The following is a 55069-nucleotide window of genomic DNA, read 5'->3' as shown; positions in this document are numbered from 1 at the left end:
TCATGGCAGCACCTCCTGCCATGTTGAATCAGAATCCGACCGAAAGCGGAAGCCTGTTAATCAATAGGTCCTGAGCCTAGTCGCCTTTCCCCGCCTGCGACCGCCTGCGGGAGAGGGTTAGTCCTCGGGTTAAACCCAGGGTTAAGCCCGAGGTGACGGGGCAAACGCTGACCATTTCACAGGCCACCTTTTTTCGCTGCAGTGCACACGTGCCCTTGATTTGCCGCGGTTAAACCGACTAGCTATCGCAGCCAATCCCGATGCAAGGAGCCCTGCGATGAAAGCGCTTGTCGAACAACTGAAAGCCACTGCACGCGAGACCAATGCGACCGATATCCGCGCCGCTTTTTCGGCCGATCCCGACCGCTTCTCCCGCTTCAGCCTGAGCCTCGGCGACCTGCTTTTCGATTATTCGAAGTGCGCGGTGAACGACAGGGTTCTCGACGGTCTCGAGGCGCTCGCCAGGGCGGCCCGGGTCGAGGAGAAGCGCGATCAGATGTTCCGCGGCGATATCATCAACATCACCGAGGAACGCGCGGTGCTGCACACGGCGCTCCGGAACAGGTCGAACCGGCCGATCCTCGTCGGCGGCAGGGACGTCATGCCCGATGTCAATGCCGTGCTCGAGGCCATGGGCGCCTTTGCCGAAGATGTGCGCTCCGGCGCGCTGAAGGGTGCCACCGGCAAGAAGATCACCGACGTCGTCAATATCGGCATCGGCGGCTCCGACCTCGGCCCGGTGATGGCGACGCTGGCGCTCGCTCCCTTCCATGACGGCCCGCGGCTGCACTTCGTCTCGAATGTCGACGGCGCCCATATCGCCGATACGCTGAAGCTTCTCGATCCGGAGACCTCGCTCTTCATCGTCGCCTCCAAGACCTTCACCACGATCGAGACGATGACCAATGCCGCGACCGCTCGCGCCTTCATCGCCGGCAAGCTCGGCGAAGCGGCGGTCGGCGATCATTTCGCCGCGGTCTCGACCGCCCTCGACAAGGTCGCCGCCTTCGGCATCGACGCCTCGCGCGTCTTCGGCTTCTGGGACTGGGTCGGCGGCCGCTACTCGATCTGGTCGGCGATCGGCCTGCCGCTGATGATCGCGGTCGGCGCCGAGAATTTCGGCCGCTTCCTCGACGGCGGCCATGCGATCGACGAGCATTTCCGCACCGCACCGGTACGTGAGAACATCCCGATGCTGCTCGGACTCATCGGCTTCTACCACCGCAACGTGCTCGGCTATCCGTCGCGGGCGATCCTGCCCTACGACCAGCGCCTCGCCCGCTTCCCGGCCTATCTGCAGCAGCTCGACATGGAATCGAACGGCAAGGCCGTCACGCTCGACAGCACGCCGGTGGAATTTTCGACCGGCCCCGTCGTCTGGGGCGAGCCCGGCACCAACGGCCAGCATGCCTTCTACCAGTTGATCCACCAGGGCACGGATATCATCCCGGCCGAGTTCATGATCGCCGCCAACGGCCACGAAAAGGACCTGCGCCACCAGCATCAGCTCCTGATCGCCAACTGCCTCGCGCAGTCGGAAGCGCTGATGAAGGGCCGCACGCTGACTGAGGCCAAGGCGCAGCTGACCTCGAAAGGCATGGACGAGGCAAAGGCGGACAGGATCGCGCCGCACCGCGTCTTCACCGGCAACCGGCCGTCGCTGACCTTCGTCTACGGTGAGCTCGACCCCTTCGCGCTCGGCCGGCTGATCGCGCTCTACGAGCACCGCGTCTTCGTCGAGGGCGCGCTCTTCAACATCAACTCCTTCGATCAGTGGGGCGTCGAGCTCGGCAAGGAGCTCGCGACCGGCCTGCTGCCCGTCGTCGAAGGCAAGGAGAGCGCCGAAGGACACGATTCTTCGACAGCCGGTCTCGTGGCCGCGCTGCTGAAGGCGGCGCGCTGACCGATACGAAAAAGGGCGCCAGCGATGCTGGCGCCCTTTTGCATGCAGATCTGTCTGCTTCAAAGCCCGAGTTCATGCCGCCACGGCGGGTTGGCGCCGGCGCGCGAGACGGTGACGGCCGCGGCCCTGGCGCCGAGCGCGAGGGCTTCCCGGACCGCTTCGTCGCTGAGGTTCGCGACGGCGGCCTTGGTCAGGAGGTTGTTGCGCTTCAGCGAAGCGAGCACCCCGGCATCGAACGTATCGCCTGCCCCGACCGTATCGACGACCGTGACGCGCTCGCTCGCGACCTCGACCTTGTGGTTGCGGGTATAGCCGACGGCGCCGTCGGCGCCCCTGGTGATCAGCACCAGCTTCGGCCCGCGCTTCAGCCATTCGGCAGCGAGCGCATCATGGCTGCCCTCCATGCCGAACCAGGCGAGGTCCTCGTCGGAGAACTTGACGATGTCGGACATCGCCGCCATGCGGTTCATGCGGGCAAGATGCGCCTCGCGATCCTCGATGAAACCGGGACGGATGTTCGGGTCGAAGGAGATCACCCGCTTTTCATGCTCGCGCCGCATCAGCGCCTCGTAGGTGGAGCCGCAGGGCTCCGGAATGAGGCTGATCGCGCCGAAATGCAGCGCCTCGCAGGCGTCTGCGAGTGCCGGAAGGTCCTTCTCGGTGATCATCCGTCCGGCCGTGTTCTCGTCGAAAAAGGCATAGCTCGCATGCCCGTGGACGAGCTTCACGAAGGCGAGTGTCGTGTGGAGCGGCAGCGTGGCGCAGGGGCTGAAATCGACATTTGCCGCTTTCAGCGTCGCGCGCAGGATGTCGCCGAACATATCGTCGGAAAGGCCGGTGAAGAAGCCGGTCGGGATGCCGAGCCTGCCGAGCGCGATCGCCGTGTTGAAGATCGCGCCGCCGGCATAGGGCGCAAAGGCACCCTCCCCTTGCGCCGTCTCGCGCGGCAGCATGTCGATCAGGGCCTCTCCGCAGCAAACGATCATCACATTCCTCCCTTGCAGACTATTCGATCGATCAAACCAGCCGCCGGCCGCTTGCAAGCCAAGGCGGGATGGGGGCGGAAAACCGCCCGCACTTTTCCTGCCGCTCTACTGGGCGGCAAGTTCGCCGACGCCGCCGTTCCTCGCCGACCAGGCGAGCGGCGCGTTGAGGAAGGCCTCGACCTCGTTCAGCGTTTTCTCGTCGAAGAGCGCGTGCTCCCGGGCGACGGCGAGCACATTGCGCCAGGTGGCGATGTAGTGCAGGTCGACGCCCTTCGCCTTCATGTTGGCGCGCGCCTCGGGGAAGATGTCGTAATAGAAGAGAGCGATGCCGTGCTCGACGACGCCGCCTGCGGCGCGGATCGCGTCGATGAACTTGAACATCGACACGCCCGCCGTCGTCAGGTCCTCGATCACCAGCACGCGGGCGCCTTCCGGCATGTGGCCTTCGATCTGGGCGTTGCGTCCATGGCCCTTCGGCGCCTTGCGGACATAGATCATCGGCAGGCCGAGGCGCTCGGCGAGCATGGCGGCAAAGGGAATGCCGGCCGTCTCGCCGCCGGCGACCACGTCGAACTGCTCGAAGCCCGCTTCGCGCAGAATCGTCGCGGCGGCGAAGTCCATGACCGCCGAGCGGATGCGCGGATAGGAAATCAGCTTGCGGCAGTCGATATAGACCGGGCTCGCCAGGCCGGAGGCGAGCTTGTAGGGCTCGTCGGCGCGAAAATGCACCGCCTTGATCTCCCAGAGCATCTTCGCGACCAGCTCGGCCATCACCGGCTTGTCGGTGAACGCGTTCGAAAACATGAATTCTCCTTCCTGGCGTGACCCGAAAAGCCAAGAACGGCTTTCGGATTCAGGCACGCGACAAAGACAAACCCAGCCGTCAGGCGACGGCCCAGTAGAGCGGGAACATCGGATCGAAAACGGTGACCGGGCCGGCCTCGGTCTCGACCTTGGCGGGATAGCGGACCGGCTCTTTCTGGTTGCGAAGCGTGACAATCTCCTCGTTCACCGGCAGGCCGTACCAGGCGGGGCCGTTCAGCGACGTGAAGGCCTCGAGCCGGTCGAGCGCGCCCTCCTCCTCGAAGACATGGGCGAGGCAGCTCAAGGTGTTGATCGAGGTGTAAATGCCGGCGCAGCCGCAGGCACATTCCTTGAGCGGGTCGACATGCGGGGCGGAATCGGTGCCGAGGAAGAAGCGCACGTCGCCGGAGACCGCGGCGGCGCGCAGCGCCAGCCGGTGGCTCTCGCGCTTGGCGACCGGCAGGCAGTAATAATGCGGCTTGATGCCCCCGGCGAGAATGGCGTTGCGGTTGATGATCAGGTGGTGGGTGGTGATGGAGCCGGCGAGATTGGCCCTGGATGCCTTGATATAGTCGATGCCGTCCTTCGTCGTCACGTGCTCCATGGTGATCCGCAGGTCCGGCAGACGCCGGCGGAGCGGATCGAGGACCGTCTCGATGAACACCGCCTCGCGATCGAAGATGTCGACATCCGCCGCCGTCACCTCGCCATGGACGCAGAGCGGCACGCCGATCTCGGCCATGCGCTCCAGCACCGGCATCGCCTTCTCCAGGTCGCGGACGCCGCTTGCGGAATTGGTGGTCGCGCCCGCCGGGTAGAGCTTGACCGCCTTGACGAGGCCGCTCCGGAAACCCGCCTCCACGTCGTCGGGGTCGGTGCTCTCGGTGAGATAGAGCGTCATCAGCGGCTCGAAGCGGTGACCCGCGGGGACCGCGGCAAGGATGCGCTCGCGATAGGCGGCGGCATCGGCGGCGGTGACGACCGGCGGCACCAGGTTCGGCATGATGATGGCGCGGGCGAAGTGGCGGCTCGTATCGGCGATGACGCCGCGCAGCATGCCGCCGTCGCGCAGGTGCAGGTGCCAATCGTCCGGGCGGCGGATAACGAGGTCTTGCATGGTCAGCCTTCTCCCGATGCTCGCGCCCCGACCGCGCAGGCGTCGTCCAGGGCGACCGATGCGCGTGGAGGGCGGCAACTCATGTGGTGAAACCGCGTCTCGATATCACCATTGCGCCGCCGAAGACAATGGTGCTCGCGGCGCATCCTTCAGAAATCCCGGATCACGATGTCGCTCGGCCTGCGGCTGGCGACGACGCGGCGGGCATTGTGGATGTCGTTGCCGAACGCCTTCTCGCGCGCCGTCTCCTCGTCGTAGCCCTGATCGTACCAGCGCTGGAGCAGCCGCCGTTCCAGTTCATCAAGGCCCGGATCGATGAAGATCGCGCAGTCGAAGGCGCCTTCGAGCCGGTTCCACGGCGCCTCGTCGAGCAAAAGATAGTTGCCCTCGACGAGGACGATGCGCGTCTCGGGCGCGATGATCCTCGCCGAAGCGATCGCGAGTTCGCGCGAGCGGTCGAAGACCGGGACGAGAACCTCGCCGTCATTGGCGCGCACCGCCGTCAGCGTCGCGAGGAAGGATCGGACGTCGAAGGTTTCGGGGGCGCCCTTGCGGGCGAGCAGGCCCTTCTCGGCGAGGACGGCATTGTCCATGTGGAAGCCGTCCATCGGCAGCACCGCCACGTTTTCCCCCGCTGCGGCGATCGCCTCGGCGAGACCTTCGGAAAGCGTCGACTTACCGGCACCGGGAGGCCCGGCGATGGCAACGATGAAACGGGCGGCGCCGGCCGCCCGTTTCAGGATCGCGTCCGTCAAGGACCCTATGTTCATGCCGCGATCGCCTCGCCGGGCGGCGTCTTGGCACCGGTCATGAAAGCGACCGCATCCGACATGGTGTGTTCCTTCGGATTGATGACGCAGAGCCGCTTGCCGAGACGGTGGATATGGATCCGGTCCGCCACCTCGAACACATGCGGCATGTTGTGCGAGATCAGGACGATCGGCAGGCCGCGGCGACGGACGTCGAGGATCAGCTCCAGGACGCGCCGGCTTTCCTTGACGCCAAGCGCCGCAGTCGGCTCGTCCATGATGACGACCTTGGAACCGAAGGCCGCCGCGCGCGCCACGGCCACGCCCTGGCGCTGGCCGCCCGAGAGCGTTTCCACCGCCTGGTTGATGTTCTGGATCGTCATCAGGCCGAGTTCGGAAAGCTTCGACCGTGCCATTTTCTCCATGGCCGCGCGGTCGAGGGTACGGAACAGCTTACCGAAAAGCCCCTGCTTCCTGATCTCGCGACCGAGGAACATGTTGTCGGCGATCGAAAGCGCCGGCGACAGAGCGAGGTTCTGGTAGACCGTCTCGATGCCGGCGGCGCGGGCGTCCATCGGCGAGCGGAAGTGGACCGGCTGGCCTTCGAGCCGGATCTCGCCCTCGTCCGGCGTGACGGCGCCGGAAATCGCCTTGATCATCGAGGACTTGCCGGCGCCGTTGTCGCCGATCACCGCCAGGATTTCACCCGGGTAGAGATCGAAATCGGCGTGGTCGAGAGCGGTCACCCGGCCATAGCGCTTGACGAGACCGCGCGCGGTGAGGATGGGTTCCTGTGCCATTACGCTGCTACCTTTCTGATCCACTGGTCGATTGCAACGGCGGAGATGATGAGCACGCCGGTCAGGAAGACCTTCCATTGCGGGTCGGCGCCGAGCATGTTGAGGCCCATGGAAACGACGCCGACGATCATCGCGCCGATCAATGTTCCGAGGATCGAGCCGCGACCGCCGAAGAGCGAGATGCCGCCGATCACGGCCGCGGTGATGGCCTGCAGGTTATAGTCGGTTACGGCTGCGGACGGGGAAATCGAGCCGTTGCGGCCGATCGAGACCCATGCGGCCAACGCCGCAATCAGCCCGGCGATCGTGTAGGCGCTCAGGAGCACCTTTCCGACGCGGATACCGGAGAGCTTGGCGGCTTCCGGATCGTCGCCCACGGCATAGAGGTGACGCCCCCAGGCCGTGTGGTTCAACGCGTACCAGAGGCCGAGGACAAGCGCCACCATGGCGACGACACCGAGGGTCAGCACGGCCGAGCCGACCTTGAAGTTGACGCCGAAGACGTGCAGCCACTGGGTGACCGCGGTGACATCCGCCTCGCGGATCGTCGCGTTCTCCGAATAGATGAAGTTCGTCGCCATGATCACATACCAGGTGCCGAGCGTGACGATGAACGGCGGCAGCTTGAGGCGGGAAACCAGGAGGCCGTTCAGCAGCCCGCAGGCGCCGCCGACCGCGAAGCCGGCGGCGACGGCCAACGGCGCCGGCAGACCGTAGCTCACGGCGCAATTGCCCATGACGACCGCCGAGATGACCATGATGACACCGATCGACAGGTCGATGCCGGCCGTCAGGATCACCAGCGTCTGCGCCGCGCCGAGCATGCCGACGACGGCGATCTGCTGAAGGATCAGCGTCAGCGTGTAGGACGAGAAGAACCTGCCGCCGATAGCAAGCCCGAAGACCAGGATCGCCGCGACGAGCACGACGAAGGGTACGGCCGCGGGCGTCGAGTGCAGGAAATGCTGGATTTTCTGAAGCGCCGTCTTGTCATGCGTATCGAAAGACGCCACTTCCGTCGAACTGTTGACCAGGACCTTTTCAAACTCCTGGGATGGTTGTGCGGCTGTGTTTGGCTCGGCCATGGAGACTCCTCCCATAACCCCCGCTTAAAAGGGGTACCTGATTGCCGGATGCGCGCGCCCCGCCCTGTTGCGGCGAGGTCCGGAACTCGACGAGGCAGGTCCGGGCCTTGCCGGCCCGAGCCGCGATCGGTTCCGATCATGCGGGAGACGCGGCGTCGCGACTTCTATTATCCCGCCCTGAAGTTTGCGCAGGTTTCGCGCCTTGTCAAAGACATAGGCGCTTACGCGAAGGGCGGCCGGGGCCGCCCTTCCCTGTTGGTTCCGTTCCGGACCAGCGGGCGATCAGCCCCAGCACTTCTCCGTTCCGACCTTGGTGTCGATCGACTCGACGCCGGAGACCGGCTTGTCGGTGACGAGCGAAACGCCGGTGTCGAAGAAGTCCTTGCCTTCGGTCGGCTTCGGCTTCTCGCCGGTCTCGGCGAACTTCTTGATCGCTTCGATGCCGAGCGCCGCCATCATCAGCGGATATTGCTGCGAGGTCGCGCCGATGACGCCTTCCTGGACGGCCTTCACGCCCGGGCAACCGCCGTCGACCGACACGATCAGCACATCGTTTTCCTTGCCGACGGCCTTCAGCGCCTGGTAGGCGCCGACCGCGGCAGGCTCGTTGATCGTGTGGATGACGTTGATGTCGGGATCCTTCTGCAGAAGGTTCTCCATCGCCTTGCGGCCGCCCTCTTCGTTGCCGTTCGTCACGTCATGGCCGACGATGCGCGGGTCGTCCTCGTCGCCGATCTTGTTCGGATCCTTGGGATCGATACCGAAGCCGATCATGAAGCCCTGGTCGCGCAGCACGTCGACGGTGGGCTGCGACGGCGTGAGGTCGAGGAAGCCGATCTTCGCCTCCTTCGCCTTGTCGCCCATGGACGCGGCCGCCCACTGGCCGATCAGCTTGCCGGCGAGCAGGTTGTCGGTCGCGAAGGTCGCGTCAGCGGCGGTCGCCGGATCCAGCGGCGTGTCGAGCGCGATCACGAGGAGGCCGGCATCCTGCGCCTTCTTGACCTGATCGACGATCGCCTTGGTGTCGGAGGCGGCGATCAGGATACCCTTTGCCCCATCGGCAATGCAGGATTCGATCGCGGCGACCTGGCTGTCGTGGTCACCGTCCACCTTGCCGGCATAGGCCTTCAGCGTCACGCCGAGTTCCTGCGCCTTGGCGGCAGCACCTTCCTTCATCTTGACGAAGAAGGGATTGGTGTCGGTCTTGGTAATCAGGCAGGCGGAGACATCGGCCGCCTGCGACGGCGAAGCGAAGGCGACGCCGAGTACAAGCGCGCCGAAAGCGGCAGAAAGAACTGTTTTCTTCATAAAACCCTCCCAAGGATGAAAGAATGCCGGCGGACCGGCCGGGGCCTCGGCACAGCAGCGTTCTCCTCCGCTGCACACGACGCTTCCGATGGTCAGTCAAACACCAAAATTCCAGGGTGTCAATAAATAAATCAAATTGAATTATTATCCGGTTGTGGCATTCTGCGAGGGAGACCACTGCGGCTAGAGGGCCGGCGGCCGCCGAGATCGACCTCGGCGGCCGGCGTGGAAACGACAGGCGAGCCGGCGCCTGCAGCGCCACGCGCCTCAGGAGGGGCGCAGCGGCTCGCTGCAGCACCGGGCCTGCAGGTGCCAACGGGAGGAGACGGTGGCATGTCATTGACGGACGGTCCCTATGGCGGACCCGCTCAACCGGACGTGATCGACCCGAGCGGCGGGGCCAACCAGACGCGCGTGCGCGCCTATAACGAGCGCCTGGTCATGTCGCTGGTGCGCCGCCACGGCAGCCTGTCGAAGGCGGATATCGCCCGCCGTTCGGGCCTTTCCGCGCAGACCGTTTCCGTCATCATGCGCGCGCTCGAAGCCGATGGCCTGCTCATCCGCGGCGCGCCGGTTCGCGGTCGGGTCGGCCAGCCCTCGATTCCGATGCGACTCAATCCGGACGCGGTCTTCTCCTTCGGCGTCAAGATCGGCCGCCGCAGCGCCGACCTGGTGCTGATGGATTTCGTCGGCACGATCCGCCTGCACCTGCACCAGATCCATACCTATCCCCTCCCGGACGACCTCGTCACCTTCATCGTCGAGGGCATCGGCAAGCTCGAGCAACAGCTGACCCCCGACCAGCGCGGACGCATCGCCGGCGTCGGCGTCGCGACGCCCTTCGAGCTCTGGAACTGGGCGGAGGAGGTGGGCGCGCCGCGGCAGGAGATGGACAAGTGGCGCGATTTCGACCTGCAGGCGGCGATCGCCGCCCGCATTCCGCACCCCGTCTTCCTGCAGAACGACGGCACCAGCGCCTGCGGCGCCGAACTCGCCTTCGGCGTCGGCGCCAGCTATCCGGATTTCGTCTATTTCTACATCGGGTCCTTCATCGGCGGCGGCGTCGTCATCAACTCCGCCCTGTTCTCCGGCCGCACCGGCACCGCCGGCGCGGTCGGTCCGCTGCCGGTTGCCGGCAAGGACGGCAGGTCTACGCAATTGCTGAAGATCGCCTCGGTCTTCGTGCTCGAAAAGCTGCTGCGCGAACGCGGCATCGATCCAGAACCGCTCTGGTACTCGGCGGACGACTGGATCGACTTCGGCGAACCGCTCGAGACCTGGATCCAGGATTCGGCGGCCGCCCTCGCCCAGGCGGTCGTCTCCGCCGTCTCGATCATCGACTTTTCCGCCGCCGTCATCGACGGCGGCTTCCCGTCCTGGGTGCGCTCGCGCCTCCTTGCCGCCACGCGCAAGGCGCTGAAGACGCTCGACCTGCAGGGCGTCACGGTTCCGGATCTCGTCGAGGGCGCGGTCGGAAGCCACGCCCGGGCGATCGGCGGCGCCAGCCTGCCGCTCTTCTCGCGCTACCTGCTCGATACCAATGTCCTCTTCAAGGAGCTTAGCTGATGCTGAAAGGAATAGACCCCATCCTGAGCCCGGAACTTCTTTCGGCGCTGAGAGCGATGGGGCATGGCGACGAGATCGCCCTCGTCGACGGAAACTACCCCGGGCAGGAGCATGCGCGCCGGCTGGTGCGGCTCGACGGCCATCATCTGATCCCGGTGCTCGACGCCATCCTCAGCGTGCTGCCGATCGACGACTTCGTGCCGGAAGCGATCTTCCGCGCCACCGTCAAACAGGACAGGGACGCACTCGACCCGGTGCATCGCGACATCATCGAATGCTGCAGGAAGCATGAGCCGGCGCAGCCGGTCGTACCGCTCGTCGGCGCCGATTTCTACCCGCGCGTCAAGGCCACCCATACGGTGGTGCAGACGAGCGAGCCGCGGCTCTACGGCAATGTCATCCTGCGCAAGGGCGTGATCTACCCTCATTGAGGGGGATGAGCGCGAGATAGCTTTCAAGTAAAAATCCCCTCCCCGACCCTCCCCACAAGGGGAAGGGGCTATCTCGGTCGCACCGCGGCCGCCCTTTCTTGCCGCTGCATTTGAAGAGAGGGCGGGAATTGGCGGCGATTTGCAGGGGTGAAGCCCCTCCCCCTTGTGGGGAGGGTTGGGGAGGGGTCTTGCATCGAGCACGATGAAAATAGAGAAGCCTAATATGAAGAACCCGCCGGCGGAGCCGGCGGGTTCCTTGGGTTTGATCGAGAATCTCTTGCGCAGATTACGCCGTCGCGAGCTTGCCGGCGCGTGCGTCGATCGAGAGGGCGCCAGGGCCGAAGGCGGCGAGCACGAGGAAGGCGCCGGCGATGGTGATGTTCTTCATCATCATGATCTGGTTGAACACCGTCAGCAGGCCGTTGGCGGCGGGCGGGAAGTCCGGAACGTTGATCGCACCGCTGTGGAAGACGAAGGCGGTCACGAGGCAGAATGCCGCCAGCAGATAGGCCGCGATGCGCGTCTGGAAGCCGACGAGAACGGCGAGGCCTGCGGCGAGTTCGAAGAGACCGGCGAGGTAGGCGAGCGCGGTTGCGGCAGGCCAGCCGGCATTGGTGATCATCCCGGCCGTCGACGCGGGGTCGGTGAGCTTGCCGAAGCCGGAGACGATGAAGATGATCGAGAGAAGGATGCGCCCGATAAGGACGATGACGTTCTGGGACATGCATGAGGCTCCTGTTCAAAAGACGTTTGACGACAGGAGTATCAGTATTTTCCGATTCGACCAGCCGCCGCGGCTGAAACAGATCGTTCACAATCTGGAAACGAATGCGACTGGTCGTCAACCGCGCTGGCGCCGCGGCACGCGGTTTATTTCTATTGCAACAAAACGCAACTGAGTGAAGAATTCCCGCGCGTCAAGGGGAACGCAGGGGTGAACGCATGAACGAAGTCAACCGGAGTCCTGCCTTCTGGCGGTCCTTTCCGATTTTCGAGGAGTTCGACAAGGAGACGCTCTCCGCGCTCGCCGACATCGCGAGCTATCGGAAATGGCCGGCCGGCACCGTCATCTTCCAGCGCGGCGACGAAGGCAACTACATGATCGTCGTCGTGTCCGGACGCATCAAGCTTTCGCTGTTCACGCCGCAGGGCCGCGAACTGATGCTGCGCCAGCACGAGGCGGGCGCGCTGTTCGGCGAGATGGCCGTGCTCGATGACCAGCCGCGATCGGCGGATGCGACGGCGGTCACCGCCGCCGAGGGTTATGTGATCGGCAAGAAGGCCTTTCTCGACCTCATCACGCAAAGACCGAAGATCGCCGAAGCGGTCATCCGCTTCCTCTGCGCGCAGTTGCGCGACACGACGGACCGGCTGGAGACCATCGCGCTCTACGATCTCAACGCGCGCGTCGCCCGCTTCTTCCTGGCGACGCTGCGCCAGATCCACGGCAACGAGCTGCCGCAGAGCGCCAATCTCAGGCTGACGCTCAGCCAGACCGACATCGCCGCCATTCTCGGCGCCAGTCGGCCGAAGGTGAACCGCGCCATCCTCTGGCTGGAGGAGAATGGTGCGATCAAGCGCGCGGACGGCATCATCTGCTGCAATGTCGGGCGGCTGCTGAACATCGCGGATCCGGAGGAAGACTGAAGCGCGTCGGATGCAAACGAAGCCAGCGACGCGCTTAGGTCATTGTTTTTTGTGGACCGATCGACCATGACGCGATGGCTGCATCATCGCATTTCCCCGCTCGCCGGCGGGATCCTCGCGAGCCTCGCGGCGGCGCTCATGCTCTTTCTCTACGCCGGAACGGTCCTCGGCACCCAGCGGGAGCTCTTTTTCGACAATCTCACCCAGTGGGTGCCCTCGCCGCGCTCGCCGGAGATCGTCGTCGTCGATGTCGATCGCAAGGCTTACGAAGCGCGCGGCGGCAATTGGGATCGCGCCGCGACCGCCGACCTGATCTCGCGCGTCGCCGCCGCCGGCGCGAAGGCGATCGCCATCGACTTCGTCTTCAGTTCCGATTGCAATCCGGCCGCCGCCGGCAATCGCGCGCTCGCAAGCGCAATCGCCGGCGCACCGGTGCTTCTGGGCTTTCTGGCGGCGGAGCGGGCGCTCGAGCGGCCGCGCCCGGTGCCGCCGCTGGCGCTGCGCCGGCCGCTCGCGGTTCCCGAGACCTGGTTCATCGATGGCGCGGAAACGTCCTGCCCTGCCTTCATGGACGGTTCGAGAGCCGCAACGGCCACCTTCCTCGTCGGCGACGAGGATGCGCGGGTGCGGCGGGCGCAGGCCTTTGCGGTCCTCGACAACGAAGCCTATCCGACGCTCGGCATCGAGGCCGGCCGGCTCGCGGCCGGAAGCAGCACGCCGGTGCTCGGCGGTGAACCGGCCTGGCTCAGGCTCGACCACGCCATCATCCCGCTCGACGACAACGGCAACCTGCGCTTCGCGGCAAGCCCGGAGGAGGCGATCGCCGCCCGCACGCTTTCCGCCGCCGACGCGATCGCCGGCGGGGACGCCGCGAACCGCCTCGAGGGCAAGCTCGTCTTCCTCGGCAGCAGCATGCCGAGCCTCGGCGGGCTCAGGCCCACCGCCTCCATGCCGCTCGAACCCTCGGTGCAGATCCATGCGGACATCGCCAATGCGGTGATGACGGGGTTCGTACCCTACCGCGACGGCGACCTGCCGCTGATGGAGGCGCTTTTCAGCTTCGTCGCGGGAACGATCGCCGCCCTTGCCGCCACGAGACTGCGTCCGCTCACGACGCTCGCGCTCGGGCTTGCGGCCGCGCTCGCCGTGACGGCAGGCGCCGCGGCGATCTATGCCGCCAGCGGCTGGCTCGTCGATGCGGTGAGCATCTCCGCCGCACTCGCGGCGGTCCTCGTCGTCACCAGCGCGCTGCAGCTCGCCCATGTCCGCCGCGCGGAAGCGATCGCCCGGCAGAAGTTCTCGCAATACCTGCCGCAGTCGGTGGTGGCGCGCTACATCGACGAGCCGGAGCGCGGCCGCGTCGCCGGCGAGGAGCGGCCGGTGACCGCGCTCTTCACCGACATCGAAGGCTTTTCGACGCTGTCACTGAAGCTCGGGCCGCGCGAGCTCGTGGCCCTGCTCGACATCTATTTCGCCGAGGTGAATGCGCTCGTCGCGCGGCACGGCGGCATGGTCGACAAGGTGGTCGGCGATGCCGTCCATGCCCTCTTCAACGCGCCGGAGGATCTCGTCGACCATGTCGACAAGGCGATCGCATGCGCGGTTGCGATCCACGCCCTGACCGAGGAAATGCGCAGCCGGCCGCAATTTGCCGCCTGCGGCTTCGGGCGAACCCGGATCGGCATCGAGACCGGGCCCGCCGTCCTCGGCGAGGTCGGCGCCGGCGGCAAGCTCGACTACACCGCCCACGGCGATGCGGTGAACCTCGCCGCGCGGCTGCAGGAGGCGAACAAATTCCTCGGCACCGCCATCTGCATCGGCCCGGCCGCGGCGGCGCAATCGCGCGCGCCGCTGCGTCCGCTCGGCACACACGACATCCGCGGCTTCGGCTCGATGGCGCTGTTTACGGTGGCTGATCCCGAACTCAGGTGACGACTTCGGGGGTCGGTATCCTGGGCTGCCCCTCATCCCGCTGCCGCGACCTTCTCCCCGTTTTGACGGGGAGAAGGGGTATGCCGCGCCGCCAAAATCCCCTGTCCCCATTCTGACGGGGAGAGGGCAAAGGCCTCATTCTCCCTTTGCGAGATACCCCTATCTCAGCCCGACGCTCGCATAGGCTTCGCGGATCCGCGCCTGCCCCCAGTTCGTCGGTTCGCCCGGCGGTGCCCCCGGCCGGTCGAAATCGACGCCCTGGCCGGCGGAAATCGTCCGGGTGACGCCGGCGCCCTCGACGGCGACGACGCCGCGCTCGACGAAGACGGCGAGTGCCGCCGCCCGGCTCGGGCCGCAGAAGAACTTCGTGCCGCGGACGCCGATCATGCCGAAGGCGGTGCGCACTGCGACGTCCACCTTCGGCAGGCCTTCGGGCCGGTCGAAGACCATCCGGCCCACGCCGAGTTCGAGCGTGCCGCCCTCTTCGGCGATGAAGTTGTCGATCAAAAGCTCCGTCTCGGGGCCGAGCAGGATGCGCGTCCGGCTCAAGGCGAGGTCGGCGAAGCTGTTGGTGCTGGTCGAGACATAGTCCTTGTCGAGGACGGCGGCGCCGACGGCGAGCCGCTGCTCGTCCTCGCCCTGACGGCGTCGCACATTGCCGCGGATCTTCTCAGCCTTGCCGACGACCGCGCTCGTCGCGGCGAGCGCCGAACGACTGCCGATCGCCGCCGCCATCAGGCCGCCGAGGAAGATTCGTCTGTTCACATCGAGCTGCCGCATCGGCTTCCACCGCTGCCTCATCGCAGCGCTCCCTCTTGAGGCTCTCGACCCGTCGGGCGTTCGTCCGAGGATAAACTCACGGCTCGGCGATGCAAGACGCATCTCATCCCGCAGCAGCTCGCCGGTTCCCGCGCTTTGCTGCTGTTTCCCCCGGAACAGGTGCGCATCGCGGCCCGCGATAGGATCGCCGCGCCACGAGGGAAAGCATCATGACGAACCGGATCGACTCGACCATTTTGATCGCCAAGGCGGGCATGCTTGCGGCGGCCGTGCTGCTCTCCGCCGCATCGGTTTCCGCCCGCGCCGACGATCTCAGTGCCGCCGAACAATGCGACCGGGAGGCCGGGAGCGCGTTCGATCCGGAACGCAACAGGGCCTTTCCGGCCGTCGCCGCCGAAGACATCCGCATCGGCATTGCGCTTTCGGCCTGCCGCGAGGCCTATAACCAGAATGGCGGCGCGCGCACGCAGTTCCAGCTGGCGCGCGTTCTCGACAGGGCCGGACAGACGCTCACGTCGCAAAAGATTCTCGCCGAGGCCGCCCGGAACGGCCACGCGCTCGCCATGGCCGGTTACGGCGTCCTGCTCGCCGAGCGCGGGGAGAGCGAAGCGCGCTACGCGCAGGCGCAATCCGGCATGAATGCGGCACCGGGGAGCCAGTAAGCCCGCTCCCGATCCATGCACCCAAAGATGCCGCTTGACGGACGCCTGCGGGCGCGTGAGCGTGAGACAGGAATCCAATGCGTGTCGCCCGAAAGCCTGCAGCCCTGAAGCGCGGCCGCTGAAGGCCCACGCGCTTTGATCGGGCGGCCATGACGAAACTCATCATCTTCACCGACCTGCATATGGTCCCCGAAGGCGGGACGATCATCGGGATCGACCCCTACCGGCGGCTCGCCAACGGCATCGCTCATGTCAATCGCCACCATGCCGATGCGGACCGGGTGATCTTTGCCGGCGACCTCACGCACGAGGCCGACCGCCCATCCTACGAGCGGCTCAGGGGCCTGCTTGGCGAACTGGTTCCGCCGACGGCGATCATGGTCGGCAACCATGACCGGCGCGAGGTCTTTCTCGACGTCTTTGCCGACGCGGCGACCGACGAGAACGGCTTCGTCCAGCAGGTGATCGATTTCGCCGATTGCCGCGCCATCCTGCTCGACACCCTGCATGCGCCGCCCTACGACTATCCGGTCAGCCATGCCGGCTATCTCTGCGACCGGCGCCTTTCCTGGCTCGACCGGCAACTCGCTGACGCCGGCGACCGGCCGGCCCTCATCTTCATGCATCATCCGCCGCACGTGACCGGCTTTGCCGGCATCGACATGATCCGCCTCATCAACGAAGGCGATTTCTACGAACTCGTGAAACGGCACGGCAACGTGCGGCATATCTTCGCCGGCCATGTGCACCGCACGATCAGCGGCTCCAGCCGCGGCATTCCCTTTTCGATCTTCAAGAGCCCGGTGCATCAGCAGCCGATGCCCTTCCATATTCCCGACGCTTCGCTTTCCGTCGACGAACCGGCGGCCTACGGCATTGCGCTGGTGACCGCCGACGGCGTTCTCGTCCACACCGAGGACTACGAGATCGCCAGCCGCGATGCCGCCGTCGCCTGATGCAGGCCAGCCCGGTTCGGACAATCATGGAACACGGGCCTGAAGCCATTCCGGGCCTGTCGGCTTCGTGATAGGCTCAGCCGATGACACATGCCGTTTTCGTGAACCCGGACTTCGACTGCCAGAGTTGCGGCGCCTGCTGCGCCTATTCGGCAGAGTGGCCGCGTTTCTCGTTGGAGACGGAGGAGGAGCTCGACAGCATACCGGCGGACTACGTCGCCGCCGACCTCGGCGGCATGCGTTGCGAGAACGATCGCTGCGCTGCGCTCGAGGGCACGCTCGGACGTGCCGTTGCCTGCAAGGTCTATGCCGTACGCCCTATCGTCTGCCGCACCTGCATGCCCGGAGACGATGAATGCCTGATGGCGCGCGCCCGCCTTTTCGGCACCGACAGATGACCTATGATCATCCGGCAGTTTCGAGCATCCTCCGTATGCTCATCGCTTTTTGCGGTTCTCCATAGGGAAACATCCTGAGATAGCGGAAATTTGCCGGATGGATGTTCGGCGACAGCAAGCGTATCTTCTGCCCACGACATCAAGGGCGCGCGAGGCGCCCGCCGGCATTTTCGTGGAGGACAGTGTCCGATGAGCCAGAGCCCGCTTCAGAAACCCGTGCCCGCGACCGAGGCCGCCCCCGCGCCGTTCGCCGATTTCGCACCGCCGATCCGGCAGCAAAGCACGCTGCGCCGGGCGATCACCGCCGCCTATCGCCGCCCGGAAACGGAATGCCTGCCGCCGCTCGTCGAGGCCGCGACGCTGCCGAAGGAAACCCGCGACAAGGCCGCCGGAACCGCCCGAAAGCTCATCGAGGCCTTGCGCGCCAAGAACGCGGGATCGGGCGTCGAGGGGCTGGTGCAGGAGTATTCGCTGTCGAGCCAGGAAGGCGTCGCGCTCATGTGCCTGGCCGAGGCGCTGCTGCGCATTCCTGACACCGCGACGCGCGATGCGCTGATCCGCGACAAGATTGCCGACGGCGACTGGAAGGCGCATCTCGGCGGCAACCGCTCGCTCTTCGTCAATGCCGCGACCTGGGGCCTCGTCGTCACCGGCAAGCTGACGTCGACGGTCAACGACCGCAGCCTGGCCGCGGCGCTGTCGCGGCTCATCGCCCGCTGCGGCGAGCCGGTGATCCGCCGCGGCGTCGACATGGCGATGCGGATGATGGGCGAGCAGTTCGTCATGGGCGAGACGATCGACGAAGCCCTGCGCCGCTCGCGGGAACTCGAAAAGAAGGGGTTCCGCTATTCCTACGACATGCTCGGCGAGGCGGCGACGACGGCGGCCGACGCCGCGCGCTACTACAAGGACTACGAGAGCGCCATCCACGCCATCGGCAAGGCTTCCGGCGGGCGCGGCATCTACGAGGGCCCCGGCATCTCGATCAAGCTTTCGGCGCTTCATCCGCGCTATTCGCGCGCCCAGGCGGCGCGCGTCATGGGCGAACTCCTGCCGAAGGTGAAGGCGCTCGCCGTTCTTGCCAGGAACTACGACATCGGCCTCAACATCGATGCCGAGGAGGCCGATCGGCTCGAACTGTCGCTCGACCTTTTGGAAGAGCTCTGCCTCGACGGCGATCTTTCCGGCTGGGACGGCATGGGCTTCGTCGTGCAGGCCTATGGCAAGCGCTGCCCCTTCGTGCTCGATTTCATCATCGATCTCGCCCGGCGCTCCGGCCGGCGCATCATGGTGCGCCTCGTCAAGGGCGCCTATTGGGACGCCGAGATCAAGCGGGCGCAGATCGACGGCCTCGAGGATTTTCCGGTCTTCACCCGCAAGATCCACACCGACGTCTCCTATGTCGCCTGCGCCCGCAAGCTGCTTTCGGCGAGCGACGTGGTCTTCCCGCAATTCGCCACCCACAACGCACAGACGCTCGCCACCATCTACCACATGGCCGGCAAGGACTTTCGGGTCGGCAAATACGAGTTCCAGTGCCTGCACGGCATGGGCGAGCCGCTCTACGAGGAGGTCGTCGGCGCCGGCAAGCTCGACCGGCCCTGCCGCATCTATGCGCCGGTCGGCACGCATGAGACGCTGCTCGCCTATCTCGTCCGCCGCCTGCTCGAAAACGGCGCCAACTCCTCCTTCGTCCATCGCATCAACGACCCGAAGGTTTTGGTCGACGAACTCACCGCCGATCCGGTCGAAATCGTCCGGGCGATGCCGGTCGCCGGCGCGAGGCACGACAGGATCGCATTGCCGGGCGAGCTCTTCGGCGCGTCTCGCAGCAATTCGGCCGGCCTCGATCTTTCCAACGAGGCGACGCTCGCTTCGCTGACGGAAGCGCTGAAGGCGAGCGCCGCGAAGGCCTGGACGGCCGAGCCGCGGCTTGCAACCGGGCCGGCCGCCGGCGAAACGCGGCCGGTCCTCAACCCTGGCGACCATCGCGACGTCGTCGGCTCCGTCACCGAGACCTCGGACGAGGACGCAAGGCGCGCCGCCCGGCTTGCCGCCGAAGCCGCAGCAGGCTGGGCCGCCACCGCGCCGGCCGAACGCGCCGCCTGTCTCGAGCGGGCGGCCGACCTGATGCAGGCGCAGATGCAGACGCTGCTCGGATTGATCATGCGCGAAGCCGGCAAGTCGGTGCTGAACGCCATTGCCGAGGTGCGCGAGGCGATCGACTTCCTGCGCTACTATGCCGAACAGACGCGCCGCACGCTTGGGCCCGCCCACCGGCCGCTCGGCCCGATCGTCTGCATCAGCCCGTGGAACTTCCCGCTGGCGATCTTCACCGGGCAGATCGCGGCCGCGCTCGTCGCCGGCAACCCGGTGCTGGCGAAGCCGGCGGAAGAGACGCCGCTGGTCGCGGCCGAAGGCGTGCGCCTCCTGCACGAGGCCGGCGTTCCGGCCGGCGCGCTGCAGCTTCTCCCCGGCGACGGTCGCGTCGGCGCGGCGCTGGTGGCGGCGCCGGAGATCGCCGGCGTGATGTTCACCGGCTCCACCGAGGTCGCGCGGCTCATCCAGGCGCAGCTTGCCGACCGGCTCTCGCCCGCCGGCCGGCCGATCCCGCTGATCGCCGAGACCGGCGGCCAGAACGCCATGGTGGTCGATTCCTCCGCGCTTGCCGAACAGGTGGTCGGCGACGTCATCACCTCCGCCTTCGACAGCGCCGGCCAGCGCTGCTCGGCGCTGCGCGTGCTCTGCCTGCAGGAGGATGTGGCCGATCGCATCCTGACCATGCTCAAAGGGGCGCTGCACGAGTTGCAGATCGGCCGCACCGATCGCCTCTCGGTCGACGTCGGTCCGGTCATCACGGCCGAGGCCAAGGACATCATCGAAAAGCACATCGAGACGATGTGCGGGCTCGGCCGGAAGGTGGAGCAGATCGGCCTTGCCGCCGAGACGGGACAGGGCACCTTCGTGCCGCCGACGATCATCGAACTCACCAGGCTCTCCGATCTGAAGCGCGAGGTCTTCGGGCCGGTGTTGCATGTCATCCGCTATCGCCGCGACGATCTCGACCGGCTGATCGAGGACATCAACGCCACCGGCTACGGGCTGACCTTCGGCCTGCACACACGCCTAGACGAAACGATCGCCCATGTGACGAGCCGCATCAAGGCCGGCAACCTCTATGTCAACCGCAACATCATCGGCGCGGTGGTAGGCGTGCAGCCCTTCGGCGGCCGCGGCCTTTCCGGCACCGGTCCCAAGGCCGGCGGCCCGCTCTATCTCGGCCGGCTGGTGACGACGGCGCCGGTACCGCCGCAGCACAGCTCGGTGCACACCGACCCGGCCCTCCTCGACTTCGCCAAGTGGCTCGACGGCAAGGGCGCCCGGGCGGACGCCGAAGCCGCCCGCAATGCCGGCAGCAGTTCGGCGCTCGGGCTGGAACTGGAACTCCCCGGCCCGGTCGGCGAACGCAATCTCTATGCGCTGCATCCGCGCGGACGCATCCTCCTCGTGCCGGCGACCGAGTCCGGGCTCTACCACCAGCTCGGCGCGGCGCTTGCGACCGGCAACGGCGTCGTCGTCGACGCAGCCTCGGGCCTGCAGGCCTCGCTCAAGGGCCTGCCCCAGAGCGTGGCGCTCCGCGTCTCCTGGTCGAAGGACTGGGCGGCCGACGGCCCGTTTGCCGGCGCGCTCGTCGAGGGCGACGCCGACCGCATCCGCGAGCTCAACAAGGCGATCGCGGCACTGCCCGGCCCCTTGCTGCTCGTCCAGGCCGCCTTGGGCGAGGAACTCGCCCGAAACCCGGACGCCTATTGCCTGAACTGGCTGGTGGAGGAAGTCTCGACCTCCATCAACACGGCAGCAGCCGGCGGCAATGCCAGCCTGATGGCGATCGGCTGATCGCGACGTCGGCGCTCCGGATGTGCCCCTCACCCTAGCCCTCTCTCCCCGCGCGCGGACGCGCGCGGGGAGAGAGGGACGTCCCCAGCGCTGACGGCATCGCTCGCAGCAAATTTGCGAGGGGCGAGGCAACGCCGCGAGCCCCTTCTCCCCGTCAGAACGGGGAGAAGGTGCCGGCAGGCGGATGAGGGGCGGCCCCTGATGACCTGCGTACCTCTGGCGCCCCCTTCCCCAATCCGCTATCACCCTCCAAACCCGGAAGAAGCGCATGTTCACCCTTCAGCGCATCGAGACCTCGGCACAGGAAATCAAGAAGAGCCGCTTCCTGGCGATCGCCGGCCCGATCGAGGACGAGCAGTCGGCCAAGGCATTTCTTGCCGCGCATTCCGACGCCGGCGCCAACCACAATTGCTGGGCCTGGCGCATCGGCCAGGCCTACCGCTTCAGCGACGACGGCGAGCCGAGCGGCACCGCCGGCAAGCCGATCCTCGCGGCGATCGACGGCCAGTCGCTCGACCGGGTGGCGGTCGTCGTCACGCGCTGGTTCGGCGGCATCCTGCTCGGCAGCGGCGGGCTGGTGCGGGCCTATGGGGGCACCGCCGCGCTCTGCCTCAGGGCAGCGGCGAAGACCGAGCTTGTCGACAGGCAGCGCGCAACGATCGCCTGCGACTTCGCCGACCTGGCGCTGATCAAGGCGCGGCTGACGGCGCGTCAGGTCACGATCGCCGGCGAGACCTTCACGGAAAACGGAGCGCTGCTCACGATCGAGATGCGGCGGGACGCGGCGCAGGAGACGCTTGCGCTCGTGACCGACCTCACGCGCGGCAAGGCGATCGTCTCGCTCGACGAATGTGCGCCGGTCGACGCGCGACGATCGCCGCGCTTTACGACCGCCTCATCAAGGTTCATGTTCATCGGCGGTGGTAGGCTCTTCCAACTCCGCAAGGAAGGCGAGATGAGCGACGGCTTCGACCTCGAGCGCTTCGTTGAGGCGCAGGAAGGCACCTATGCGACGGCGCTCGCCGAACTTCGCGCCGGCGCCAAGCGGACCCATTGGATGTGGTTCATCTTTCCGCAGATCGCCGGCCTCGGCCATTCGCCGACGGCGCAATATTACGCGCTGTCGGGCCTCGACGAGGCGCGGGCCTATCTGAGGCACGCGCTGCTCGGCCGGCGCATCGTCGAATGCACGGAAGCCGTCAATGCCGTCGAAGGGCGCAGCGCCCTCGAAATCTTCGGCCGGCCGGACGACCTGAAGTTCCGCTCATCGATGACCCTGTTCGAAGCGGCCGCCCCGACGATCGGCGCCTTCGCGAGAGCGCTCGACCACTATTTCGACGGCGTTCGCGACCCGAGGACGCTCGAGATTTTCGGCCGCAACTGAATTCCGACGCGCCTTCAAAGAGAGGAGGCCGGCGCCTGGGAAGAGCAAGCAGCAGCACATCGTTGACTCCGCACGTTATCAGAGGAGAATAATCGTCTTCCGCGCCACCACTTAAGAAGGGGTGTCCACGATGACGATGGCCAAGAAACTTCAGGATTACCTCGACGGCGAAGGCATCAGCTACGACACCGTCGCTCACCATCGGACCGCAACGACCAGCCAATCGGCGCAGGCAGCGCACGTGCCGGGCAACAGGCTCGCCAAATCCGTGGTCGTCCACCACGAAATGGGCTACGTGCTTGCCGTCGTTCCGAGCACGCATCGCGTCGAGCTCTCCACGCTTCAGGACGTCATGCACAGGCGGCTCGGGCTTGCCTCGGAGGAGGAGGTCAGCACGCTCTTTGCCGATTGTGAAACGGGAGCGGTGCCGCCGATCGGCTCGGCCTACGATGTTCCCGTCATCCTCGACGAGAGCCTCGACAAGGCGAGCGACGTCTATTTCGAGGCCGGCGACCATAGGACGCTGGTGCACATGAGCGGCGACAACTTCCGCAACCTGACGAAGGATGCGCAAATCGCCCGCTTCAGCCATCCGTCATAGGCGGGTGAGCCAGCACGTCGGGCCATTCACTGGCGACGCGGAACGGAGGCAGTTCCGCGCGCCGTAGCGGCGCGCGGCCGCAGTGGGGCACTCTGTCCGTCGTGGGAGGAGGAAAGATCGTCGTTCGTGATGCTCTCGAGACGAGCAGGTTCGCGCCAGAATTGGCCTTCGCGATCGGTTGACGAATCGACATCGGACCGCCATTCTTCCCGTGGCGTGGCCTACGCCTAACCCCCGCAAGACCTTCCCCAGCATGGTCTTTATCGGAGGCAAAGGGACTTCCGTCTCAGGTCGCTGTCTTGGGTCCAATCGTTTCGGCCGGGTTGCTGGGGAACTGCGTCCGGGACGTGAAAGGCCTGACAATGACGCAAAACGGAAATCTCAAACGCCGTGTACGTGCTCGCGCAGCCAAGACCGGCGAATCTTACACCGCAGCTCTCCAACACATCCGCCGCCGAGGGGACGATTCCGCGATCCGGTCAATTCGGTTGGCTGTAGCGCAATCATCACTGTTCAACGATCCACGCGACACTGCGGCGCTTCACGCCTGCGGCGCAGAAATGCGCAGCCTCATGGAGGAGGCTCATAAGGCCGGAGCTCGCCTTATACATTTCCCGGAGGGAGCGACGTGCTCTCCCAACAAGCGGGTTATGTCTGAGAGTGGCCCCAGAGAAATCGCCCCTTCTGATTGGGCGAGATTTGAATGGGCGGTTCTACGTGAGGAACTGGACGCGACCAGCAAGCTCGCGAAGGAGCTCAAGCTATGGACGGTGTTCGGCTCGGTTCATCAGCTCACTCCGCCACATCGCCCGCACAATAGCCTGTATGTCCTTTCTGATCGTGGGGCGCTGGTGACCCGCTACGACGAGCGGATGCTATCGAACACGAAAATCTCCTTCATGTATTCGCCAGGAAAAGTCCCGGTGACGTTTGACGTCGATGGTGTGCGCTTTGGCTGCGCCCTCGGTATGGAAGCGCACTTTCCGGAAATTTTCACCGAGTATGAACGGCATGAAGCGGATTGCGTCCTGTTCTCAACCACAGGCGAGACGCCTTCCGCCGCACCAGCTTTCGAAGCAGAGGTATTGGGGCACGCTGCAAGCAATGCATTTTGGGTCAGCTATGCCGCCCACGCGCCACAGAGCATCGCCGCCCCTGCGGGGGTGGCAGCGCCCGCCGGTCACTGGGCGGCACGATGTGCGGCAGATGGTGCGCCCGCTGTTGCTGTAGCGGACATCACCATCGATCGGGAGAATCCCGCGCGACCGTGGCGGCGAAAGGCCCGTGCCGATCTTTACGGCCCTCTTCAGGTGAACGGCGATCCGAGGAGCGACAGCCGCAACCTGTTTTGATGATCACCTGTGGTCAGGGGGCAAGACGCCCCGCCGGCCTTCCGATGACCGCTTTGGGCCCGCAGTCTGTCATAGGGGCTGCCTTTTTTTCGAGGCGACCACGGAGGCTATTCAGCGCCGCGCAACGATGTTCGGCGATTCTTTCGGAGCGCGGGGGACATGCATCAAGAGACCGGTCGATGATGACCAGCGGGGCAAAATTTGGTGGCAATCGACTGAAAGGAAAAATGGCGCACCCGAAGAGATTCGAACTCCTGACCCCCAGATTCGTAGTCTGGTGCTCTATCCAGCTGAGCTACGGGTGCTTGCCTTGGAAGCGGTGACCACCGCTTGCGTGGCGATCCTCTAAAGCGTCCTTTTGGGGATTGCAAGCGCCTTTCGGCAAAAAAATTCATTTTTGCAGTGACGTTTGCGGGGACATCGGATCGGTGCCGGCGTGCCCGGGCGGAAAATCAGGAGCGGCCCTTGGCGCGGAAGGCATCGAGCCGTACCGGCCGGTCCGGCAGTTCGATGCGGAAGAGCGTGCCGGGGGTCGGTTTTTCCACCAGCGCGATGGTGCCGCCATGGGCGAGCACCAGTTCGCGGGCGATGGCGAGGCCGAGGCCGGTGCCGCCGGAGCGCGCCGAGCCGCGGAAGGCGGCGAAGAGGTTTTCGCGCGCCTTGGGCGGCAGGCCGGGACCGGTATCGTCGATGGAGATCGTCACCACGCTTCCCGTCCGCACCGCCGAAACGGAGACCCGCCGCGAGCGGCCATCCTCCGGCTCGTGGTTCGTCAGCGCCTCGACCGCGTTGCGGCAGATGTTGTGGACGACGCGGAAGAGCTGCTCGCTATCGGCATCGACCACCACGTCGTCGCGGATCTGGACGTCGAAATCGATGCCGCTCTGGCGATCGACCGCGAGCAGTTCGGCGACGTCCTCGACGAGAGGCTTCAGCGCCACGAAACGGCGATGCGGCTCGGCCTCGGCGGTGCGCCCGTAGGAAAGCACCTCATGGGTGTAGCCGACCGCGCGGTCGATGGTCCTGAGCAAGGTCGGTGCGAAGCGCTTGACCACGGGATCGTCGACGTCGGCGAGCCGGTCGGAAATGAGCTGTGCGGAGGAGAGGATGTTGCGCATGTCGTGGTTGATCTTCGACACGGCAAGGCCGAGCTCGGCGAGGCTTCTCTGCTGCTTCAAGGTCTTCTGCAGCTCGCGCTGCATGCTGGCGAGATGCTGGCCGGCGACCGCCAGCTCGTCCTCACCTTGCGGCGGCACGAGCACGCGCTCGGGGCTCGACGGTTCGTCGGAAAATTCCTGCATGCTCTTGGTCAGCCGCCTGATCGGGACGATCAGCATGCGGTTGATGGCCAGGAAGATCAGCGTCGCTGTGATCAGCGAGATGACGATCGACAGCAGGAAGACGTTACGGGAATAGACGAGCATGGCGGTGCGCAGCTTCCCGTCCTTCATCACCAGCTCGATCGTCGCGTCGCCCTCGCCGAGCGGCCCGTAGACGCGGACGATCCGGTGGCCGCCGAAGATCAGCGTGTCGAAGGCGTCGCGGATGGCCCCGAGCGCCGTGAAATTGGCGATGTCGTATTCGCCGTCGATCGCCGGGGGCATGTCGACGCTGGCGATCATCCGCGACGCGTCCTTGCGGCGGATGACGATCGCCTTGGTGCCGGTCGCCATCAGGGTCTCGCGCTGGACGGCGCGCGGAAGCTCGACGTTCTGCAGGCCGTCGACGACGACGGCCGCGGCGGCGACCGTGTTCAGCCGGTCCTGCAGCCAGCGGATGCGCATGTTGGCGACCGAGGGCACGAAGATCAGCACCTCCGCCAGCATGACAAAGGCGATCGTCAGCAACAAGAGCTTGCCCGACAGCCCGCGCAGGAAGCCGGGTGCCGCTCGGGCTGTCGCACTCGGGTGGGCCGGACGCGCGTCTTCTGTCATTCTCTTCAACATTCCCTGCCGTCAGCCGAAACCGCGCAGCATCCGGATCGCAAGCCGGACGAAGCGGTTTCGTGCCATCGGCGAATAATAGGAGATCGCCGCCTGTTTTCCAATCTCGCCGAGGGTCGGATAGGCGGGCACGAAGCCGCTGACGTGCTTCAGCGTCAACCGGTTGGCGATCGCGAACGACCAGAAACCGATCATTTCCCCTGCCCCGGCGCCGGCGATGCCGGCCCCGACGATCCGCCCCCGCCTGCCGACCACGACCTTGACGAGCCCGGGGCCGAGGCCGTCGGTGCGGGCGCGATCGTTGCCGGAATACGCCCAGCGGACGGTTTCCGCGGCTGCGTATTTTTCACGCGCCTGCTGCTCGGTCAGCCCGACCTCGGCCAGTTCCGGATCGGTGAAGATCACCCGCGGAACGATGTCGCGCCGCCTGCCGGCCGGCAGGCGGAACAGGATCCGCTGCACGACCAGACGCGCGTGATGGGCCGCCTCGTGGGTGAACCGCCCGCCCGCCGCATCGCCGATCGCGTAGACGCGGCGATTGCTCGTCCTCAAATCCGCTCCGACCCTGATGCCCCTGGCATCGTGGCGAATGCCGGCGGCGTCGAGATCAAGCGCGAGGTGGTTGGGCGCGCGGCCGGCGGCGATGAGCAGATCGCTTGCATCGAGCCGGAAAGGGCCGCCGTCCCTTTCGCAGAGAAGCCGGACGCCGTTTTCCGTCCGCTCGACCGAGCGGATCGTCGTGCGCTCATGAAGCACCGTGCCTTCCGCGCGCAGTCCGTCGAGCACGATCGCCGCCAGTTCCGGGTCCTGCCGCGAGAGAGCCGCGGCCTCGTCGACGACGGTCACCTGCGTGCCCAGGCGGCGATAGGCGGCGGCCATCTCTAGCCCGACGGCTCCGGCGCCGATGACGGCGAGATGGCCGGGCAGGCGTTTCAGCTCGAAAAGCGTCTCGTTGGTGAGAAACGACACCTCGCCGAGCCCCTGGATAGGGGGAATGGCGGGGGACGAGCCGGTCGCGATGACGAAGCGCCGGGCGCGGATGAGGCGGTCGCCAGCGGAGACCGTCCGCTCATCGACGAAGCGGGCGGTGGCCTCGATCACCTCGACGCCGAGGCTCGTGAAGCGCTCGACCGAATCATGCGGCGCAATCCCGTCGACGACGGAGCGGATGCGTGCCTGCAGCCGCTCGTAGTCGACGACCGGCTCCCCCGCCGCAATACCGAATTCCGCCGCCTTGCGGATTGCCTCGGCGTGCTTCGCCGCCGCGATCAGCGCCTTCGACGGCACGCAGCCGTAGTTCAGGCAATCGCCCCCCATCCGCCCGCGTTCGATGAGGACGACGGGCACGCCGAAGGCGGCCGCGCCCGCCGCCACCGACAGCCCGGCAGCGCCGCCGCCGATCACGCAGATATCGGGAGTGAGTATCTTCGTCACGCGGCCCGCGCCCTCCCCGGCCCATCACGTCGCTTTGCGGCGCGACTGTATTAGCCTCAAGGCCAAAGGCAACGCCGCGATGAGCGCAAGGGCGATGAGCGCCAGCGAAACGTTCCAGGTCGCGAAGTCGGCCAGCGACAGTTCGCGGCCGCTCGCCCCGGCACGGACGATCACCTCGTCGAGGCCGTCGCCGAGCCAGGCATAGGCGAGAGCGCCCGGCACGATGCCGATCAGGGTGGCGGCGGCGTAGGTGCGCAGCTTCACGTCGAAGAAGGCCGGCGCGATATTGACCACGAAGAAGGGAAAGACCGGCGCCAGCCGCAGGATCAGGAGGTAGAGGAAGGCATTGCGCCGGAAGCCTTCGGCAAGACGTGCCGAGAAGCCGCCGGCGCGGCGCCTGAGAACATCGCTGAGGGCGCCGCGGGCGGCGAGGAAAAGCAGGCAGGAACCGACGGCCGCAGCCACGACCGCAATCGCCGCGCCGGCAAGGCAGCCGAACAGGAATCCGGCGGAGATCGTCAGCACCGACGCCGCGGGGATCGAGAAGACGACGACCGTCACGTAGACGGCGAAGAAGACGAGCGCCGAGCGGAACGGATAAGCCTCGACATGCGCGGCGAGCGCTTCGCGGTGATGGGCAAGCGCCGAAAGCGAAAGATCGTCCTGCAGGCCGAGCGCGTAGCCGACGCCCCCGCCGACGAGGAGAACGACGAACGGCACGAAACGCCAGGGGGAGCGGCGCGGCAGGGGCGCCTCGTCGTACCGGCTCGACGGCGAATTCGGAGCCGGACTTTCCTTTGCCCCGTTGCTGGCACCCTGGCTCATGCGGCTTTGCTTTCGGCGAGTTCTGTCCCTGACGTAGGAGGATTTGACGCCCGAAACCAATAACGAATGGTCGCGTCTCCAAACGACAGCGTGACCGGGTGGGCGTGGCAAGTCACGTTGCCGTGAAAGGGTGGAAGGCTCATTGCCGTCGCAGAAGGAAAATGCGTCTCGCGGCGGCCAACCGATCGCCGCGAGATCATTCGCGATGAGCCAGGGCTCAGAATTCCTGCCAGTCGTCCCGGGCCGGCGCGGCCGAGCCGCCGAAGGCGCGCGCCACGCTGCCCAGCATGCGCCGCGCCGGCGAGGCGACGGGGCGGCTCGTCTCGGTGGCCGGCGCGACGGTGCGCGCCGTTTCGCGATCGACCTTGAAGTAGGAGATAAGGCTCGCGAGACCGTCGGCCTCGGCGGAGAGCTTGTGCGTCGCGGCGTTCGCCTCCTCCACCATCGCGGCGTTGCGCTGGGTCACCTGGTCCATCTGGTTGACGGCGGCGCTGACCTCGCCAAGACCGGTCGACTGCTCGCGCGCGGCGGTCGCGATCGAATGGATGTGGTCGTTGATCTTCAGGACCCGCGTCTCGATTTCGCCGAGCGCCGCTCCCGTCGCCTGGACGAGCTTGACGCCGGTCGCCACTTCGTCGCCGGACTTCGAGATCAGCGCCTTGATGTCCTTGGCGGCGCTGGCGGCGCGTTGGGCCAGTTCGCGCACTTCCTGCGCGACGACCGCGAAGCCCTTGCCGGCGTCCCCGGCGCGCGCCGCCTCGACGCCGGCATTGAGCGCCAGGAGGTTCGTCTGGAAGGCGATCTCGTCGATGACGTTGGTGATCTGGCCGATCTCGCTCGAGGCCTGTTCGATGCGGCCCATGGCGTCGATGGCGTTGCGGACGACGGAGGCGGACTCGGCGGCACTGCCCTTCGCCTCGGTGACCATCACCGTCGCTTCCTGCGCCCGCTCGGTCGAGCTCCTGACCGCGGCCGTGATCTCGTCGAGGGCGGCCGAGGTTTCCTCCAGCGATGCGGCCTGCTGCTCCGTGCGCTTCGACAGGTCGTCGGCGGCCGTCCTGAGTTCCGACGCGTTGCCGTTGATCGAATCGGTCGCGAGGCGGATATCGCGCAGCGTGTTCTGCAAGGTCGAAAGCGTCTCGTTGACATTCGTCTGCAGCTCGGCGAAGGCGCCGTGGAACTGGCCGTTCATGCTTTGCGTCAGGTCGCCGGCGGCAAGGCTTGCGATGACGCGGCGCGTCTCGGCGATGCCGCTGTCGACGCTGCCGACCAGCTCGTTCACGCTCGCGGCGAAGCGGTTGAGGTCTTCATTGTCATAGTCCTTGCCGATGCGCCTGGTGAAATCGCCGGCGGCAGCGGCCGCCACGACCATGGCGATGCTCGACTGCAGATCGGCGCTCTTTTCGCGCAGCGCCGCCTCCTGGGCATTGAGCTCGCGCACCGCAAGCCCGTTCTCCTTGAAGATTTCGACGGCCGCCGCCATGTCGCCGATCTCGTCCCTGCGGCCGGCGAAAGGCACGTCGACCGAAAGATCGCCGCCGGCAAGCTGCTTCATCCGGCAGGTCAGGTCGACGATCGGACGGCTGAGCTGGTTGGTGCCGATGTAGAAAGCCGCGCCGATGCCGGTCGTCATGCCGATGCCGGCAATGCCGAGAAGAATGAGGACGACCGAGCGTTCGAAGGCGGCGATTTCGGCGGTAATCACCTCGAGCGATTGAATATCCGCGTCGACGACCACGTCGATTTCGGCCTGGAAGGCCTTGCGGTTTGCGCGGTTCGCCTCGTTGTTGCCTTGCTCGTTAGCGGCCTGCGGCGACACCTCGCGACCGAGACGCGCCGTTTCCGTGCGGAACATCTTGAACTCTTCCGCGCGGCGCGCCACCGCGTCGAAGGAGGACAGCCTGTCTGCCGGCACCAGCGGACGCCAGTCCTTCAGGAGCGCCTCGATCTTGGCAAGGTTCTTGTCGATGCCCTCGGCGAAGGGCGTGGCCTTTTCGATCGTCGCAGCCGCGTAGATGCCGCGCGATTCCATGACGACCGCGGTGACGAGGCGGTTGAGCCGCTCGCCCTTGAATGCCCGTTCGGACGCATTCTGGAACTGGTCGAGCTTGTCGTTGTACCTGGACACGATGAGCAACGACATGCCGGTAATGGCGATCGCCAGCACGCTCATGATGCCGACGATCAGGTATATCTTCCCACGAATTCGCATTTCCTGTCCCCCTCCCCGCACTCGCCCAGGACGAGCAAAATACTGCGTCCCACACGCAATCAAGAAAATGCTAAAATATGCGTGGTTAACAAAATGCTCATCGGTCCCACTCGATTTTTAGGATGCCCCTGGCTGGGGCGGTGTCCCGGCCACTGAAGCGCTGCGAGCTCCGGCGCCTCGTGAAGCAGTAGAGCGGGAATTGACTTTGCCGGGCTTTTATCCCTATAAGCCGCGCACGTCCGGTCGCACCGCCCGAAGGCGGAGCCATGTCCGGTCGCGTAAACGCTCTTGCATCACGCAAACTCAAGAAGGGCCGCACACCGCGGTATTTAAATAAATGAAGCGTACCTACCAACCGTCCAAGCTTGTTCGCAAGCGCCGTCACGGCTTCCGTGCACGCATGTCCACCAAGGGTGGCCGCAAGGTTCTCGCAGCCCGCCGGGCTCGTGGCCGCAAGCGTCTTTCGGCCTGAGCCGAGCCTGCCCGAAACATATGTCCGGGCACATGACGTCAGATAAAGACAAGACGACTGTCGGGCGGCTGAAAAGCCGTCCGCAGTTTTTGACGGTCAGAGCTGGAGAAAGCCGCAAAGGGCCGCTATTTCTCCTCGAAGTGCTCGACCGGAACGATCCGGAAGGCGAGCCGCGGGTCGGCTTCACCGTCACCAAGAAACACGGCAATGCCGTCGAGCGAAACCGGATGCGCCGACGCCTCAAAGAAGCCGTGCGGCTTTCCGCCGGGTTTGCAATGAAACCCGGACACGACTATGTGATTGTCGCCCGGCGCGATCTCCTGAATGCTTCCTTTGACGCATTGACTCGGGCGCTCCGGGATCGCATCGAAAACAAGCCGAAACAGAAGCGGCCGCCGGCCGGTTCCAGGAAACACTGATGGAAAACAACCGCAATTATTTCGTGGCGATCGCGCTCTCCGTGCTGATCCTCGTCGCCTGGCAGTTCTTCTATGTCAATCCGAAGATGGAGAAGGACCGCGTTGCCGCGGAAAAAGCCCAGCAGACGCAGCAGGTCCAGCAGCAGCCGGCCACCCAGCCGACGGCACCGGGACAGACGCTGCCGGGCAGCGGCGCGATCCCGGGCGGCGAAAGCCGCGACCAGGCGATCGCCAAGTCGGCGCGCGTCGCGATCGACACGCCGGCGCTTTCCGGCTCCATCAACCTGACCGGCGCGCGCTTCGACGACCTGAAGCTCAAGGGCTACCACGAGACCGTCGACCCGAAGAGCCCGGTCATCACCCTTTTGAGCCCGGCGGACACCGTCGACGGCTATTTCACCGAAATCGGCTATATCGGCTCCGATGCGACCGGAGCGGTACCGGGGCCGCAGACCGTGTGGACGCTTGCGGGCAGCGACAAGCTCACTCCCTCCACGCCGGTGACGCTGACCTATACCAACGATAAGGGTACCACCTTCACCCGGACGATCTCGGTTGACGACCGCTACATGTTCCAGGTCGTCGACAGCATCAAGAACGCAACCTCCGCACCGATTTCGCTCTCTTCCTACGGCCGCGTCACCCGCTTCAACAAGCCGACGACGCCGAGCATCTACGTCCTGCACGAAGGCTTCATCGGCGTTGCCGGCGATAACGGCCTGCAGGAATACGGATACTCCAAGATCGAGGACGATAAATCCGTCGAGCCCGGCAAGGCGACCGGCGGCTGGCTCGGCATCACCGACAAATACTGGGCGACCGCGATCGTTCCGCCGCAGGCCACGCCCTTCGACACCCGTTTCTCGCACTTCACCGACGGTCGCGCCCGCTACCAGAGCGACTACAAGGGCGATGCGATCACCATCGCCCCCGGCCAGACCTCGGAAGTTAAGAACCTCGTTTTCGCCGGCGCCAAGGAAGTTCCGGTCGTCGACAACTACGAAGTCGCCTATGCGATTCCCAACTTCGACAAGCTGATCGACTGGGGCTGGTTCTATTTCATCACCAAACCGATGTTCAAGATGATGGATTTCTTCTTCCGTCTCTTCGGCAATTTCGGCGTCGCGATCCTGATCACCACGATCGTCGTCAAGCTCCTCTTCTTCCCGCTCGCCAACCGGCAGTATGCGTCGATGGCGAACATGAAGAAGGTGCAGCCGAAGATGGAGGAATTGAAGAAGAAGTTCGGCGACGACCGCATGGGCCTGCAGCAGGCGATGATGCAGCTCTACAAGGACGAGAAGATCAACCCGCTGGCCGGCTGCTGGCCGATCCTCATCCAGATCCCGGTGTTCTTCGCTCTCTACAAGGTGATCTACATCACCATCGAGATGCGCCATGCCCCGTTCTTCGGCTGGATCAAGGATCTCTCCGCACCCGATCCGACGACGATCGTCAACCTCTTCGGCCTGCTTCCCTTCGATGCGCCGGCCTTCCTGCATCTCGGCGTCTGGCCGATCATCATGGGCATCACCATGTTCCTGCAGATGCGCATGAACCCGACGCCGCCGGATCCGACCCAGGCGATGCTGTTCACCTGGATGCCGGTGGTCTTCACCTTCATGCTGGCCTCGTTCCCGGCCGGTCTCGTGATCTACTGGGCCTGGAACAACACGCTGTCGATCCTCCAGCAGGGGATCATCATGAAGCGCCAGGGCGTGAAGATCGAACTCTTCGACAATCTGAAGGGTCTGTTCACGAAGAAACCCAAGCCGGCGGAATAGCCGGCGGACACAGCCTCTGCGAAGCCCTGGACCTCATGCCCGGGGCTTTTTCGTTTCAGCGCCTTCGCGCGACATTCAGTGGCGTTGATGCCGCCGCGCAGCGCAGGCATCACCCGTTATTGATTTCACTGCGCGGTATCGGATGCGATTCGGCGGCGACCTCCCCCCTTTCCAGCGCAGCCGCAGATGCTTCGGACAATTGTCATGACGGAACCGTCGGCCACCTCAGCCTCCTTCGGCGCCAACGAAAAATTCGGCGCCCTGCTCGTCTTCGGCTCGGCCTTCTTCTGGAGCTTCGGCGGAGCCATCGCGCGCTTCCTGCATATTTCCGATAGCTGGACGATCGTCTTCTGGCGCTGCCTGTTCGCCGGTCTCTTCCTGCTGGCGTTCATGCTCGTTCGCGACGGACCGCGCGGCACCGTGTCGCTCGCCAGGGGCATGGGTTGGCCGGGCATTGCCGTCGGGCTCTGCTTCACCACCGCCTCGACCTCCTTCATCATCGCCATTTCCTACACGACGATCGCCAATGTCGTTCTGCTCGGGGCCGGCGTGCCCCTGTTCGCCGCGCTGATGAGCTGGGTCCTGTTTCGTGAACGGGTTTCGCGGTTCACCTGGGGTGCGATCACCGCCGTGATCTTCGGTGTGGCGATCATGGTGTCGGAGAGCCTGAACGGCGCGGTCTCGCCGGTCGGCGATGCGCTTGCGCTGCTCATCCCGGTCGTCTTCGCTTTCGCGACCGTGATCACCCGCCGCTACCCGCATGTGCGGATGACTCCGGCGACCTGCTTCGGCTGCTTCGCCGCCAGCGCCATTGCCGCAAGCCAATCGTCCGACCTTTCGGTGACGCCGGGCGAACTCGCCCTGCTCTTCGCCTTCGGCGCCTTCAATCTCGGGCTTGGCATGGCGCTCTTCGTCACCGGCGCCCGGCTGGTACCGTCGGCGCTTGCCGCACTGCTCGGCACGGCCGAAACCGTCCTCGCCCCCGTCTGGGTTGCGATCATTCACGGCGAGGTGCCGAGCGGCCGCACGATCGTCGGCGGCGCCTTCATCTTCCTGGCGCTGCTTGCCTATCTCTTCAATGAGTTCCGGGGCAAGCGGAACGGCCCCGGGCGGGCAGTTCGGACGCCGACACCTTGACATCCGTTGCCAAAACCGGGAAGCCATGGGCTTTCTCGACAATGGACCGACTGGCGATGGCCGAAACCACCACAAAAGACGACAAGCCGCTGTTCGGCCGCCCGTGGATCTTCATCCGCAGCGTTCCGGCGATGAAGTTCCTGCCGCCCGAGGGGCCGGCGGAGATCGCCTTTGCCGGCCGCTCGAATGTCGGCAAGTCGTCGCTGATCAACGCGCTCGTCGGGCAGAAGGGCCTGGCGCGCACCTCCAACACGCCGGGCCGCACGCAGGAGCTAAACTACTTCGTGCCGGACGGCTATTCCGGCGAGGCGGGCGACCTGCCGCCGATGGCGCTCGTCGACATGCCCGGCTACGGCTACGCCCAGGCGCCGAAGGAACAGGTCGACGCCTGGACGAAGCTCGTCTTCGACTACCTGCGCGGCCGGTCGACGCTGAAGCGCGTCTATGTGCTGATCGATGCCCGCCACGGCATCAAGAAGAACGACGAGGAGGTGCTGGCGCTCCTCGACAAGGCGGCGGTCTCCTACCAGATCGTGCTCACCAAGACCGACAAGATCAAGGCGGCCGGCGTGCCGGGGCTGGTCGACGCGACGCTGGAGAAGATCAGGAAGCGCCCCGCGGCCTTCCCGGAGGTGCTGTCGACCTCGTCCGAAAAGGGCGCTGGCATCGAGGAGTTGCGAGCGGCGATCGGGCTCGCGGTCGCGCGCTGAAGGGCTTTCCCGCCCCTTGATGCGGTGATTGCCCCGAACACGCAAAGTCTTTCGAGCCTCTCCCTACCCCGAAACGCCGGCCGCTCTATCTCCGGCTGGCGGCGACCAAGTTTCGTCGGCCAGGATCAAAGGAGAGAAAGATGTCCGACTTGATTGTGGTGGGATTCGATTCACCGGAAGATGCCGACAAGGTTCTCCTGAAGCTCAGCAGCCTGAAAAAGGAATATCTGATCGATCTGGAAGACGCCGTCGTCGTCGTGCGGGACGCCGAGGGCAAGGTGCATCTGAAGCAGAGCCTCAATCTGACCGCCGTCGGTGCGGCATCGGGCCTGTTTTCGGGCTCGCTCTGGGGCGGTCTCGTGGGCCTGCTCTTCCTGAACCCGCTCGCAGGCTTCGCCATCGGCGGCGCGATCGGCGCCGGCGCCGGAGCCCTCTCCGGCTCGCTCACCGATTACGGCATCGACGACGACTTCATCAAATCGCTCGGCAACACCATCCCGAACAATTCCTCGGCACTCTTCATCCTGGTACGCAAGGTGCAGCCGGAGAAGGTGCTGGCCGAACTCGGGGGTTTTCGCGGCCGCGTGCTGAAGACATCGCTGTCCCCGGAGCAGGAGCAGAGGCTGCAAGCCGCCATCACCGACGCGCAGACGCCCTCGCCCCAGGCCGGGACGTTCTGACCGGTCCGCGAGGTTGCCCATTACAAACAAACAGGTCGAGCGATGGCGCGAACGTATGTGAGTGCATCGCGCTCTAGCGATAGCGTGTGGTGCCGCGGGCGACGATGGCGCCAGTCGGCGCGCCCGTCGGCGAACCGCCCAGCGGCTCGACGCTGACCAGAAGTGTCGAGCCGGCGGTGAATTTGGCCCGCAAGGCAGGGGGAAGCAGCACTTCGCCCTCGCCGGAGCGTGGCAGCACGCCGAGGGAGATGGCAGCGCCGTCGCCCCGCATCAGCCAGAGCTCCAGGGATTTCTGCTCCTTTTGGCCGGCAACCGGAGTCAGCCTCAGGCGCCCGGAGCCCGCATGGAACTCTGCGACGAGGCCGATGTCGCTGCCCTGTCCCTCCAGTTCCGCCACCAGCGGCGCGCCGCCCGACCCGCCGCCGAACAGGCCGGCCAGCGACATGGCCAGCACGGCAACGGCCGCGAGCGACGCAATGGCGAGACTTCGCCACCACGAAAGCGAGTTCCAGAGGCCGCCGGATTGGCTGACCCTCGCCGGCGCCTGGAGGCGGGCCCCCTCGGCCGCCGCGAGAACGCGGGCCGGCCGCGTGGCGAGCTCGTAGGCCTGGTCGAAGGTGGCGAGATTGTTCTGCCAGCGCAGCACCATGGCGGCAAAATCGCGATCGGTCGCCATGCGAGCCTCGACCTTGCGGCGGTCTTCAGCCGAGAGAACCCCAAGCACGTACTCCCCCGCGATCACTTCGTCGCGGCGGGAATCCCCGCTCTCGGGCTTCTGTCTCGTCATCGCTCCATGCACTCTCTCGTCTTCGGGAGACCTCGCCGCGGGCCGCATTCACATTGGTCAGGCGAGCAGGATCAGCCATATCATAAATCGCGTCAATCGCCTTGGCGATGGGTTTTCGCAACGAGCGGGGATGGTGCTGATCGTCAAAGCTGCCGCGGGACGCTCGACCTGCCGCGCCTGCCAATACGGGTCCTATGTTGCGCTCCGATCATTCCATCTGCCGGAAACTTGCGCTAAACAGCAGCCGATATTCTTCGAGGGTCCGCCATGTCCGCATCTGAAAGTGAAATCCAGGCACGCTTGCTTGCCCAGGCCCTGCCCTATATGCAGCGCTACGAGAACAAGACGATCGTCGTCAAATATGGCGGCCATGCAATGGGCAATCCGGAACTCGGGCGTGCCTTTGCGAGCGACATCGCGCTTCTGAAGCAATCCGGCGTCAATCCGATCGTCGTGCATGGCGGCGGCCCGCAGATCGGCGCCATGCTCAACAAGATGGGCATCGAATCGAAATTCGAAGGCGGCCTTCGCGTCACCGACGAGAAGACCGTCGAGATCGTCGAGATGGTGCTCGCCGGCTCGATCAACAAGGAGATCGTCGCCCTCATCAACCAGACCGGCGAATGGGCGATCGGCCTTTGCGGCAAGGACGGCAACATGGTCTTCGCGGAAAAGGCGAAGAAGACCGTTCGCGACCCGGATTCCAATATTGAGCGCGTGCTCGACCTCGGGTTCGTCGGTGAAGTCGTCGAGGTGGACCGCACGCTCATCGACCTGCTCGCCCGCTCCGAGATGATCCCGGTGATCGCGCCGGTGGCGCCCGGACGCGACGGCCACACCTACAACATCAACGCCGACACCTTCGCCGGCGCGATCGCCGGCGCGCTCAACGCGACGCGGCTTCTGTTCCTGACCGACGTTGCCGGCGTCCTCAACAAGAAGGGCGAGCTGATCAAGGAATTGTCGGTTGCCGAGGCCCGCAACCTGATTGCCGACGGCACGATCTCCGGCGGGATGATCCCGAAGGTCGAGACCTGCATCGACGCGATCAAGGCCGGCGTCCAGGGCGTCGTCATCCTCAACGGCAAGACCGCCCACTCCGTGCTGCTCGAAATCTTCACCGAGCACGGCGCCGGCACGCTGATCGTGCCGTAAGGCGCTGCGGCGGGATTTACCCCCTCAAATTGCCCCTACCCAAGTAAATTATTGCCCCTCACCCTAACCCTCTCCCCGCATGCGGGGAGAGGGGACTGGGGAGCATGCCGCGAGCACCTTCTCCCCGGTAGACCGACGTCAGAACGGGAAGAAGGTGCCGGCAGGCGGATGAAGAGGCCGCCGAAAACCGCCTACTTTCCTGCACCTCCATACACCTTCTCCGCTTCGCCGCGCAGCCAGGCGATCATCGCCCGGTAGGGGAACGGTCCGTAGCTGACGCGGCCGACGCCGACGGCGGCAAGTGCGGCGAGATCGGGCGCTCCCGGCTTCATCATCACGTTCACCGGCAGGGGCGATGCCGCGCAGAGCCTGGCGATCAGGCCGACGTCGGCGAGCCCCGGCGCGAAGAAGCCGCTGCCACCCGCCTCGGCATAGGCGGCGGCGCGGGCGATCGCCTCGTCCACGAGGCCGGCATGCTTCGCCGCATCGCCTTCCTGCAGGAACAGGTCGGTACGGGCGTTGATGAACAGGGGAATGCCCTGGCGCTCCGCCATCTCGCGGATCGCCCGGATGCGCGCCGATTGCTTGTCGATCGCATGGACGCCGCCCTTGCCGACGACCTGGTCCTCGAAATTGATGCCGATCGCGCCCGCATCGATGATCTCGGCCACGTTGGCGGCACCCTTTGCCGGATCCTCCGAATAGGCGCCCTCGAAATCCACCGAGAGCGGGAGGTCTGTCGCGGCGACGATCTCGCGGACGACTTCGATCAGCACCGCCAGCGGCAGCTTCTGCCCGTCGGCGAAACCATGCGCGGCCGCCACCGACCAGCTGCCGGTCGCAAGCGCCCTGGCACCTGCCTCGGCGACTGAGCGGGCGCTGCCCGCATCCCATATGTTGTAAAGAACGATCGGATCGCCCTTGCGGTGCAGCGCCGTAAAGGCGAGCGCCCTCTCCTCCTGGTTCATCGCATCTCCTCCCAAAAACGAAGCGTGATCGATTCGGAATTGTAATCGGCTGGGCCAGGAAGCGCGCGCGGAATCGGCGCGCATCCGCCGAAATCCAAGCGCCCGTTTTTGGAAGCCGCCTCATGGCTCTTCAGATGACGAGCAGCATGACGACGCCGAGCACGATCAGCAGGCAGCCGACGAGCTCGAGCCGGTTGATCCATTCGCGGAAGATGAAGAAGGACGAGGCGAAGGTGAAGAGCATCTCGACCTGGGCGACCACCTTGACGATCGCCGCCTGCTGCAGCGTCATCGCCGAGAACCAGCCGAAGGAGGCCGAGGCGCCGACGAAGCCCACGAGCAAGGCCGGTTTCCATGCGACGCCGATGCGTTTCAGTTCCTCCGGTTCCCGCGCGACGATCCAGGCGAGCATCACGAGGGTCTGGAGCAGGATGACGAAGCCGAGGGTGAAGCCCGCCTGCATCAGGTAGTCCGGCGCCGGCAGGCTCGCCGTGAGCGCCAGCGAGGCGGAACGGTAGGCGACCGCGGAGAGCCCGAAGAAGGTGCCGGAGAGCAGGCCGATCCCGGCCGTGCGGCTGAAGACCGACATCAGCAGCGACCTTGCCGTCAGCGTCGTGCGCGCGACCGAGATGAGCATGACGCCGACCACCGATATGGCGATTGCCACCAGCGCGCCCTCGCTCGCCTTTTCGCCGAGGAAGATCAGGCCGAAAAGTGCCGCCTGGGCGGGCTCGGTGCGCGAATAGGCGGTGCCGACCGCGAAATTGCGAAAGGAGAAGAGATGCACGAGCAGGAAGGTCGCGGCGATCTGCGCGATGCCGCCGACGATCGCCCAGCGGAAGAACGCCGCGTCCGGCACCGGCAGCGGATGGCCGGCGACACGCCACAGGATCACGAGGTAGAGCAGCGCGAAGGGCAGGCCGAAGCCGAAGCGCACGAAGGTCGCGCCGGTCGTGCCCATGACGCCCTTCAGGTGCTTCTGCATGGCGGAGCGGACATTCTGGAGGAAGGCCGCGGCAATGGTGATCAAAACCCAGGTTTGCATATCCGCCGGCTAGCACACGGATGGCCGACAATCCATCGCCAATAGCAGTCGAGCGGAACCGCCTGACGTCGCACATTTTGCGGCAAGAGAAGGAAAGCGGTGGCGCGGACGCATGTGAGTGCATTGCGCAATCATGCATGTCGCCCGAAAGTGTGCAGCGGTTTTGGGAATCCGTTTTGCTTCGAGGGCGGGCCATGTCATAAGGCGGGCCATGAAGAAGCTCAATCGCCTCCCGACCCATGCCGAATTCGCCCATGTCACCGACTGGGTCTTCGATCTCGACAACACGCTCTACCCGCATCACGTCAACCTGTTCGCGCAGATCGACCGCAACATGACGGCCTATGTGGCCGAGCTCCTGTCGCTGGAGCCGGCGGAGGCGAAGAAGCTGCAGAAGGAATACTACCGCGATCACGGCACCACGCTGCAGGGCCTGATGATCCATCACGGCGTCGACCCGAACGACTTTCTGGAGCGGGCGCACGCGATCGACTACAGCGTGGTGCCGGCGGATCCGGCACTCGGCGAGGCGATCAAGGCACTGCCCGGACGCAAGTTCATCTTCACCAACGGCAGCGTCTCCCATGCGCAGATGACGGCGCGCGCGCTCGGCATCCTCGACCATTTCGACGACATCTTCGACATCGTCGCAGCCGACTTCGTGCCGAAGCCCGCCGGCGGCACCTACGACAAGTTCATGAGCCTCCACCGCATCGACACGGGCAACGCCGTGATGTTCGAGGACCTGCCGCGAAACCTCCTGGTGCCGAAGGCGCTCGGCATGAAAACGGTCCTCCTGGTGCCGCGCAACCTCGAATACGAATTCGCCGAGGCCTGGGAGACGTCGAGCGACGCCGACGAGCAGATCGACTACGTCACCGAGGATCTCGCCGGCTTCCTGCGGCGCGTGATGGCGAAGGTGTGATTGGCGACTGAAGAGGGGGCGAAAAGAACCGTCCCAACCCCTTGCCGCAGACCCCCCCTCCCAACCCTTTGCCGTAGACCCCTCCCCAACCCCTCCCCACAAGGGGGAGGGGCTTACGATGCCGCGCCCCATACCCTTCGATCTCTACCTTGCGGTAGACGCGAGGTCGCGACGGGGCAGACGGCAGCCGCGGCCGCCTAGCCCCTCCCCCTTGTGGGGAGGGGTTGGGGAGGGGTCTTATGTGGGGTCTTTGTGAGGGGTCTTCGGGCCCTACCGCCGCCCGGATGCCATCGGCATCTCGCGTGGATCGACCGTCTCGTAGAAGCGGGCGATGATGTCCCATGCCTCTTCGGCGGTCTCGACGAAGTGCACGAGGTTTATGTCGTTCGGCGCGATGGTGCCGAACTCGGCGAGGGCCTCGAAATTGATGATCGTGCGCCAGAATTTCTCGCCGAACAGGATGAGCGGCACCAGCGCCAGCCGGCCGGTCTGCATCAGCGTCACCGTCTCGAACAGTTCGTCGAGCGTTCCGAAACCGCCCGGGAAGACCGTTACCGCCTTGGCGCGCAGCAGGAAATGCATCTTGCGGATGGCGAAGTAGTGGAAATTGAACGACAGTTCCGGCGTCACGTAGCCGTTCGGCGCCTGTTCGTGCGGCAGCACGATGTTGAGGCCGATCGACGGCGCTCCGGCATCGGCAGCGCCGCGGTTTCCCGCCTCCATGACGCCCGGGCCGCCGCCGGTGACGATGACATATTCCTTGTAGCCGAGCTTTGCCGACTGCTCCGAGCACAGGCGCGCGAACTTGCGCGCCTCGGCATAGTAGACCGAGGCTGCCTCGAGATTCTTGCGCTGGATGTCGTTCTTGGCCGCCCAGGCCTCGCCGCCCGGCTCCGGAATGCGCGCGCCGCCGAACATGACGACGGTGGAGTTGATGCCGCGCTCCTCGAGCATCATCTCCGTCTTCAGGAGCTCGAGCTGCAGGCGGACGGGCCTCAGCTCCTCGCGGCAGAGGAAGTCGTCATCAATATAGGCGAGCCGGTAGGTCGGCGAGGCCGATTGCGGCGTCAACGGCACGGTCGATGCGCGCTGCCTGCTCTGTGCGCTGTCTGCCAGCGGATCCCAGACCCCACCCTTGCGGCGCAGAGCGCGCTTCTTCATACGTGCCATGTTTCGTCTTCCCGTCGCGTTTCGACCAGCAGAGACCTCGTCCGGGCGCGTCCCGTTCCTGTTGCTCGGCCATGAAGGCGTCCTACTGCCGGAAACGACGAGGCTTGCCAAGTCCCCGTCGAGGAGCCCGAGAGGAAAAGCCCTTCAACTTTTCAGGATTCCCTCGTTGGACCGCCAGTTCCCATGACGCACGAGTCGGCTGCCGAATTGCCGCATGAACAATGAAGCCGGTTCCGAATTCGGGAATTATGCAGTAGAGCTTGCAGCACAACGCCGAACCTTAAGGAATTCCGATGACGAACCAAGACCTCGCCTCCCTGTCGCAGACGATCGAGACCGCGTTTGAGAATCGCGAAGCCGTCAATACCGGCACCCGCGGCGCGGTGCGCGATGCCGTCGAGGCGGCGCTCAACCTGCTCGACAGCGGCAAGGTGCGCGTGGCAGAACGTGGCGCCGACGGCACCTGGACCGTCAACCAGTGGCTCAAGAAGGCGGTCCTGCTCTCGTTTCGGCTGAACCCGATGGAACTCGTCAAGGGCGGCCCGGGCGAATCGGTCTGGTGGGACAAGGTGCCCTCGAAGTTCGACGGCTGGAGCGTCAACGAATTCGAGAAGGCCGGCTTCCGCGCGGTGCCGAACTGCGTCGTCCGCCGCTCGGCCTATATCGCCCCGAATGCGGTGCTGATGCCCTCCTTCGTCAATCTCGGCGCCTATGTCGGCGAGGGCACCATGGTCGATACCTGGGCGACCGTCGGCTCCTGCGCCCAGATCGGCAAGAACGTGCATCTCTCCGGCGGCGTCGGCATCGGCGGCGTGCTGGAGCCGATGCAGGCGGGGCCGACGATCATCGAGGACAATTGCTTCATCGGCGCCCGCTCCGAGGTCGTCGAGGGCTGCATCGTCCGCGAGGGCTCGGTCCTCGGCATGGGCGTCTTCATCGGCAAGTCGACGAAGATCGTCGACCGCGCCACCGGCGAGGTGATGTATGGCGAAGTGCCGCCCTACTCCGTCGTCGTCGCCGGCTCGATGCCGTCCGGCTCGACCATGGCCAACGGCCAGCCGGCGCCGAACCTCTATTGCGCCGTCATCGTCAAGCGGGTCGACGAGAAGACCCGCTCCAAGACCGGCATCAACGAACTGCTCCGGGATTGACCATGGCCGAGGAGGGGCGGCAGCCGAGCATGACCTGGCTGTTCTTCAGCCCCTCCGGCCGCATCGGCCGCCTGCCCTTCCTGCTGTCCTGGCTGTTCTGGTTCGCCGTCGGCTCCATTTTCCTCATGCAGGTCATCAAGAACGAGGGGGAGGACGCGGCGCTGGCGCTCTGGACGCTGGCGCTGATCGGTTCCGGCGTGCTCTCCACCGTGTCGATCGCAATGCTCGCGATCAAGCGGCTGCACGATATCGGCTATCCCGGGCCGCTGGCGCTCTGTCTCTTCATTCCCGTGCTGAGCCCGATCGTCTTCATCGCGCTCTGCCTCTGGCCGGGCGCAGCCGGGGCGAACGAATACGGCAATCGCCGCAACGCGCCGAGCCGGCCTTAATTCCCTCCTGTACATTCGCGTCGCCGCCAAGTATGTAGCGCGACTAATGAACAGGCCGCGCAGTTGCTGGCCGCGGCAATCGTCGCCCGATGACGACCTGATCCGAGGTCCGCTCGTCTGCCGGCGTGAAATCCGAAAGACGAGAGATGACAGAATACGAAGGGATCGCACCGGCGATCGCCGAGGCGTTGGCAAAACGCGGTTACGATGCGCTGACGCCCGTTCAGCAAGCCATGCTCGATCCGGCGCTCGCCGGCGCCGACGCGCTGGTTTCCGCCCAGACCGGCTCCGGCAAGACCGTCGCCTTCGGCCTCGCACTCGCGCCGAGCCTTCTCGGCTCGGCAAGGCAGTTCGGCGCCGCCGAGGCGCCGCTGGCGCTTGTGATCGCGCCGACGCGCGAACTGGCGCTGCAGGTCAAGCGCGAGCTCGATTGGCTGTACGAACTTGCGGACGCGACGATCGCCTCCTGCGTCGGCGGCATGGACATGCGCAGCGAACGGCGGGTGCTCGAACGCGGTGCCCATATCGTCGTCGGCACGCCTGGACGGCTCTGCGATCATATCCGCCGGGGTTCGCTCGATATTTCGGCGCTGCGGGCCGTCGTGCTCGACGAGGCGGACGAGATGCTCGATCTCGGCTTCCGCGAGGATCTCGAGTTCATCCTGGAAGCGGCGCCGGCCGAACGCCGGACGCTGATGTTCTCGGCAACCGTGCCGCGCTCGATCGCGACGCTCGCCAGGAACTACCAGCGCGACGCCGTCCGCATCGGGATCGCCTCCGATGACAAGCAGCACGGCGACATCGAATACCGCGCGCTCCTCGTCGCCCCGAGCGACCGCGAGAACGCGATCATCAACGTGCTTCGCTACTACGAGGCACGCAACGCCATCGTCTTCTGCTCGACCCGCGCCGCCGTCAACCACCTGACCGCCCGCTTCAACAATCGCGGCTTCTCGGTCGTGGCGCTCTCGGGCGAGCTCAGCCAGAACGAACGCACCCATGCGCTGCAGGCGATGCGCGACGGCCGCGCCCGCGTCTGCATCGCGACCGACGTCGCCGCGCGCGGCATCGACCTGCCGGGCCTCGAACTGGTGATCCATGCCGACCTGCCGACCAATGCCGAAACGCTGCTCCACCGCAGCGGCCGCACCGGACGCGCCGGAAGGAAGGGCGTCAGCGCCTTGATCGTCCCCGTCAATCAGCGGCGGAAGGCCGAGCGGTTGCTGGAGGGGGGCCGCATCACCGCGAGCTGGGCGAAGCCCCCGTCGGCGGACGAGGTGACGCGGCGCGACGAGGAACGTCTCATTGCCGATCCGACCCTTGACGAGGCGGTGCGTGAAGACGAGGCGGCGATCGTGCGGCAGCTGATCGAGCGCCATGGGGCCGAGAAACTGGCGGCCGCCTTCGTCAGGCAGTTCCGCGCCGGCCGGTCGGCACCGGAAGACCTGGCGGATGTGGCGGTTGCCGCCGAGCGCGGCAAGAACCGGCGGGACGCACAGGCCGGCGGCCCCAGGGAAAGCGCCGCTCCGCGCGCCGATTTCAGCGATGGCCAGTGGTTTTCGCTCTCCGTCGGACGCAAGCAGAACGCCGAGCCCCGCTGGCTGATCCCGATGCTCTGCCGCCATGGCAAGCTCACCAAGCACGATATCGGCGCGATCCGCATGCAGCCTGAGGAAACCTACGTCGAATTGACGGCGGAAGGGGCCGATCGCTTCCTCTCGGCGATCGGGCCGAACCGGACATTGGAGAAGGGCATTCGCGTCAAGCCCCTTCAGGGCGCCCCGGACAGCTCGAAGCCGCGCGAGGACAGATCGGATTTCGCGCAGAAGCGGCCGCGGCCGGCCGAGGCCCCGGCGGAACGCGGGCGCAAGGACTTCAAGCCGAAGCGCGCCTTCGAAAAGAAGCCTCCTCTCGCCCAGGATGCGCAGCCGGGGAAGCGGGACGAGAAGCCCTGGAGCAAGAAGAAAGGCAAGCCCGAAGCCGGGAACGCCGGCGACTTCAAGCCGAAAGCCAAGCGCAACAACGCCAAGAAGCGCCAGGCTTGATTGGCCTTGATCGGAGAAGCGGGATCGTCGGGCGACGACACCCTGACGACACCCTACCCTCCGACCGGGATCAAGCCTCCAGATAGCGCAAGCCGGCGACGGCGATGATGATCATCGCAATGCAGGCGAGCCGGAGCCAGGAAACCGGGTCGCCGAAGAGGATCATGCCAAGCACGGTGATGCCGACGGCGCCGATGCCGGTCCAGGCGGCATAGGCGGTGCCGGCCGGCAGGTCGCGCATGGCAATCGTCAGCAGGTAGACGCTGCCCAGCGCCGCGGCCACGCCGAGGGCGCTCGGTATCGGCCGGGTCCAGCCGTCCGCATATTTGAGCGCCAGCCCCATGGCGATTTCAACGGCGCTCGCTGCCAGAAGTACCATCCAAGCCATCGTCGTCTCCCTTGGTTCCTCGGATTTCAACTTCGGCCTCAATCTGGTAGCATAGGCACCGAAGAGCAATTACGCACCTTCTGGTAACTATGGAAATGTCTTCCGCCACGCCAACGAACCCCAGCGTCTTCGACCCGGCCTGCTCCTCGCGCCACGCGCTCGAACTCGTCGCCGGCAAATGGGCGATGCTGATCATCTCGGCCCTGGAGAACGGGCCGATGCGCAACGCCGCGCTCATGCGCAAGCTCGGCGACGTCTCCCAGAAGATGCTGACCCAGACGCTCAAGGAGCTCGAGCGCAACGGCCTCGTGATCCGGGAGGACAAGGGGACCGTGCCGCCGCATGTGGAGTATCGCCTGAGCGATGTCGGGCGTTCGCTGAGCGAGGCCCTCAACGTGCTCGACCGCTGGGCCGAGACGAATTTTCCCGCGCTTGACGCGGCGCGCGAGCGCTATGACGCCGAACGGGCGAGCGGCACATCCGCCTGATCGGCGTCGATCTGCGCCACCAGTTTCACCACCCAATCGGCAAAGACGCGCAGCCGGCTGCTCAAATGGCGGTTCGGCGGATAGACGAGATAGATCGGCATCGGGTCGACCTGCCAATCGGCAAGCACCGGCACCATGGTGCCGGCGCGGAGATCGTCGCGCACCATGAAGAGCGGCGCCTGGATGACGCCGAGGCCGGCACGCGCGGCGGCGAGATAGGTCGTCGACTCGTTGGCCGCCACGGCATAGCGGCAATTGACCTCGATCTCCTCGTTGCCGCGCCGGAAATGGAAGGGCATCTGCTGCCCCGATATCGGCAGGAAATAGCCGACGGCATGGCAGTTTTTCTCGAGGTCGGACGGGTGCCGCGGCACCGGGTGCCGCGCGAGGAAGTCCCGCGAGGCGCAGGTGACGAACTTCATCTCCGTGATGCGGCGGGCGATCAGCGACTGGTCGGTCAGCGTACCGGCGCGGATGGCACAATCGACGTTCTCGGCGAGATAGTCGATGGTGCGGTCGGAAACGCCGAGATCGATCTGGATGTCCGGATATCTCCCGTGAAACTCGGGCAAGGCCGGAATGATGATGAGATTGGCGAAGGCGCTCGCCGTCTCGACGCGCAGGCGGCCCTTCGGCAGGCTCTGGGCGCTCGACAGGCTGCCGTCCAGTTCGTCGAGATCGGAGATGAGGCGCGCGGCGCGTTCATAATAAAGCGCGCCGTCCGGCGTCACCAGGACCCGGCGCGTGGTGCGGTTGAGCAACTTCGTCCGCAGGTGTGCCTCCAATCCCTGGATGAGATTCGTGACGGTCGCCTTCGGCATGTTGAGCGAAGCGGAGGCCCGGGTGAAATTGCCGGTTTCCACCACCCGAAGGAAAACGCGCATGGCCGTGAGCTGGTCCATTTTCAATAACCGGATTGTTCGAAATACCGAATAGTGTAGTCAACACCCGCGGACTATTCCAGACGAAAGACAATGATATGCTGCAAACATCGCGGGTTGTCCCTCATCTAGGGATTCACCCGTGGTGGAGACAAGAGATGACCGCGCATTTTACCGAAGAGACGATGCAGACGGGCCAGGGCTCGTGCCGCGCCCGTGTCTACCGGGGCGCGTCGCTGCTTTCGCCGCCGCCGGTCGTGCTACATCTCCATGGCGGCAGCTTCGTCGGCGATTCGATCGCGGCGGGAGAGAAGGTGGCCGAAGCGCTGGCAGCCGCGGGCGCGGTGGTCGTCGCGCCGGAATATCCTTCCGCCTGTCTGAACCCGTTTCCGGCGGCGCTCGAGGCCGCCTATGCGATGCTTTCGTCGATGCGCAGCCGCTGTCCGCAGTTCGCGCATAAGAAATCCATGCTGTTCGTCGCCGGCGAGGAGGCGGGCGGCAACCTTGCGGCCGGCCTGGCGCTGATGGCGCGCGACCAGTTCCTGACCGACCTCAAGGGGCAGATCCTGCTTTCGCCGCTGCTCGACCCCTGTCTGGCGACGCCGTCGTTCCGCAAGTTCTGTCCGCAGAGCTCGGTGCAGTCGATCGCCGAGGGCTGGCAGCAATATCTCGGCGAGCGCAGCGGGCTGACGCATCCCTATGCGGCGCCCGGTCACTGTACGCGGCTCGGCGGCCTCGTTCCGGCCCTCGTCATCACCAGCGAGGAATGTCCGGCGCGTGACGAGACGGAGGCCTATGCCGAGCGGCTGCGAGAGGCCGGGGTTCCGGTGGAAATGCACGTGCTGCCGGGGAGCGTCGCCTGGCTGCCCGCCAATGCCTCGGCCGAGGACAACTGGCCGTCGCAGCAAAAGACCATATCCGGCCTCTTCGCCCGCTTCTTCGAGCGGGCGGGGGCGAAGCCGACAAAATCGTAAAGAGACAAACCAGTAGGAGCCGGAGCTCCCAGCCGGCAAGGAGAAAACATGACGACGACCGTAACCCGCCGGGTCCTTTGGGGCGCCGGCCTGAGCATCCTATTTTCCGTTGCCGGCGGCGCCGCCGTGCTTTTCGGCATTCCCAACCAGTTCACGGCCGACGCCGCAACCGAGGCTCCGGCGGCGCCGGCCGCCGTGCCGGTCTCCGTCGCCAAGGCGGAAGCGCGCCGGATCACCACCTGGGAAAGCTTCTCGGGCCGGCTCGAGGCGATCGAGCGCGTCGAGGTCCGCCCGCGCGTCGGCGGCGCGATCCTGAGCGCCCATTTCCGCGAAGGGGCGATGGTCAAGAAGGGCGACCTGCTCGTTACCATCGACCCCGAACCCTATGCCGCCGCCGTCGAGCGCGCGGAAGCGGAGGTCGCGGCGGCCGAAGCGCGCGTGGCGCTCGCCAAGACCGAGCTCGACCGCGGCCGCAAGCTGGTCACCACCAGCGCCATACCGCAAAGCGGCGTCGACCAGCGGCTCAGCGCCTATGACGAGGCGCAGGCGAACGTCCGCTCGGCCAAGGCGGCGCTGCGCTCGGCGCGGCTCGACCTGCAATATACCGAGGTGCGCGCGCCGATCACCGGCCGCGTCGGCCGGCTGGAAGTGACCGCCGGCAACCTCGTTTCCGCCGGCTCCGCCTCGCCGGTGCTGACGACGCTCGTCTCGGTCGACCCGATCTATGCGAGCTTCAATGTCAGCGAGGAGGTGGTCGCGGCCGCACTCGCCAAGCTTTCCGCTTCGGCCGGCGCCGATGCGATCGAGCGCATTCCCGTCGAGATCGGCACCGCGGCGGACGAAGGCACGCCGATCACCGGCCATATCCAGCTCATCAACAACGAGGTGGATGCCGAGACCGGCACCATTCGCGTCCGGGCGGCGCTCACCAATGCCGACGGCCGGCTGATTCCCGGCCAGTTCGTCCGCATCCGCATCGGCGATCCGGCGCCGGCCGAGAAGCTGGTGATCAGCGATCGCGCCATCGGCTCCGACCAGGACAAGAAATTCGTCCTCGTCGTCGGATCGGACAACAAGGTGGAATACCGGCAGGTGACGCTCGGCCCCATCGCCGACGGCTTGAGGATCGTCGAAAGCGGCCTGAAACCCGGCGAGAGCATCGTCGTCAACGGCCTGCAGCGGGTGCGCCCCGGCGTCGTCGTCGCCCCGCAGCCGGTCGAGCAGGCAACCGCCTCGATCGCGAAACCATAGCCAGGGCGCGCCCTGCCAGGCGATAGCGGCAGGGCGCCACAAAGTTTCAAACGGCATGCATCGGTGCTCGCGGGCGAGGTTCTCGGCCGCAGATGCCCTTCGTCTGCCCGAAGTTCCCAAGGGGGATGTCATGAACTTCTCACGCTTCTTCGTCGACCGCCCGGTCTTCGCGGGCGTTCTCTCCGTGCTCATCTTCGTCGCCGGCCTGATCGGCATGACCGGCCTGCCGATTTCCGAATATCCGGAAGTCGTGCCGCCGCAGATCGTCGTGCGCGCGCAATATCCCGGCGCCAACCCTTCGGTCATCGCCGAAACCGTCGCCACGCCGCTCGAAGAGCAGATCAACGGCGTCGAGGGCATGCTCTACATGCAGAGCCAGGCGACCGCCGACGGGCTGATGACGCTGACCGTCACCTTCGAGCTCGGCACCGATCCGGACCAGGCCCAGCAACTGGTGCAGAACCGCGTCGCCCAGGCCGAGCCGCGCCTGCCGGAAGAGGTGCGCCGCCTCGGCGTCACCACCGTCAAGAGCTCGCCCGACCTCACGCTCGTCGTGCATCTCATCTCGCCGAACGGCCAGTATGACATCAACTATCTGCGCAACTACGGCGTCCTGAACGTCAAGGACCGGCTGGCCCGCGTCGAGGGCGTCGGCCAGGTGCAGATCTTCGGCGGCGGCGACTATTCGATGCGCGTCTGGATCGACCCGCAGAAGGCCGCCGAGCGCGGGCTTGCGGCAAGCGACATCACCAATGCCATCCGCCAGCAGAACGTCCAAGCGGCGGCAGGCGTCATCGGTGCCTCGCCCTCGGTCCCGGGCCTCGACCTGCAGCTTTCCGTCAACGCGCAAGGACGGCTGAGGACGCCTGAGGATTTCGCCGACATCGTCGTCAAATCCGGCGAGAACGGCGAGATCACCCGCCTCGGCGACGTCGCGCGCGTCGAAATGGGCGCCGCGGACTATTCGCTGCGCTCGCTGCTCGACAACAAGGCCGCCGTCGGCATGGGCGTCTTCCAGGCTCCCGGCTCGAACGCCATTCAGATCTCCGAGAACGTCCACAAGGTCATGGCCGAGCTGAAGCAGACCATGCCGGAGGGCGTCGACTACGAGATCGTCTACGACACGACGCAGTTCGTCCGCGCGTCGATCGAGTCGGTCGTCCACACGCTGCTCGAAGCGATTGCGCTGGTGGTGCTCGTCGTCATCGTCTTCCTGCAGACCTGGCGCGCCTCGATCATCCCGCTCGTCGCGGTACCGGTCTCCATCGTCGGCACGTTTGCCGTGATGTACGTCTTCGGCTTCTCGATCAATGCGCTGAGCCTCTTCGGCCTGGTGCTGGCGATCGGCATCGTCGTCGATGACGCGATCGTCGTCGTCGAGAACGTCGAGCGCAACATCGAGCAGGGCCTGTCACCGATCCAGGCGACCTACCGCGCGATGTCCGAGGTCTCCGGGCCGATCATCGCCATCGCGCTGGTGCTCGTCGCGGTCTTCGTGCCGCTCGCCTTCATCACCGGCCTCACCGGCCAGTTCTACCGCCAGTTCGCGCTGACGATCGCCATCTCGACGGTGATCTCCGCCTTGAATTCGCTGACCCTCTCGCCGGCGCTCGCCGCCCTTCTCCTGAAGGACCATCATGCGCCGAAGGACAGGCTGACGCGGATCATGGACGCGCTGTTCGGCTGGTTCTTCCGCGGCTTCAACCGGTTCTTCGGCACGAGTTCGGAAGCCTATAGCCGCGGCGTCGGCGGCATCCTCAGGCGCAAGTCGCTGGTCATGGGCGTCTACGTCATCCTCCTCGGCGTCGCCTTCGCGCTGTTCCGCGCCGTACCCGGCGGCTTCGTGCCGGCCCAGGACAAGCAGTACCTGATCGGCTTCGCGCAATTGCCGGATGCGGCGACACTCGACCGTTCGGAGGACGTCATCCGCCGCATGAGCGAGATCGCGCTGAAGCACCCGGGCGTCGAGCATGCGATCGCCTTCCCGGGCCTGTCGATCAACGGGTTCACCAACTCGTCTAACTCCGGCATCGTCTTCGTGTCGCTAAAACCCTTCGAGGAGCGCACGACGCCGGAACTCTCGGGCGGCGCGATCGCAATGCAGTTGAACCAGGAGTTCGGCGCGATCCAGGATGCGTTCATCGCCATGTTCCCGCCGCCGCCCGTCCAGGGCCTCGGCACGACGGGCGGCTTCAAGCTGCAGATCGAGGACCGAAACGGCCTCGGCTACCGGGCGCTTGACGACGCGGCCAAGGCCTTCCTGGCGAAGGCGATGGCAACGCCGGAACTGGCCGGGCTCTATTCGAGCTACCAGATCAACGTGCCGCAGCTCTATGCCGATCTCGACCGCGTCAAGGCGCGCCAGCTCGGCGTGGCGGTGACCGACGTCTTCGAGACGCTGCAGATTTATCTGGGCTCGCTCTACGTCAACGACTTCAACGCCTTCGGCCGCACCTACAGCGTGCGCGTCCAGGCCGACGCGAACTACCGGGCGCATGCCGCCGATATCGGCAGGCTGAAGGTCCGTTCGCAATCGGGCGAGATGATCCCGCTGTCGGCGTTGCTCAAGGTCGAGCAGACGGTCGGCGCCGAGCGGGCGATCCGCTACAACGGCTTCCTCGCCGCCGACATCAATGGCGGGCCGGCCCCGGGCTTCTCCTCCGGCCAGGCGCAGGCTGCCATCGAGCGGATCGCCGCCGAGACGCTGCCGCCGGGCATTTCCTTCGAGTGGACGGACCTGACCTACCAGCAGATCCTCGCCGGCAATTCGGGCATCCTCGTCTTTCCGCTGGCGCTGCTGCTCGTCTATCTCGTGCTCGCGGCCCAGTACGAAAGCCTGATGCTGCCGATCGCCATCGTGCTGATCGTGCCGATGGGCATCATGGCGGCGCTCACCGGCGTTTGGCTCACCGGCGGCGACAACAACGTCTTCACCCAGATCGGCCTCATCGTGCTGGTCGGCCTGTCGGCGAAGAACGCGATCCTGATCGTCGAGTTCGCCCGCGAGCTCGAGCTCTCCGGCAAGACTGCCGTCGCGGCCGCGATCGAGGCGAGCCGGCTGCGCCTGCGGCCGATCCTGATGACCTCGATGGCCTTCATCATGGGTGTCGTACCGCTCGTCACCTCGACGGGCGCCGGCGCCGAGATGCGGGCGGCCATGGGCGTGGCGGTGTTTGCCGGCATGATCGGCGTCACGGCCTTCGGCATCTTCATGACGCCGGTCTTCTACGTGCTGATCCGCAAGCTCTCCGGCGAGCGGCCGCTGAAGCACGCCGGCGCGCAGATCGAGGCGCCGCATCTCGCCCCCGGCGAGTAGCCGGCTTGCCGCAGCGCGCAGGAAACGGGCCGGACAATCGTCCGGCCCGTTTCCGTTTCGGCGGCTCGCCCGTCGCATCGCACGTGACAGCCGGGGGCCGATCGGATAAACCGGCAAACTCAGTTTCTTGGCCCACCGGCTTCCCGCAGGCAATCCGTTCAATGTTCCCCACCGATCCGATCTCCAATCTCGCCGCCCTTATCCGTTGCCCGTCCGTCACCCCGGCCGAAGGCGGGGCGCTTACCGCTCTCGCGGCCATGCTCGAGCCGCTCGGCTTCAAGATCGACCGCGTCGTGGCAAAGGAGGCGGGAACGCCGGATATCGACAATCTCTATGCCCGGATCGGCGGCGACGGCCCGCATCTGATGTTCGCCGGCCACACCGATGTCGTGCCGGTCGGCGACGAGGCCGCCTGGAGCCATCCCCCCTTCTCGGCCGAGATTGCCGATGGCGAGATGTACGGACGCGGTGCCGTCGACATGAAGGGCGGCATCGCCTGCTTCGTGGCGGCGGTCGCCCGCCATGTCGAGAAGCACGGGCCTCCGCAGGGCTCGATCTCCTTCCTCATCACCGGCGACGAGGAGGGCCCGGCGATCAACGGCACCGTCAAGCTCCTCGAATGGGCGGCGGCGAAGGGCGAGCACTGGGACGCCTGCCTCGTCGGCGAGCCGACCAACCCGGACCAACTCGGCGACATGATCAAGATCGGCCGGCGCGGATCGCTCTCCGGCCGGATCACCGTCAACGGCGTCCAGGGCCACGCCGCCTATCCGCACCTCGCCGACAATCCGGTGCGCGGCATCCTGCAGCTCACGCAGGCGCTGATGGACCCGCCCTTCGACGGAGGTACGGAGAATTTCCAGCCGTCGAACCTCGAAGTGACAACGATCGATGTCGGCAATGCCGCCGTCAACGTCATTCCGGCCAGGGCGAGCGCCGCCTTCAACATCCGCTTCAACGATAGCTGGACGGCGGAAAGCCTGAAGGCCGAGATCGTCGCGCGCCTCGATCGCGCGGCGGCCGAGGGGGCGCTCAGGCCCGGCCGCGCACCGGTCCAATACGACATCGCCTGGAGCGAGCGGCCGAGCCACGTCTTCCTGACGCGCAACAACGCCCTGATCGATTCGCTTTCCGCCGCGGTCGAGGCGGTCACCGGGCGCCAGCCGCAGCTTTCCACCACCGGCGGCACCTCGGATGCGCGCTTCATCAAGGATTATTGCCCGGTGGTCGAGTTCGGCCTTGTCGGCAAGACGATGCACATGGTCGACGAGCGCGTCGCCCTTGCCGATCTGGAGACGCTCACCGGCATCTACGAAACCTTCATCGCCCGCTGGTTCGGCCATGCCGCTGCTTGACGAGGTCCTTGTCTACATCAAGGGACTGTGGCTGCTGATCCAGGGCGATCGTGAAGGCTATCGTTGGCTGGACATCAGCGAAGACGGCCTCTGGCGCTCCTTCACGGCGATGCTCTGGTCGCTGCCGGCGCTCGCCGTCGGCTGGGCCTCCTGGCGGCTCTACTATCTTTCGGCGATGCCGAGCGGCACGACGGTCGGCTTCGGCTTTTTCGTCGAGCTCATGATTACCGATCTCGCCGGCTGGCTGCTGCCGATCGCCCTCACCGCGATTCTCGCGCGCCCGCTCGGCTTTTCGATCTTCGTGGTGCCGGTGATCGTCACCACCAACTGGCTGCAGGTGCCGCTGGCCTATGCCATGGCCGTGCCGGCCGCGATGCTGCTGCTCGTACCGGGCAGCGCGGATCTGGTGGCCCTGTTGTGGCTTCTGCTGATCTTTGCCAACGCGGCGCTGCTCTTCCGCCTGTTGCGCACCGTCACCGCCAACCAGAACCTGCTCGCCGCCGCGCTCACCACGCTTTTCCTGCTGTCGCCGCTGATGATCATGCAGTTCCTGCAGCACCTCTTCGGCCTGATGCCGGGGTAGCTTGAGCCGCGATTGCCCCTCATCCGGCCTGCCGGCCACCTTCTCCCCGTGAAGACGGGGCGAAGGAGACTCGTGGCCACGCCGCTTGTCCCTTCCATCGGCGGGCGGATGAGGGTGGAGTTTTGCTCGCCAGAGCACTTCGCAATCTAGCAGGCTGCTGAAAATCGTGTTGCGTTACCGCAAGCCATCGCGGTTGGTGCGATTTTTTGGCGGATTTCGGCAGG

General features: G+C 65.8%; 49 protein-coding genes, 1 tRNA gene and 1 pseudogene. 31 read left to right on the top strand and 20 right to left on the bottom strand.

The features are described from left to right. Nucleotides 1–277: 277 nt before the first annotated feature. The gene (pgi, locus tag ATB98_RS04185) at nt 278–1903 is read left to right on the top strand and encodes a glucose-6-phosphate isomerase (protein WP_066869472.1); all 1626 of its coding nucleotides are present in this window, start codon (nt 278–280) and stop codon (nt 1901–1903) included. Between the two features lie 59 nt (nt 1904–1962). On the opposite strand, the gene ATB98_RS04180 is transcribed toward pgi, so the two are convergent. From ATB98_RS04180 to ATB98_RS04150, 7 genes are all read right to left on the bottom strand, one after another. Beyond that, nucleotides 1963–2889: a carbohydrate kinase family protein gene (locus ATB98_RS04180; protein ID WP_066869470.1), complete on the bottom strand. Its 927-nt coding sequence runs from the start codon at nt 2887–2889 to the stop codon at nt 1963–1965. 105 nt (nt 2890–2994) lie between these two features. After that, the gene (locus ATB98_RS04175; RefSeq protein WP_066869467.1) at nt 2995–3693 is read right to left on the bottom strand and encodes an orotate phosphoribosyltransferase; all 699 of its coding nucleotides are present in this window, start codon (nt 3691–3693) and stop codon (nt 2995–2997) included. Between the two features lie 79 nt (nt 3694–3772). Continuing rightward, nucleotides 3773–4810, bottom strand: a complete 1038-nt coding sequence (gene pyrC, locus ATB98_RS04170; RefSeq protein ID WP_066869464.1) for a dihydroorotase — start codon at nt 4808–4810, stop codon at nt 3773–3775. A gap of 149 nt (nt 4811–4959) precedes the next feature. Further along, nucleotides 4960–5580: a nucleoside triphosphate hydrolase gene (locus tag ATB98_RS04165; RefSeq protein ID WP_066869461.1), complete on the bottom strand. Its 621-nt coding sequence runs from the start codon at nt 5578–5580 to the stop codon at nt 4960–4962. Then, nucleotides 5577–6359, bottom strand: a complete 783-nt coding sequence (locus ATB98_RS04160) for an ATP-binding cassette domain-containing protein (RefSeq protein ID WP_066869458.1) — start codon at nt 6357–6359, stop codon at nt 5577–5579. Before ATB98_RS04160 ends, ATB98_RS04165 begins: the two co-directional genes overlap by 4 nt. Next, entirely contained in the window at nt 6359–7444 is a 1086-nt protein-coding gene (locus tag ATB98_RS04155; RefSeq protein WP_066869455.1) for an ABC transporter permease, read from the bottom strand. Before ATB98_RS04155 ends, ATB98_RS04160 begins: the two co-directional genes overlap by 1 nt. A gap of 282 nt (nt 7445–7726) precedes the next feature. Further along, nucleotides 7727–8752: a sugar ABC transporter substrate-binding protein gene (locus ATB98_RS04150; RefSeq protein ID WP_066869452.1), complete on the bottom strand. Its 1026-nt coding sequence runs from the start codon at nt 8750–8752 to the stop codon at nt 7727–7729. Between the two features lie 333 nt (nt 8753–9085). Between ATB98_RS04150 and ATB98_RS04145 the strand changes: the two genes are divergently transcribed. Both ATB98_RS04145 and ATB98_RS04140 read left to right on the top strand, forming a co-directional pair. After that, complete coding sequence (locus tag ATB98_RS04145; RefSeq protein ID WP_066869449.1) at nt 9086–10318, top strand: ROK family transcriptional regulator; 1233 nt, start codon at nt 9086–9088, stop codon at nt 10316–10318. Further along, the gene (locus ATB98_RS04140; RefSeq protein WP_066869445.1) at nt 10318–10749 is read left to right on the top strand and encodes an RbsD/FucU family protein; all 432 of its coding nucleotides are present in this window, start codon (nt 10318–10320) and stop codon (nt 10747–10749) included. The genes ATB98_RS04145 and ATB98_RS04140 overlap by 1 nt, the downstream gene beginning before the upstream one ends. A gap of 286 nt (nt 10750–11035) precedes the next feature. Here the strand turns inward: ATB98_RS04140 and ATB98_RS04135 are convergent, their stop codons facing one another. Beyond that, nucleotides 11036–11473, bottom strand: a complete 438-nt coding sequence (locus tag ATB98_RS04135) for a DoxX family protein (protein ID WP_066869442.1) — start codon at nt 11471–11473, stop codon at nt 11036–11038. Between ATB98_RS04135 and ATB98_RS28710 the strand changes: the two genes are divergently transcribed. From ATB98_RS28710 to ATB98_RS04125, 3 genes are all read left to right on the top strand, one after another. Then, complete coding sequence (locus tag ATB98_RS28710; RefSeq protein WP_153435385.1) at nt 11457–11648, top strand: hypothetical protein; 192 nt, start codon at nt 11457–11459, stop codon at nt 11646–11648. The genes ATB98_RS04135 and ATB98_RS28710 overlap by 17 nt on opposite strands. Before the next feature lie 43 nt (nt 11649–11691). Next, on the top strand, nt 11692–12396 hold the full coding sequence (locus tag ATB98_RS04130) for a Crp/Fnr family transcriptional regulator (RefSeq protein WP_066869439.1): 705 nt from the start codon (nt 11692–11694) through the stop codon (nt 12394–12396). A gap of 78 nt (nt 12397–12474) precedes the next feature. Further along, the gene (locus ATB98_RS04125; protein WP_066869487.1) at nt 12475–14328 is read left to right on the top strand and encodes a CHASE2 domain-containing protein; all 1854 of its coding nucleotides are present in this window, start codon (nt 12475–12477) and stop codon (nt 14326–14328) included. 159 nt (nt 14329–14487) lie between these two features. On the opposite strand, the gene ATB98_RS04120 is transcribed toward ATB98_RS04125, so the two are convergent. Further along, on the bottom strand, nt 14488–15108 hold the full coding sequence (locus tag ATB98_RS04120; protein WP_066869436.1) for a FecR family protein: 621 nt from the start codon (nt 15106–15108) through the stop codon (nt 14488–14490). A gap of 209 nt (nt 15109–15317) precedes the next feature. On the opposite strand from ATB98_RS04120, the gene ATB98_RS04115 reads away from it, so the two are divergent. The 8 genes and pseudogenes from ATB98_RS04115 to ATB98_RS04085 all read left to right on the top strand — a co-directional run bounded on the left by ATB98_RS04115 (nt 15318) and on the right by ATB98_RS04085 (nt 24358). Beyond that, nucleotides 15318–15770 carry a sel1 repeat family protein gene (locus tag ATB98_RS04115; protein WP_234781862.1) on the top strand — a complete coding sequence of 151 codons (453 nt, stop codon included), beginning with the start codon at nt 15318–15320 and terminating at the stop codon, nt 15768–15770. 149 nt (nt 15771–15919) lie between these two features. Further along, nucleotides 15920–16726 carry a 2', 3'cyclic nucleotide phosphodiesterase SpdA gene (gene spdA, locus ATB98_RS04110; RefSeq protein ID WP_066869433.1) on the top strand — a complete coding sequence of 269 codons (807 nt, stop codon included), beginning with the start codon at nt 15920–15922 and terminating at the stop codon, nt 16724–16726. 83 nt (nt 16727–16809) lie between these two features. Beyond that, nucleotides 16810–17124 (top strand): YkgJ family cysteine cluster protein, encoded by a 315-nt coding sequence (locus ATB98_RS04105; RefSeq protein ID WP_066869430.1) that lies wholly within the window; start codon nt 16810–16812, stop codon nt 17122–17124. A gap of 189 nt (nt 17125–17313) precedes the next feature. Then, on the top strand, nt 17314–21021 hold the full coding sequence (gene putA / locus ATB98_RS04100; RefSeq protein ID WP_066869427.1) for a trifunctional transcriptional regulator/proline dehydrogenase/L-glutamate gamma-semialdehyde dehydrogenase: 3708 nt from the start codon (nt 17314–17316) through the stop codon (nt 21019–21021). A gap of 268 nt (nt 21022–21289) precedes the next feature. Then, nucleotides 21290–21865: pseudogene (locus tag ATB98_RS04095) on the top strand (IMPACT family protein); the annotation flags it as partial. 111 nt (nt 21866–21976) lie between these two features. Beyond that, nucleotides 21977–22405: a DUF1810 domain-containing protein gene (locus ATB98_RS27790; protein WP_084435281.1), complete on the top strand. Its 429-nt coding sequence runs from the start codon at nt 21977–21979 to the stop codon at nt 22403–22405. Nucleotides 22406–22535: 130 nt separating this feature from the next. Then, the gene (locus ATB98_RS04090; RefSeq protein ID WP_066869484.1) at nt 22536–23006 is read left to right on the top strand and encodes an aminoacyl-tRNA deacylase; all 471 of its coding nucleotides are present in this window, start codon (nt 22536–22538) and stop codon (nt 23004–23006) included. Between the two features lie 362 nt (nt 23007–23368). Further along, nucleotides 23369–24358 (top strand): carbon-nitrogen hydrolase family protein, encoded by a 990-nt coding sequence (locus ATB98_RS04085; protein WP_066869424.1) that lies wholly within the window; start codon nt 23369–23371, stop codon nt 24356–24358. Between the two features lie 228 nt (nt 24359–24586). On the opposite strand, the gene ATB98_RS04080 is transcribed toward ATB98_RS04085, so the two are convergent. The 5 genes from ATB98_RS04080 to ATB98_RS04060 all read right to left on the bottom strand — a co-directional run bounded on the left by ATB98_RS04080 (nt 24587) and on the right by ATB98_RS04060 (nt 30772). Then, nucleotides 24587–24663: transfer RNA gene (locus tag ATB98_RS04080), tRNA-Arg, on the bottom strand. A gap of 147 nt (nt 24664–24810) precedes the next feature. Continuing rightward, nucleotides 24811–26292, bottom strand: a complete 1482-nt coding sequence (locus tag ATB98_RS04075; protein ID WP_066869421.1) for a sensor histidine kinase — start codon at nt 26290–26292, stop codon at nt 24811–24813. Nucleotides 26293–26313: 21 nt separating this feature from the next. Next, nucleotides 26314–27735: a dihydrolipoyl dehydrogenase family protein gene (locus tag ATB98_RS04070; RefSeq protein WP_066869418.1), complete on the bottom strand. Its 1422-nt coding sequence runs from the start codon at nt 27733–27735 to the stop codon at nt 26314–26316. A 24-nt stretch (nt 27736–27759) separates the two neighbouring features. Next, nucleotides 27760–28560, bottom strand: a complete 801-nt coding sequence (locus ATB98_RS04065) for a TVP38/TMEM64 family protein (RefSeq protein WP_066869415.1) — start codon at nt 28558–28560, stop codon at nt 27760–27762. Between the two features lie 217 nt (nt 28561–28777). After that, nucleotides 28778–30772, bottom strand: a complete 1995-nt coding sequence (locus ATB98_RS04060) for a methyl-accepting chemotaxis protein (RefSeq protein WP_066869412.1) — start codon at nt 30770–30772, stop codon at nt 28778–28780. Nucleotides 30773–31109: 337 nt separating this feature from the next. On the opposite strand from ATB98_RS04060, the gene rpmH reads away from it, so the two are divergent. The 6 genes from rpmH to ATB98_RS04035 all read left to right on the top strand — a co-directional run bounded on the left by rpmH (nt 31110) and on the right by ATB98_RS04035 (nt 35974). Further along, nucleotides 31110–31244: a 50S ribosomal protein L34 gene (gene rpmH, locus ATB98_RS27785; protein ID WP_077068067.1), complete on the top strand. Its 135-nt coding sequence runs from the start codon at nt 31110–31112 to the stop codon at nt 31242–31244. 20 nt (nt 31245–31264) lie between these two features. Continuing rightward, a complete protein-coding gene (gene rnpA, locus ATB98_RS27780; protein WP_084435279.1) occupies nt 31265–31663 on the top strand; it encodes a ribonuclease P protein component in 399 nt (132 codons plus the stop codon). Next, nucleotides 31663–33447, top strand: a complete 1785-nt coding sequence (gene yidC / locus ATB98_RS04050) for a membrane protein insertase YidC (protein ID WP_066869405.1) — start codon at nt 31663–31665, stop codon at nt 33445–33447. Before rnpA ends, yidC begins: the two co-directional genes overlap by 1 nt. Nucleotides 33448–33651: 204 nt before the next feature. Continuing rightward, on the top strand, nt 33652–34584 hold the full coding sequence (locus tag ATB98_RS04045) for a DMT family transporter (protein ID WP_066869481.1): 933 nt from the start codon (nt 33652–33654) through the stop codon (nt 34582–34584). A 56-nt stretch (nt 34585–34640) separates the two neighbouring features. After that, on the top strand, nt 34641–35294 hold the full coding sequence (gene yihA, locus ATB98_RS04040; protein ID WP_066869478.1) for a ribosome biogenesis GTP-binding protein YihA/YsxC: 654 nt from the start codon (nt 34641–34643) through the stop codon (nt 35292–35294). A 140-nt stretch (nt 35295–35434) separates the two neighbouring features. Then, nucleotides 35435–35974, top strand: coding sequence for a DUF1269 domain-containing protein (locus tag ATB98_RS04035; protein WP_066869402.1), 540 nt, complete (start codon nt 35435–35437; stop codon nt 35972–35974). A gap of 73 nt (nt 35975–36047) precedes the next feature. Here ATB98_RS04035 and ATB98_RS04030 read toward each other — a convergent pair whose 3' ends face one another. Further along, complete coding sequence (locus ATB98_RS04030) at nt 36048–36761, bottom strand: anti-sigma factor (protein ID WP_066869399.1); 714 nt, start codon at nt 36759–36761, stop codon at nt 36048–36050. Nucleotides 36762–37028: 267 nt separating this feature from the next. On the opposite strand from ATB98_RS04030, the gene argB reads away from it, so the two are divergent. Next, complete coding sequence (gene argB / locus ATB98_RS04025; RefSeq protein WP_066869397.1) at nt 37029–37916, top strand: acetylglutamate kinase; 888 nt, start codon at nt 37029–37031, stop codon at nt 37914–37916. A gap of 191 nt (nt 37917–38107) precedes the next feature. Here argB and ATB98_RS04020 read toward each other — a convergent pair whose 3' ends face one another. Further along, nucleotides 38108–38884 carry an isocitrate lyase/PEP mutase family protein gene (locus ATB98_RS04020; protein WP_066869395.1) on the bottom strand — a complete coding sequence of 259 codons (777 nt, stop codon included), beginning with the start codon at nt 38882–38884 and terminating at the stop codon, nt 38108–38110. A gap of 130 nt (nt 38885–39014) precedes the next feature. Further along, nucleotides 39015–39929 (bottom strand): DMT family transporter, encoded by a 915-nt coding sequence (locus ATB98_RS04015; RefSeq protein ID WP_066869392.1) that lies wholly within the window; start codon nt 39927–39929, stop codon nt 39015–39017. Nucleotides 39930–40140: 211 nt separating this feature from the next. Here ATB98_RS04015 and ATB98_RS04010 point away from each other — a divergent pair, with 211 nt between their 5' ends. After that, nucleotides 40141–40854 (top strand): pyrimidine 5'-nucleotidase, encoded by a 714-nt coding sequence (locus tag ATB98_RS04010; RefSeq protein ID WP_153435804.1) that lies wholly within the window; start codon nt 40141–40143, stop codon nt 40852–40854. Nucleotides 40855–41124: 270 nt separating this feature from the next. Here the strand turns inward: ATB98_RS04010 and ATB98_RS04005 are convergent, their stop codons facing one another. Further along, the gene (locus ATB98_RS04005; RefSeq protein ID WP_066869389.1) at nt 41125–42024 is read right to left on the bottom strand and encodes an LOG family protein; all 900 of its coding nucleotides are present in this window, start codon (nt 42022–42024) and stop codon (nt 41125–41127) included. A gap of 293 nt (nt 42025–42317) precedes the next feature. On the opposite strand from ATB98_RS04005, the gene dapD reads away from it, so the two are divergent. From dapD to ATB98_RS03990, 3 genes are all read left to right on the top strand, one after another. Continuing rightward, on the top strand, nt 42318–43175 hold the full coding sequence (dapD, locus tag ATB98_RS04000) for a 2,3,4,5-tetrahydropyridine-2,6-dicarboxylate N-succinyltransferase (RefSeq protein ID WP_066869386.1): 858 nt from the start codon (nt 42318–42320) through the stop codon (nt 43173–43175). Nucleotides 43176–43177: 2 nt separating this feature from the next. Further along, the gene (locus ATB98_RS03995) at nt 43178–43564 is read left to right on the top strand and encodes a DUF805 domain-containing protein (RefSeq protein WP_066869383.1); all 387 of its coding nucleotides are present in this window, start codon (nt 43178–43180) and stop codon (nt 43562–43564) included. A 146-nt stretch (nt 43565–43710) separates the two neighbouring features. Continuing rightward, a complete protein-coding gene (locus ATB98_RS03990; RefSeq protein WP_066869380.1) occupies nt 43711–45609 on the top strand; it encodes a DEAD/DEAH box helicase in 1899 nt (632 codons plus the stop codon). A gap of 70 nt (nt 45610–45679) precedes the next feature. Here the strand turns inward: ATB98_RS03990 and ATB98_RS03985 are convergent, their stop codons facing one another. After that, nucleotides 45680–45997: a DMT family transporter gene (locus ATB98_RS03985; protein WP_066869377.1), complete on the bottom strand. Its 318-nt coding sequence runs from the start codon at nt 45995–45997 to the stop codon at nt 45680–45682. A gap of 95 nt (nt 45998–46092) precedes the next feature. Between ATB98_RS03985 and ATB98_RS03980 the strand changes: the two genes are divergently transcribed. Then, nucleotides 46093–46485 carry a winged helix-turn-helix transcriptional regulator gene (locus ATB98_RS03980; protein WP_153435435.1) on the top strand — a complete coding sequence of 131 codons (393 nt, stop codon included), beginning with the start codon at nt 46093–46095 and terminating at the stop codon, nt 46483–46485. On the opposite strand, the gene ATB98_RS03975 is transcribed toward ATB98_RS03980, so the two are convergent. Next, nucleotides 46449–47387: a LysR family transcriptional regulator gene (locus tag ATB98_RS03975; protein ID WP_066869371.1), complete on the bottom strand. Its 939-nt coding sequence runs from the start codon at nt 47385–47387 to the stop codon at nt 46449–46451. The genes ATB98_RS03980 and ATB98_RS03975 overlap by 37 nt on opposite strands. A gap of 137 nt (nt 47388–47524) precedes the next feature. Here ATB98_RS03975 and ATB98_RS03970 point away from each other — a divergent pair, with 137 nt between their 5' ends. The 5 genes from ATB98_RS03970 to ATB98_RS03950 all read left to right on the top strand — a co-directional run bounded on the left by ATB98_RS03970 (nt 47525) and on the right by ATB98_RS03950 (nt 54845). Continuing rightward, complete coding sequence (locus ATB98_RS03970; protein WP_066869368.1) at nt 47525–48340, top strand: alpha/beta hydrolase; 816 nt, start codon at nt 47525–47527, stop codon at nt 48338–48340. 48 nt (nt 48341–48388) lie between these two features. Beyond that, complete coding sequence (locus ATB98_RS03965; protein WP_066869365.1) at nt 48389–49591, top strand: efflux RND transporter periplasmic adaptor subunit; 1203 nt, start codon at nt 48389–48391, stop codon at nt 49589–49591. Nucleotides 49592–49721: 130 nt separating this feature from the next. Beyond that, nucleotides 49722–52907 carry an efflux RND transporter permease subunit gene (locus ATB98_RS03960; RefSeq protein WP_066869362.1) on the top strand — a complete coding sequence of 1062 codons (3186 nt, stop codon included), beginning with the start codon at nt 49722–49724 and terminating at the stop codon, nt 52905–52907. 161 nt (nt 52908–53068) lie between these two features. Continuing rightward, complete coding sequence (dapE, locus tag ATB98_RS03955; protein ID WP_066869359.1) at nt 53069–54262, top strand: succinyl-diaminopimelate desuccinylase; 1194 nt, start codon at nt 53069–53071, stop codon at nt 54260–54262. Beyond that, complete coding sequence (locus ATB98_RS03950; protein ID WP_066869356.1) at nt 54249–54845, top strand: hypothetical protein; 597 nt, start codon at nt 54249–54251, stop codon at nt 54843–54845. Before dapE ends, ATB98_RS03950 begins: the two co-directional genes overlap by 14 nt. Nucleotides 54846–55069: the final 224 nt, after the last annotated feature.

Origin of the sequence: Sinorhizobium saheli (assembly GCF_001651875.1) — a bacterium.
Classification (GTDB): Bacteria; Pseudomonadota; Alphaproteobacteria; order Rhizobiales; family Rhizobiaceae; genus Sinorhizobium; species Sinorhizobium saheli.
Note: the sequence above shows the minus strand (reverse complement) of the source record. Positions and strands in the feature narration are given on the sequence as shown.

Bases quoted from the DNA above. Each gene is read 5' to 3' on its own strand.
- pgi (WP_066869472.1), top strand. From the start codon at position 278: ATGAAAGCGCTTGTCGAACAACTGAAAGCCACTGCACGCGAGACCAAT.
- ATB98_RS04180 (WP_066869470.1), bottom strand. From the start codon at position 2,889: ATGATCGTTTGCTGCGGAGAGGCCCTGATCGACATGCTGCCGCGCGAG.
- ATB98_RS04175 (WP_066869467.1), bottom strand. From the start codon at position 3,693: ATGTTTTCGAACGCGTTCACCGACAAGCCGGTGATGGCCGAGCTGGTC.
- pyrC (WP_066869464.1), bottom strand. From the start codon at position 4,810: ATGCAAGACCTCGTTATCCGCCGCCCGGACGATTGGCACCTGCACCTG.
- ATB98_RS04165 (WP_066869461.1), bottom strand. From the start codon at position 5,580: ATGAACATAGGGTCCTTGACGGACGCGATCCTGAAACGGGCGGCCGGC.
- ATB98_RS04160 (WP_066869458.1), bottom strand. From the start codon at position 6,359: ATGGCACAGGAACCCATCCTCACCGCGCGCGGTCTCGTCAAGCGCTAT.
- ATB98_RS04155 (WP_066869455.1), bottom strand. From the start codon at position 7,444: ATGGCCGAGCCAAACACAGCCGCACAACCATCCCAGGAGTTTGAAAAG.
- ATB98_RS04150 (WP_066869452.1), bottom strand. From the start codon at position 8,752: ATGAAGAAAACAGTTCTTTCTGCCGCTTTCGGCGCGCTTGTACTCGGC.
- ATB98_RS04145 (WP_066869449.1), top strand. From the start codon at position 9,086: ATGTCATTGACGGACGGTCCCTATGGCGGACCCGCTCAACCGGACGTG.
- ATB98_RS04140 (WP_066869445.1), top strand. From the start codon at position 10,318: ATGCTGAAAGGAATAGACCCCATCCTGAGCCCGGAACTTCTTTCGGCG.
- ATB98_RS28710 (WP_153435385.1), top strand. From the start codon at position 11,457: ATGACGTTCTGGGACATGCATGAGGCTCCTGTTCAAAAGACGTTTGAC.
- ATB98_RS04135 (WP_066869442.1), bottom strand. From the start codon at position 11,473: ATGTCCCAGAACGTCATCGTCCTTATCGGGCGCATCCTTCTCTCGATC.
- ATB98_RS04130 (WP_066869439.1), top strand. From the start codon at position 11,692: ATGAACGAAGTCAACCGGAGTCCTGCCTTCTGGCGGTCCTTTCCGATT.
- ATB98_RS04120 (WP_066869436.1), bottom strand. From the start codon at position 15,108: ATGCGGCAGCTCGATGTGAACAGACGAATCTTCCTCGGCGGCCTGATG.
- ATB98_RS04115 (WP_234781862.1), top strand. From the start codon at position 15,318: ATGACGAACCGGATCGACTCGACCATTTTGATCGCCAAGGCGGGCATG.
- spdA (WP_066869433.1), top strand. From the start codon at position 15,920: ATGACGAAACTCATCATCTTCACCGACCTGCATATGGTCCCCGAAGGC.
- ATB98_RS04105 (WP_066869430.1), top strand. From the start codon at position 16,810: ATGACACATGCCGTTTTCGTGAACCCGGACTTCGACTGCCAGAGTTGC.
- putA (WP_066869427.1), top strand. From the start codon at position 17,314: ATGAGCCAGAGCCCGCTTCAGAAACCCGTGCCCGCGACCGAGGCCGCC.
- ATB98_RS27790 (WP_084435281.1), top strand. From the start codon at position 21,977: ATGAGCGACGGCTTCGACCTCGAGCGCTTCGTTGAGGCGCAGGAAGGC.
- ATB98_RS04090 (WP_066869484.1), top strand. From the start codon at position 22,536: ATGACGATGGCCAAGAAACTTCAGGATTACCTCGACGGCGAAGGCATC.
- ATB98_RS04085 (WP_066869424.1), top strand. From the start codon at position 23,369: ATGACGCAAAACGGAAATCTCAAACGCCGTGTACGTGCTCGCGCAGCC.
- ATB98_RS04075 (WP_066869421.1), bottom strand. From the start codon at position 26,292: ATGACAGAAGACGCGCGTCCGGCCCACCCGAGTGCGACAGCCCGAGCG.
- ATB98_RS04065 (WP_066869415.1), bottom strand. From the start codon at position 28,560: ATGAGCCAGGGTGCCAGCAACGGGGCAAAGGAAAGTCCGGCTCCGAAT.
- ATB98_RS04060 (WP_066869412.1), bottom strand. From the start codon at position 30,772: ATGCGAATTCGTGGGAAGATATACCTGATCGTCGGCATCATGAGCGTG.
- rpmH (WP_077068067.1), top strand. From the start codon at position 31,110: ATGAAGCGTACCTACCAACCGTCCAAGCTTGTTCGCAAGCGCCGTCAC.
- rnpA (WP_084435279.1), top strand. From the start codon at position 31,265: ATGTCCGGGCACATGACGTCAGATAAAGACAAGACGACTGTCGGGCGG.
- yidC (WP_066869405.1), top strand. From the start codon at position 31,663: ATGGAAAACAACCGCAATTATTTCGTGGCGATCGCGCTCTCCGTGCTG.
- ATB98_RS04045 (WP_066869481.1), top strand. From the start codon at position 33,652: ATGACGGAACCGTCGGCCACCTCAGCCTCCTTCGGCGCCAACGAAAAA.
- yihA (WP_066869478.1), top strand. From the start codon at position 34,641: ATGGCCGAAACCACCACAAAAGACGACAAGCCGCTGTTCGGCCGCCCG.
- ATB98_RS04035 (WP_066869402.1), top strand. From the start codon at position 35,435: ATGTCCGACTTGATTGTGGTGGGATTCGATTCACCGGAAGATGCCGAC.
- ATB98_RS04030 (WP_066869399.1), bottom strand. From the start codon at position 36,761: ATGACGAGACAGAAGCCCGAGAGCGGGGATTCCCGCCGCGACGAAGTG.
- argB (WP_066869397.1), top strand. From the start codon at position 37,029: ATGTCCGCATCTGAAAGTGAAATCCAGGCACGCTTGCTTGCCCAGGCC.
- ATB98_RS04020 (WP_066869395.1), bottom strand. From the start codon at position 38,884: ATGAACCAGGAGGAGAGGGCGCTCGCCTTTACGGCGCTGCACCGCAAG.
- ATB98_RS04015 (WP_066869392.1), bottom strand. From the start codon at position 39,929: ATGCAAACCTGGGTTTTGATCACCATTGCCGCGGCCTTCCTCCAGAAT.
- ATB98_RS04010 (WP_153435804.1), top strand. From the start codon at position 40,141: ATGAAGAAGCTCAATCGCCTCCCGACCCATGCCGAATTCGCCCATGTC.
- ATB98_RS04005 (WP_066869389.1), bottom strand. From the start codon at position 42,024: ATGGCACGTATGAAGAAGCGCGCTCTGCGCCGCAAGGGTGGGGTCTGG.
- dapD (WP_066869386.1), top strand. From the start codon at position 42,318: ATGACGAACCAAGACCTCGCCTCCCTGTCGCAGACGATCGAGACCGCG.
- ATB98_RS03995 (WP_066869383.1), top strand. From the start codon at position 43,178: ATGGCCGAGGAGGGGCGGCAGCCGAGCATGACCTGGCTGTTCTTCAGC.
- ATB98_RS03990 (WP_066869380.1), top strand. From the start codon at position 43,711: ATGACAGAATACGAAGGGATCGCACCGGCGATCGCCGAGGCGTTGGCA.
- ATB98_RS03985 (WP_066869377.1), bottom strand. From the start codon at position 45,997: ATGGCTTGGATGGTACTTCTGGCAGCGAGCGCCGTTGAAATCGCCATG.
- ATB98_RS03980 (WP_153435435.1), top strand. From the start codon at position 46,093: ATGTCTTCCGCCACGCCAACGAACCCCAGCGTCTTCGACCCGGCCTGC.
- ATB98_RS03975 (WP_066869371.1), bottom strand. From the start codon at position 47,387: ATGGACCAGCTCACGGCCATGCGCGTTTTCCTTCGGGTGGTGGAAACC.
- ATB98_RS03970 (WP_066869368.1), top strand. From the start codon at position 47,525: ATGACCGCGCATTTTACCGAAGAGACGATGCAGACGGGCCAGGGCTCG.
- ATB98_RS03965 (WP_066869365.1), top strand. From the start codon at position 48,389: ATGACGACGACCGTAACCCGCCGGGTCCTTTGGGGCGCCGGCCTGAGC.
- ATB98_RS03960 (WP_066869362.1), top strand. From the start codon at position 49,722: ATGAACTTCTCACGCTTCTTCGTCGACCGCCCGGTCTTCGCGGGCGTT.
- dapE (WP_066869359.1), top strand. From the start codon at position 53,069: ATGTTCCCCACCGATCCGATCTCCAATCTCGCCGCCCTTATCCGTTGC.
- ATB98_RS03950 (WP_066869356.1), top strand. From the start codon at position 54,249: ATGCCGCTGCTTGACGAGGTCCTTGTCTACATCAAGGGACTGTGGCTG.